Source organism: Myxococcus sp. CA056 (assembly GCF_013336715.1).
GTDB lineage: Bacteria > Myxococcota > Myxococcia > Myxococcales > Myxococcaceae > Myxococcus > Myxococcus llanfairpwllgwyngyllgogerychwyrndrobwllllantysiliogogogochensis.
This window is the reverse complement of record NZ_JABUMT010000017.1, coordinates 1-57,671: the sequence shown is the minus strand read 5'-3', so window position 1 is coordinate 57,671 and position 57,671 is coordinate 1. Positions and strand designations below refer to the sequence as shown.

Here is a 57,671-nt window from a genome sequence, read left to right as displayed (position 1 = left end):
ACTCCGCGCACAACCGGCACACGCTGACCACGCTGCTGGAGTCCGCGCCGGACGTGAGGGTGTTGGACCGCGCGGCCGATGGTGAGGAGGGGCTGAAGAAGGTCCTGGAGCTGAAGCCCGACGTGGTGACGTTGGACCTGGAGATGCCGAAGCTGGGCGGCTACACGTTCCTCCGGCTGCTGATGCGCACGGCGCCCACGCCGGTCATCGTCATCTCCAGCTATGCGCACCGCTCGGACGTCTTCAAGGCGCTGGAGCTTGGCGCGTTCGACTTCATCGCCAAGCCCGCCAAGGGCACCCCGGCGGAGTTGGAAGTCCTTCGCCAGGAGCTGCTGGAGAAGGTGCGAGCGGCGCTGCATGTGCGGCCGGGGCAGCGTCACGCCTCGCCCGGGGCTCGGGCGCTCGCGGTGGCGGGCGAGCTTCCGCTGGTGGTGGCCATCGGCGCCTCGACGGGGGGACCTCCCGCGGTGCAGCGTGTGCTGGAGGGCCTGGCCGCGGAGCCCACGCCATGCGTGTTGGTGAGTCAGCACATGCCCGCGCAGTTCACCCGGGCCTTCGCGGACCGGTTGGACCGCATTGGCCCCTTCACGGTGACGGAGGCGAATGAGGGCGACGTGGTGCAGCCGGGGCACGTGTACATCGCTCCGGGCGGGCGGCACCTCGTGGTGGTGGAGCGCGGCACTCGGCTGGAGCTGCAGACGCCGCCGCTCACGCACCTGGACAAATACGCGCCGAGCGTGGACCGGCTCTTCACCAGCGTGGCGCAGGTGTTGGGCAACCGCGCGCTGGCGGTGGTGCTGACGGGCATGGGCGCGGATGGGGCGGTGGGGGCGCGCGAGGTGCAGCGCGTGGGCGGAGAGGTGTGGGCCGAGTCGGAGGAGACGGCGGTCGTCTTCGGCATGCCAGGCGAGGCCATCGCCTCGGGGGCGGTGAAGCGGGTGCTGCGACTGGGGGAAATCGGACCCGCGCTGGCGGCCATCGCCCGGCGGCGGCGATGAGGGGACGCGGAACAGCGGGCGGTGGAAGAGGCCCGGGTGTTAGTCTGGGCGGGTCATGACGCAGCAGATTCGAGCACTGGTGGTGGACGACTCGCAGGCCATGCGACGCAGCATCATGTACGCGTTGCAACGCATCAGCGGGATGGTCTGCACCGAGGCGCAGGACGGCGCCGAGGGACTGAAGAAGTTGACCCAGGGACGCTTCGACCTGGTGCTCACGGACATCAACATGCCGTTGATGGATGGCCTCAAGCTCATCCACCACATCCGTCAGGCGACGGACCATCGCCATGTGCCCATCGTCGTCATCACGACGGAAGGCGCGGCGGCGGACCGCGAGCGGGCCCTGTCCCTGGGCGCGAGCGCGTACCTGGTGAAGCCCGTGCAGGCCAAGGTGGTGATGGACACCGTCAGGGACTTGCTGAAGCTGGACTGAGGGCGAGCGAGCGAATGGACTTCGTCCTGCGGGTGGCGGGCCTGGAGAAGCGCTACGGCGCGGTGAACGCCGTGCAGGGCCTCACCTTCGCGGTCGCACCCGGCGAGGTGCTGGGGCTGGTGGGCCCCAACGGCGCGGGCAAGACGTCCACGCTTCGATGCCTCGCGGGCATTCTTCCTCCCACGTCGGGCCGGGTGGTGGTGGCGGGCTACGATTTGGCGAAGGACGCGGTGGACGCCAAGCGTGAACTGGCCTTCCTGCCGGATGAGCCGCGCTTCTTCGACTACCTCACGGTGTGGGAGCACCTGAACTTCACAGCGCGCCTCTACGGCGTGGAGGACTGGGAGGAGCGAGGCAAGGCGCTCTTGGAGGAGATGGAGCTGACGGGCAAGGAGAAGGCGCTGCCGGGCGAGCTGTCGCGCGGCATGAAGCAGAAGCTGTCCATCGCCTGCGGCTTCCTGCACTCGCCCAAGCTCATCCTCCTGGACGAGCCCCTCACGGGGTTGGACCCGATTGGCATCCGCCGGATGAAGGCGTCGTTGCGGCGGCGCGCGGAGGAGGGCGCGGCGCTGGTGTTGTCCTCGCATCTGCTGCCGCTGGTGGAGGAGCTGTGCCACCGGCTCCTGGTGATTGCCGGAGGGCGGGCCATGGCGCTGGGCAGCCTGGAGGCGATTCGCGCGCGGCTGAGTGGACCGGAGGGCGAGAGCGCGTCGCTGGAGGACCTCTTCGTGCGCATCACCAGCGCGGCGGAGATGGAGAAGCCCCCGCCGTGAGCTTCTCGAGCGCCGTCGTGTTCCTGTGGCGGGCCTCCTCGCGCAACCGCCTGCGGCTCCAGCTCCAGCGATTGCGCAGGCCGCGCTACCTCGTCGGGGCCCTGGTGGGACTGGGCTACGTCTACTCCATCTTCCTGCGACGGCTGGAGTTCGGTGGGACGTTGAGCAACGTGCCTCCCGGGGTGCGGCTGTTCGCGGAGCTGTCACTGGTCGTCTCCGCGCTCGTCACCGTGTTCTCCGCGTGGGCGCTGGGGCCGGACCGTCCCTCGCTGACCTTCACGGAGTCGGAGGTGGTGCAGCTGTTCCCCGCGCCCGTCACCCGGCGCTCGCTGCTGCACTACAAGCTGGCTCGCGGATTGATGGGCGCTGGGGCCGGCGCGTTGTTCGCCTCGCTGTTCGTCGGCCGGTTGGTGAGCCCGGCTCCGGGCTTCTTCTTCCTGGGCGCGTTCCTGTCCCTGGGGACGCTGTATCTGCATTCCACGGCCGCGTCCTTCATGCGCACGCGCTGGGGGGAGTGGGGCACGCGGGGCCTGGTGGCGCGCTGGGTGGCGCTGGGGTGCGTGCTCGCGGCGGTGGGCCTGGCGGTGTACTCCTCGCTGGAGACGCACCCGTTCCCCAGGACGGTGGGGACGCCCGGGGTGCTGCGCAACTGGGTGCAGTCGCTGGTGGAGGCGCCAGGGCTGAGCGCGGTGCTGTGGCCCGCGCGGCTGTTGGTTGCGCCCGCGTTGGCGCGGGACGCGAGCGACTTCCTGAGCGCGCTCCCACCGGTGCTGGTGCTCGCGCTGGCGCACTACGTCTGGGTGCGGCTGGCGGAGGTCCCCTTCGAGGAGTCCGCGGTGACGCAGGCCGAGACGCGCACGCGCGAGCGGGCCCAGCGGGCCTCGGGAGGGAGCGCCCGGGGCGGAGCGCTCGCCTCGCGCAAGGCCCCCTTCCGGCTGTCGGCGCGAGGGCGTCCGGAGGTGGCGCTCATCTGGAAGAACCTCATCACCCGGAGGCGGATGACGGGGGGCGTGGTGTCGGTGCTGGCCTCGCTGCTGCTGGGGTGCGCCATCGTCGCGATGATGGGCGAGTCGCGCTTCTTCACGGACACGCGCCGGGTGCTGGGGCCGCTGGGCGTGTCGCTCGCGGCGATGATGGCGGTGGTGGGGCCGAGCGTCTTCCGCATGGACCTGCGCATGGACCTGCCGAAGCTGGACCTGCTGCGCGCGTTGCCGCTGGCGGGCTGGCAGGTGGTGGGGGCGGAGCTGGCGGCATCGGCGCTGGTGGTGGGCGCGCTCCAGCTCGGGCTCCTGACGGTGGGTCTGCTGTGTGGCCCGGGCGCCGACGACCCGTGGCTTGCGACGTGGTGGTGGCCGGGTGGGGTGGCGCTCGCGGTACTGCTGCCCACGGTGTCGTTGGCCGGGCTCTTCGTCCAGAACGCGGCGGTGGTGCTGTTTCCGGCGTGGGTGCCCGCGGACAGGACGGGGAGCGCGCGGGGCATCGAGGCGCTCGGGCAGCGCCTGCTGACGTTGGTGGGCTCGCTGGTGGTGTCGCTGGTGGGCTTGTTGCCGGCGGCGCTGGCGGGCGCGGTGGTGGGCTTCCCCTTGTGGTCCTCGCTGGAGGTGTGGGCGCTGCCTTTGGGGGCGGCGGCCGCGTCGGCCGTGCTGGCGGGGGAGGTGGGCCTGGGCGTGCTCACGCTGGGCCGCGCTTTCGAACACCTGGATGTCTCCGAGGACCGCCCGGAGTAGGCCCGGGCGTTTGCTCCTGGACGCGCGCTGACAGGGTGCTTGCGGCGTCCGGAAGCGGGGCGCAGGGTGGCGCGGACCGAAGGGACGGGAGCGCGACATGAAGCTGGGTTTCGTGGGACTGGGCAACATGGGGCTGCCCATGGCGAAGAGTCTGCTCTCCGCGGGGCACGAGGTGGCGGTGTGGAACCGCACTCCGGCGCGCGGCGAGCCCCTGGTGAAGCAGGGCGCCCGCGTGGTGGCGTCGCCGGCGGAGGCCGCCAGGGGCGCGGAGGTCGTCTTCAGCATGCTCGCGGACGACAGCGCGGCGGAAGCCGTGGCGCTGGGCCCACAGGGCATCGTCACGGGGCTTTCGAAGGGCGCCGTGCATGTCTCCTCGAGCACCATCTCCGTGGCGCTCTCCCAGCGCCTCACGGACGCGCACGCGAGCGCGGACCAGGGCTACGTGGCCGCGCCGGTGTTCGGCCGTCCCGAGGCCGCGGAGTCGAAGCAGCTCTGGGTGGTGGCCGCGGGCACGAAGGCGGACGTGGAGCGCTGCCGGCCGCTCCTGGAGGCGCTGGGGCGGGGGCTCACGGTGCTGGGGGAGCAGGCCTCCATGGCCAACGTGGTGAAGCTCTCCGGCAACTTCCTCATCGCGTCGATGCTGGAGTCGCTCGCGGAGGCGTTCGCCTTCACGCGCAAGTCAGGCATCGAGCCGAAGCAGTTCCTGGAGCTGTTCCAGGCCGTCTTCGCGCGCTCGCCCATCTTCGAGCGGTATGCGCAGGCCATCGCCGAGGAGAAGTACTCGCCGGCGGGCTTCGCCATGCGGCTGGGGCTCAAGGACGTGGGGCTGGTGCTGGAGGCGGCGCGCACGGCGGAGGTGCCCATGCCCCTGGCCAGTCTCGTGAGGGACCAGTACCTCGGTGGCGTGGCCCAGGGGCACGGAGACCTCGACTGGTCCGCGCTGGGGGCGCTCGTGGCGGAGCGCGCCGGGTTGCCGAAGGCCCGTTGATGCATCGGCGCTGACCACGACTCCAGGCGAGCGCAGTGCCGCGCGCCTGGAGCGGGAATGACGAGGGCCTCCAGGAATCAACCCTGGAGGCCCGGTGCGGCGGCCTACTGTCGCGCGTTGATTTCGGCGACGGGGATGGGGTAGCGCTCGTGCGGCCCGTAGCTGGCGTCCAGGTTGCGGGGCAGATCGTTCAGCCGGTTGTAGCGACGCATGTCGATCCACCGGTGCCCGCCCTCGAACAGGAGCGAGTAGCGCTTCTGCACCAGCAGCTCGTCCAGGGCGTTCGCGGCGGTGATGTCCGCGCGAGGCGAGAGCCGGCCGGAGCGGGTGCGGATGTAGTTGAGGTCATCCGCCGCCGGGCCAATCTGGCCCAGGCCGATGTTGGCCTCCGCGCGAAGGAGGATGAGCTCCTCGTTGCGGATGATGGGCACCGGCGACTCCGCCGACGGGTACAGCGTGAAGCCCCGGTCCGCCGTCAGCCGGCCACTCGCGGCGCTCGCCGGCTCGTCCAGCTTGGCCGTCTTGCGAGTGACCCGGTCATCCAGCGCGTCGTTCGCCTGGCGCGGCGCATCGGTCTCGATGGAGGGGTGGGCGACGATGGTGAGGCTCAGGAGGTTGTTGTCCACGTCGCCCGAGGCCGCCCGGAACACGTGGTAGACGCCCACGTTGAGCGAAGCGAGCGCCGCCGCCTTCGCGCCGTCTTCAGCGGGCGCGGTGGCGTCGATGAACGACTGGCTCAGCGCCGTCAGCGCATCCTCGTTGCGGCCCATGTACACGGACACGCGCGCCTTGATGGCGCGGTTGAACTTCCGGAACTTCTCCGGCGTGTCGAAGCCCGCGAAGCCGGTGGTCAGCCGGAACGAGAACGAGCCACCCGCGTTGTCCAGGTGAGTGGCCGCCTCGTCGAGCAGCGTCGCGATGCGGGTGAACACCGCGTCCTTGCCGACGATGGGCGCCAGCTGGCCCAGCGGCAGGTCCACGTCGATGGGCGCGCCGTTGGTGTCGTGGGTGTTGATGACCACCAGGAAGTCGAGCGCCTGGATGGTCTTCGTGAAGCCCCGGATGCCCTCCTTCTGCTCGTCCGAGAAGGCCGCGACCTTGTCCAGCGCCGCCAGCACCGTGTTGGCGTTGCGGATGTTGGAGTACGGGGCCGCCCAGAAGTTGCCGCCGAAGGCGCCAGCGCCCGGGTCCAGCGTCGGCCCGAGAATCTCCTCCACAGTGCGAGGATCCGCGGGGTCGAAGACGTACGCCTCGCGGCCGATGGTACCCAACTGCGCGACGTAGCCGTTCTGAATCGCCACGCCCGCGCGGTGTCCGAGCAGCAGGCCCGTGGACGCGCTGTTGACGGCGGAGCTGGTGGGGTTGTTCTTGAACTCGTCCAGGCTGGGGTTGTTCAGGTCACCGATGTCCAGGCTGCCGCAGCCGCCCAGGCCCAGTACGGCGCAGAGCGCCAACACGGTCTTCTTCGTCTGGTAGATATTCATGGCCTTAGAACCCGACGTCGAGCGACGTCCAGAAGCTGCGGCTGGGGGGGAAGGGGGCGACGTCGATGTTGCGAGCGATGGCCTGGTTGCCGAAGTTGCTCACCTCGGGGTCCAGACCCGAGTAGCTGGTGAACATCAGCAAGTTGCGGCCGCTCAGGCTAAGTCGCGCGTTCTGCAGCTTCGGAATCGCGGACACCCAGCCCTTGGGCAGGTTGTAGCTGAGCGTCACTTCGCGCAGCTTCACGAAGGACGCATCCTCCACGTAGATGCCCGCGTTGTTGCGGCGGTCCTGCAGGCGCTGACGACCCGCCGTCTCGTAGTCCACGGACGTGCCGGCGCCGTCATACAGGAAGCGCGTCAGGTTGATGACGTCGCTGCCCTGCTGCCAGTGCCACAGGAAGGACAGGGTGAGGTCCGAGTAGCGCAGGGTGTTGGCCCAGCCGAGCGTGAAGGTCGGCTCGGTGTCGCCAATCTTCTTCACGATGGGGACGTTGTTCTCGTCGCGGCCGACGTTGCCGACAATCTGCGTGGCGGACGAGCCCTCCTCAATGAAGAACGCGCCCAGGGAGTTGCCGAAGCCACCCGCCTGGAACGGCCCCGCCGGCAGGCTCGTCACCTTGCTGCGGTTGAGGGCGAACGTCGCGGAGCTCGTCCACTCGAGCGCCCCGCGCACCGGCGTCACCTGGAGCATGGCCTCGATGCCGCGGTTGCGCAGCGAGCCGCCGTTGACGAACTGGGTGGTGAAGCCCGTGGAGCTCGGCAGGGCGCGCTGCAGCAGCATGTCGCTGATGGCGCGCTGGTACACCGACAGCTCCACCATGACGTCGCCGCCGAACATCAGCGCGTCGACACCGGCCTCGATTTCGCGCTGGCGCTCCGGACGGATGTTCGGGTCACCGGCGACGCCCGTGCCGACGAGGCCCGGGGTACCCTGCACGTTGCCCAGCGCGCTCATGCCGCTGAACTTCATGCCGTACAGCGGCTGGTTGCCCGTCTCGCCGTAGGCCGCGCGGACCTTGAGCTCGTTGATGACCGGGACCGCCAGGGGGATGCGGTAGGCGGACGCCAGCTTCGGGTAGAAGAACAGCTTGTTCGGATTGCCGTTGGCGCTGCTCTGCTCACCACGGATGGCGCCGACCAGGGTGAGCCGGTCGTCCAACGTGACGATTTCCTCCTGGACGTAGTAGCCGCGGTCCCGGATGTGCGTCGAGGTGTCGCGCACGCCAATCACGGTGCCGTTGTCCACGCCGGGCTGACCGGCGTTGAGGTTCTCGGAGACGACGTACGTGGAGTCGATGCGGCGCTCCTCGAACTGCACACCGCCGGACGTCGTGGCGGTGAGGAACTTCGAGGCGGGCTTGTACGAGTGGACCAGGTTGAGGCCACCGTTCAGGTTGCGCACCTGGCTGGTGCCGAACAGCGACGTGCCCGGGAAGGTGTCGTCCGCCGGCTCGAAGTTGAGCTCTGGCGGGAACAGCAGCCGGTTCTCCTGCTGGAAGCGGTCCACACCCGCGTTGGCGAGCACGCGCAGGTGGTTCTCGTCGTTCTTCCACAGGTGGATGGTGGCATCACCGGACCCGATGAAGCGCCACACGTCCTCGTCGTTCTTCACCAGCGCGGACGTCTGCAGCGGGTTGGCGCCGTTTCTCAGGAACGGGTTGACGGGGTACACGCCTTGCGCGTTCGGTTCCATGTCGAGGAACTCGGGCACGTTCGGCAGCACCATGTAGTTGGTGATGGTCTGGTTGTCGTTGTTGGTGAGGCCGCGCCGGCCCAACGTGTGGATGAGGTTGGTGGCGACGTTGATGTCCACCGCATCGCCCAGCGACTGACCCAGGTTCAGGCGGAACGACTGCTTGTCGTAGCCCGTGTTGGCGATGATGCCCTCGTCGCTGCGGAGCATCGCGGAGGCGAAGTACTTCGTACTGCCCGACGCGCCGCTCACGCTGGCGAGCGTCTCCGTGGACAGGTCCCTGCGGCCCGCGAGCTTGGCCTCGTGGTCGTACGTCTTGCCCGTGTAGTACTGGGCCGCGTTCGGGCCGAACTGCTCGACGGCCTCTTCGACGGTCTCGAAGCGGCGGCTGCCGAGCTTGTTGGCCAGCGTGTACATGCCCACGCGCTGGGTGATTTCGAACTTCGGCTCACCGGCGCGACCGCGCTTGGTGTTGATGATGATGACGCCGTTGGCGGCCTTGGAGCCGTAGATGGCGGCCGCGGACGCGCCCTTGAGGACCTCGATGCTCTCGATGTCGTTGGGGTTGATGTCCGCGATGCGGTTGACCTGGTTGTCCTGCGTGGGGTTCGGGTTGGAGCCGCCCACGGAGTCGGTCACCACGTAGACGCCGGAGGCGATGGCCACGTCGCTGACGAGCACGCCGTCGATGACGTAGAGCGGCGCCGTGGAGCCGTTGATGGTGGACACGCCGCGCAGGCGCATCTGGATGCCGCCGCCCGGGGCGCCGGAGTTCTGCTGGATGTTGGCGCCGGCCACCTTGCCCTGGAGGGCCTGGTCGATGGTCTGCGCGGGGGCGCGGTTCATCTCCTCGGCGCTGACGGAGGCGACCGAGTTGGCCAGGTGCTTACGGGCGAGCTCGGAGGCTCGACCCACGACGACCATCTCCTCGGAGAAGATGTTGTCGAGCGCCACTGTCACGTCGCTCTGCGCGGCGCCGACGCGCACTTCCCGCTCGCCGTAGTCCTGGCTGGAGAAGAGCAGCGTCACCGAGCCCGCCGGGACGTTGGGCAGCGAGAAGGTGCCGTCCAGCTCCGTCTCCACACCCTGCGTGGTGCCCTTGATGATGACGCGAACCAGGGGCAGGCCCTCGTTCGTCAGACGGTCCGCGACGCGCCCCTTCACGGTGCGACCCAGAGCGGGCGCGGCGGCCGGCGCGGGAGCCGTTGGAGCGGTGCTGGCCGGAGCCGTGGGCGCCGGTACCGCGGGGGCCTGAGCAGCGGGCGCCTGCGGTTCCGGAGCAGGCGGGCTCGCTTCCTGCGCCATTGTTTCCAACGAGAAGAGTGCGATCACGCACCCCGGAATCAACGCTCTCTTAAGCGTCATTCGGATCTTTCCTCGCAACGAACGGTAGGTACGGCCCCCCCAGCAGGTGCCGTGGGCGCGAATCGTCACCGTCTGAACTGAACCAGTCAATGGCGAGCCTTGTTTTTCAAGAATGTTGGCCAAATCCATCCAAACGGAAATATTCCGATCTCGTACCGAGTCGGCGGTGACGCGGGGCGCGATCCGCCTCACGACAGGGGGAGAGCACGTCCCTACCTGGCTGGAGACATCGTGGATCTCCCCGAGGCCAACCCGTCGGGATGGGTGGTGCCGGGCCCGCGGAAGAGCCCGCACGTCGGCCCGTGGCGGCTCGCGTTGGCGCGAGGGGTCGGGCCCCCAGCGCGCGCGGCGAGCGCGTCGCGTGCAGGCGCGGAGCGGGCGGACGGGGGCTTGGACGGGGACAGAAGTGGCCCCGGTCGCGGGTTTACTCAGGTCAGCCGGAGAAATCCGGCCTCGTCGGCCTGAGGGGAGGGCTCCGTCCCCGCCGAGTGTCGGCGAGCACGAGGGCCCGGCGAGACTTGTTGCCCCCAGGGCCGGCCCTCCCATAAGAGGCGCAGCGGATATGGCGATGAACGAGCGTTACGAGCCGCAGTCGATTGAAGGCAAGTGGCAGGCCCGCTGGGACGAGGCCGGCATCTTCCGGGCAGGCAAGCGCCCGGGCGCACCGAAGAAATACGTGCTCGAGATGCTGCCGTACCCCAGTGGCAAGATGCACATGGGCCATGTGCGCAACTACCTCATCGGGGATGTGTACGCGCGCTACTTCCTGATGCGCGGCTTCGACGTGCTTCATCCCATGGGCTGGGACGCCTTCGGTCTGCCGGCGGAGAACGCGGCCATCAAGGACGGCGTGCACCCGGCCATCCGCACCGCGGAGAACATCGTCTCGTTCAAGCACGAGATGAAGACCCTCGGCTACAGCTACGACTGGGAGCGAGAGGTCAACACCAGCCAGCCCGAGTACTACCGCTGGAACCAGTGGTTCTTCATCAAGATGCTGGAGCGCGGGCTCGTCTATCGCCGCTTCAGCAAGGTGAACTGGTGTACCGGCTGCCACACCGTCATCGCCAACGAGCAGGTGAAGGACGGCGTGTGCGAGCGCTGCTCGTCGCCCGTGGTGGACCGGGAGATGCCCGAGTGGGCGTTCCGAATCACCCGCTTCTCGCAGGACCTGTTGGACGCGCTGGACACGCTCAAGGAGTGGCCGGACCGCATCACCTCGATGCAGCGCAACTGGATTGGCCGCTCGGATGGCGCGGAGGCGGACTTCCGCATCCAGGGCCATGACGCCTCCTTGCGCGTCTTCACCACGCGCATCGACACCATTTACGGCTGCACCTACGTGGTGCTCGCGCCGGACCACAAGCTGGTGGCGCAGGTGACGACGCCCGAGCGCCGCGTGGACGTGGACGCCTTCGTCAAGCGCATGGCGGCCCAGTCCAAGACGGAGCGGACGGGAGAGGACACGGAGAAGGAGGGCATCTTCACGGGCGCCCATGCCGTCAATCCCTTCACGGGCCAGCAGGTGCCCATCTGGATCGCCAACTTCGTGTTGAGCGACTACGGCACGGGCGCGGTGATGAGCGTGCCCGCGCACGACGAGCGCGACTTCGCCTTCGCGCGCAAGTACGCGTTGCTGGTGAAGGTCGTCATCCAGCCGGCCACGGGCGACAAGCTCCCGGCGGGCGACGCGCTGGAGGCCGCCTTTACCGACTACGGCGTGCTGGTGGACTCGGGTGAATACACCGGGATGACGTCCGAGGCGGCGCGCACGGCGATGGCCGCGAAGCTGGAGAAGGACGGCCAGGGCCGCGCCACGGTGACGTACCGCCAGAAGGACTGGGGTTTCAGCCGCCAGCGCTACTGGGGCACGCCCATCCCCATCGTCTACTGCGAGAAGTGCGACCCGGAGCGCCACGGCATCCCCGTGCCCGTGGAGCAGCTCCCGGTGAAGCTGCCGGAAATCGACGTTCAGGAGGTGCTCACCGGCAAGGGCGAGCCCCCGCTGGCGAAGGTCGCCTCGTGGGTGAACACCACGTGCCCGAAGTGCGGTGGCCCCGCTCGGCGCGAGGCGGAGACGATGGACACCTTCGTCGACTCCTGCTGGTACTTCGCGCGCTACCTGTCGCCGCACTACGACGCCGCGCCGTTCGACCCGAAGCAGGCCCAGCGCTTCCTGCCCGTGGACATCTACGTGGGCGGGCCCGAGCACGCGGTCATGCACCTGCTCTACTTCCGGTTCTGGACCCGGGTGATGAAGCTGCTGGACTTGAGCCCGGTGGACGAGCCCGTCAAGCGTCTGATTACGCAGGGCATCGTCAACGGTCCGGATGGCCGGAAGATGTCCAAGCGCTGGGGCAATGTCGTCGCCCCGGCCTCCATCATCCAAGAGTACGGCGCGGACACCGCGCGCGCGTACGTCATGTTCGCTGGCCCGCCGGAGCGCGACTTCGACTGGTCCGACGATCAGGTGGAGGGCGTGTTCCGCTTCCTCAAGCGAGTCTGGGTGCTGGCCTCCACCCACCACGCCTCCGTGGCGGGTGCCACGCATGACGGCCCCTTCGAGGGCAAGGCGCTGGAGATCCGCCGCGCGGCGCACAAGTGCCTGAAGCGGGTGGGGGAGGCCATCGAGCGGCTGTCCTTCAACACGGCCATCGCCGGCATCATGGAGGGGCTCAACGCGCTGTCCGCGACGGGGACGCCGGAGACGCCCGCGGAGAAGGCTGCCATGGCGGAGGCGGTGCGCCTGCTCGCGGTGGTGCTCACGCCCTTCGCGCCGCACATCGCGGACGAAATCGCGGAGGCCTACGGGAGCAAGGAACTCACCGTCGCGCAGCCGTGGCCCGACTTCGACCCGGCGCTGGTGGTGGACGACGTCATCCCCTACGCCGTGCAGGTGAACGGCAAGCTGCGCGCGGAGATTCGCGTGGCGGCGGACGCGGGAGAGGCGGACGTGCGCGCGGCGGCCGAGGCGGATGAGCGGGTGCAGTCCGCCATCACCGGCAAGACGCTGCGCAAGTTCGTCTTCGTGCCCAAGCGGCTGGTGAACTTCGTCGTCGGCTGAGCGGGGACCCTGGGTGCCCGCCGAGGTCCTCGTCATGTGCACCGCGTGCGGTCAGCCCCAACCGGCGGGCGGCGCGCGGTGCATCTCCTGCGGCGCCCCGCTCCCGGAGGCGCCCGTGCCAACGCCGCTCGGGCCCTTCCTTTCGGCGGACCTGGGCGGAGGGCGCTCCCTGGTTGGCGAGGGCGGGCGCCTCACCTACCGCGCGGCCGACGCCGTCCCCCCGCTCATCGTGGAGCTCATCCAGCTCCGGGCGCTGACGCTGGAGTCGCGTCCCTTCTTCGAGGCCCTGGTGCTGTGTGGCTTCGCGGTGGTGGGGTTCGTGGCCGTGGGGCTCCCGCTGAAGCTCGTGATGTTCGGCCTGGCGGCGCTCGGCGGCCTGCTGGCTGCGGTGTGTCGGGTGCACGCGCTGGTGCTGGAGACGTCCACCGGAGGACGGCTGCGCTGGCCCCTGGGGCTGGCGCGGCGGGGCTCTGAGCGGGACGAGCGACTGCTGGGCGCCTGGAGCACGCTGGCGGGCGCGGTGAAGGCCCGAGGCGTCGTGGTGAGGGATGCGAGCGGGGCCGTGCTCACCGCGCCCTCATCGGAGCCGCCCGAGGGCCCTCGCGCTTGACGGAGTGCTTCGGGCGGGTAGGGTGCCGGCCATGTCGCTTCCCTTCAGAAGTGCCTCACGGCGTCTCCACCTGGCCGTGTTGCTGACGGGTTGCTCGGCGTTGTTTTCAGGGTGTGGCTATCGCCTGACGCCGCGCGGCTCGGGCCTGCCCGCGGGCGTCAATACCGTGTGCGCGCCCATCTTCGGCAACGACACGGCGGAGCCCGCGCTCGAGACGCTCTTCACGCGCTACTTCCGTCAGGAGCTGACGCGGGTGGGGCGGCTGGGGAGCGGGGGGGCGTGCGACGCGCGCGTCGAGGGGACGGTGCTCGTGCTGTGGAGCTCGCCGACCATCCTCGAGGGGTTCTTCCGCGTCTCCGCCACGGTGCGGCTGCGGTTGGTGCGCGATGGTCAGCAGCCCCAGGAGACGGTCATCTCGGGGACCGAGGACTATCGGCCGGGGAGTGGAGACATTCTCGAGGCGGAGTCCAACCGTCAGGCGGCCATGGACCGGCTGGCGGAAGTGCTCATGCACGACGGGTTTGATCGGCTGGCCAGCACCTGGTGAGGAGGCGGATGCCTCCTCCCGGGGAGCCTGCTTCCGAAACTGCGCAGGGGACTCCGAGGAGTCCCCTTGGTGCATCAGGCCTGACGCGCGCTCTTGGTGGCGGCCTTGGCGAGGCGGGAGATACGGCGGGACGCGGTACGCTTGTGCAGGACGCCCTTGGTCGCGGCCTTGCTCAGCGCCTTGGAAGCCGCCTTGAGCGCATCCGTCTTCTTGGCGCCATCCTTGGTGCCAATGGCCTCCCGGGCGGACTTCACCGCGGTCTTCACGTCCGAACGGACGGTGACGTTGCGGGCGCGGCGCTTCTGGGACTGACGGTGACGCTTCTCTGCGGACTTGGTGTTGGCCAAGAGAAATCTCCAGCGAAAGGCAGGCTAAAAAGAGGGGCCGTCCTTACTGCGACGCCTCGCAGGCGTCAAGGCGGGCGTGCGCGTCCAGCCGGGTTTTCCGGACTCTGGACGCGGATCAGCGGGTACGCGGGGGGAATCATCCGGAGAAGGGGGTGTATTCCCACACCAACCCGGCCGGATCCCGGAAGGTCAGATTTCCGGCTGAGAAGATCAGGACTCCGCCCGGGAGGGCCTGCTCCACCTCCTGCCGCAGTCGCTCCACGGCGCGGGCGGAGGGGGCCTCCAGGGTGAAGCGGGTGCCCACGGCGGAGGTGGAGGCGCGCTGGAAGATGAGTCGCAGCGAGCCGTCCTCGTAGCGAGCCTCGTCCGGCCCGGGGCGACTGGTGATCCAGCCCAGCGTGGGGGCCAGCGAGTCCCAGAAGGCGCGCTGGGCGTCCAGGTCCGCCACGCCCAGGCGCAGCGTGGAGACCGGAGCGCGGGGCAGCGACATGGGAGGAGGGAGGGACTTCTCCTTCGCCTTGGCGGCCTGCCAGTGGCGCTCCATGTGCTCCAGGGTGGCGCCGCCAAAGGGGACACCCTCGGAGTTCAGGGCGGACTCGATGTGCTGGAAGCGGGAGGTGAAGCGGAGGATGGCCATGCGCAGGGCATCCTCGGCGGGTGTCTTCACGAAGCGCGCGAGGTTGGCCAGGGAGAAGAGGACATCTCCCAACTCGTGCGCGATGGCGTCGCGCTCTCCGGAGGCGATGGCCTCGTCCAGCTCCACCAGCTCCTCGGCCAGCTTGCCACGCACGCCGGCCAGGTCGGGCCAGTCGAAGCCGATGCGGCTGGCCTTCTCGGTCAGTCGCTCGGCGCGCAGGAGGGCGGGCGCGGCGGTGGGCACCCCGTCCAGGACGGAGCCCGCGTTGCCCGTCTTGCTCTTGCGCTCATCGGCCTTGAGCTTGGCCCAGTTGGCCAGGACCTGCTCGGAGCCGTCCACGCCGCGCAGGTCGCCGAAGACGTGGGGGTGTCGGCGGGTGAGCTTGTCGCTGATGGCCTTGCTGACGTCGGCCATGGTGAACTCGCCCAGTTCGGCGGCGAGCTGGGCGTGGAAGACAATCTGGAAGAGCAGGTCGCCCAGCTCCTCGCACAGGGGGGACCAGGGCCCGCCCGAGGCGACGCGGTCCATCTCGTCCAGGACCTCGAACGCTTCCTCGACGAGGTAGGGCCGGAGCGAGCCCAGGTCCTGCTCCCTGTCCCAGGGGCAGCCGTCCTTGGCGCGCAGCCTTTTCATGATGGCCACCAGACGTTCCAGCTCCGTCCCGGGGGTGCTCGCTTCGCTCACGGTCGCCTCCTGGCGGGGACAATCCCGCGACGTGCGTCCCTCTAACACGCGGGCCGTGGGCCTCATCCGGAAAGGCGGGAGCGGTGGCGTTCCGTTTCGTGGTTCGGCCGGGCTCGCCTATCATCCGAGCCCTGGATGATCCGCCTCCCGCTTTCCTCCCTGATCCTCTGGGGCCTGCTGCTCCTGACTCCGGCGTTGGCATCCGCTCAACTCGAGGCGCCCACGCGGCTCCAGGAGGTGGACCCCGGTCCGCTCGAGCCCGACCTCCAGGACGAGTCCTACGACACGACCGAGCCGGCCGACGAAGGTGCCGTCGACGACGGTGAGTCCGAGTCCGACCCGGACGACGTCCCCCGGAAGTCCCCAAGGGGCGCGAAGGGGAAGGCCCCGGCCGTCCCGGTTCCCTCGAAGACCGCCGTGACGCCTGCTCCGGTCGAGCCGCCTCCCGTCGTCATCGCGCCCAGGCCGGTGCTCAGTCCCATCCTGGCGCCTCGCGTGTCGGACGACGAGGTGCTGGCGGTGTGGGACCGGTGGCGGCAGGCGCGTGCGACGAATGACTCCGCCACGGCGGAGAAGGCGCAGCAGGAGCTGGTGACGCTGAAGCGCGAGCTGCTCGCGGCGGACCTGGAGCCCATCAGCATCGGCTTCCTGCGCGAGTCGGAGGTGCGCAGGCGAGCGGGTGACATGGGGGGGGCGCTTCGGCTGGCGGAGCTGGCGGTGGAGCTGTCGCCCCGGTTGCCGCTCACGCGCTTCGGGCTGGCGGAGCTCTACGCGCTGTCGTCCCCGGCGGAGCCGAGCCGCTACCTGGGGGAGCTGCGAGCGGCCTTCGTGTCGATGGCGTTGGACCCTCGCTATCGCGGACCGGCGCTCGCGGACCTCGGCTCGCTGATGCTGCTGGCGTGGTCGGCCACGGCGGTGGCGCTGGTGGGGCTGCTGTTCCTGCGGCGGGTGCGCTACGCGTTGCACGACTTCCACCACCTGCTGCCGCGCGCGGTGGCCCGGTGGCAGTCCGCGCTGCTGGGGGTGTTGCTCCTGGGCCTGCCTCTGACACTGGGAATGGGTCTGGTGCCCCGGTTGCTCGTGTTGCTGGCGGTGGTGGTGCCCTACCTCACCCGGCAGGAGCGGGTGGTGGCGGCGGTGCTGATGGCGGGACTGGGGCTGACGCCGCTGGCCGCGGGACAGCTCACCCGGGTGACGGCCTTCGCGGGCACGCCCGCCGAGGACGTGTATCTGCTGGAGCGCGGCGGCCTGTCCGCCGAGGGCGCCATGGCTCGGGTGAAGGCCCGGCACGAAGCGCGCGCGGCCACCTTCCCGGAGCTGGCGGCGCTGGGGCAGTACGAGTCACGTCGAGGACTGCTGGAGGATGCCCGGCTGCACTTCAAGGCGGCCTCGGCCGTGCGCAATGGGGATGCCCGGCTGTTGACCCGTTTTGGCAACGCGCTGGTGGGGCTGGGGGACGTGGATGGGGCGGCGCAGCTCTACGTGCAGGCGTCCCAGGCGGATCCGCAGATGGCGGCCCCGCACTACAACATCGCGCAGGTCTACCGCCGACAGGCCAAGACGCTGCCGGACGAGCAGGTGGGCAAGGCGATGGAGCGGGTGACCACCGCCACGGCCTCCGCGCAGGCGCTGGACGGCGCGCTGCTCCGGCGCGAGCCACCCCCGGAGGACCGGCTGCTGTTGAACCTGCTGATGCTGGCGCCGGCGCTGCCGGAGTCGGAGTGGTTGTCGCTCGCGGATGGAACAGAAGCGGGGCGGCGGGTGGAGGCGCAGCTGGAGCGCTGGCTGCTGCCGGGCGTGGAGCCAGGGCCGGTGGCCTGGGCGCTGCCGGCCGTGGCGGCGGTGCTGCTGGTCTTCTGGGGCCTCCTGGCACAGAGGCTGAGGGCCGCGAAGGTGTGCGAGCGCTGTGGCCGCCCGGTCTGCGTGCGGTGTGATCCGGAGCTGGGCATCGGCAGCGCTCAGTGCGGTCAGTGCGTGAACGTCTTCTCCCGCCGGGGGTTGGTGCCGCAGCAACTGCGGCAGCGCAAGGCGGATCAGGTGCAGCGTCATCAGGCGTGGGCGGGCCGGGTGACGTATGCGGTGGGCGCGGTGCTGTCGGGCGCCGGGCATGTGTTCTCTGGAGGCGCGGTGCGCGGCGCGCTGTATGCCTTCCTCTTCCTCTTCGCGCTGGCCGCGACGCTGCTGCACCACGGACTGGTGCGAGCGCCCCATGGGGACGCGCCGCTGTATCTCAAGCTGGTGCCGGCGGTGTTGCTGCTGGTGAGCGTCCACCTGCTGTCGCTGCGCGGCCTGCACCGGCTGCGGCAAGGGGAGTGAAACCATGTCCCTGAAGGGAACGCTCAAGGACTTCGGCATCGGCGACATCCTGCAGCTCATCGGGCAGCAGCAGAAGACGGGCTCGCTCCAGCTGGACAACAAGGACCAGGAAGTCCGCATCGGCTTTCGCGACGGCCACATCATCAAGGTCGAAAGCGTCACCCGGAAGCGCAAGGACCTCATCGGCGCGATGTTGGTGCGCGCCGAACTCATCACCGAGACGCAGCTGGAGGCCGCGCTGGAGACGCAGCGGCGCACCCTCAAGCGACTGGGCGATGTGCTCGTCTCCAGTCAGGCCCTCACCGCGGACCGCTTCCAGTCGATGATGCAGTTGCAGGCCACGGAGACGCTCTACCGCCTCTTCACGTGGAAGGCCGGCACCTACGAGTTCATCCAGGAGCCGGTGGAGCCTGACGCCGAGGCCATCCGCCCCCTGCGCGCCGAGACGGTGCTCATGGAGGGCTTCCGGATGGTGGACGAGTGGCCCGTCATCCGGAAGTCCATCCACCGCGACGACCTCTCCTTCGAGCGCATCAAGGCGCTGCCCCCTCCGCGCGAGGGCGAGGAGGGTGGGGAGCTGGGCGTCATCGCCACCACCGAGCGGCGCGTGTATGACGAAATCGCGCTGGGCCGCGACCTGCGAAAGCTGGTGGACGTCTGCTGCCTGGGCGAGTTCGAGACCTGCAAGGCCCTGCACAACCTCGTGCGAGGCGAGTACGTGCGTGTCATCCACCCCGAGGGGGCTCGGGCTCCCGCGCCAGGGGACGAGCGCCTGCTCTCCCGCCTGGGGGGCGCGGTGGGACGCGTCATCGCCACCATGGGCGTGCTGGCGGTGCTGGCGGTGGTGGTGTCGAGGGTGGCGCTGGCGGATCCGGAGCGCACTCGCGCGGCCACCGCGTTCGCCGACGCCGCGGCGCAGCGTCATGTTTCCGATGCCCAACGCGTCCGAATCGAGGCCGCGCTGGAAGTGTTCCGTCTGGAACGCGGTGAGCTGCCAGAGCGATTGGATGCTTTGGTGCAAGCTGGTTTGTTGAGTTCGGAGGAACTCAGATACCCCTGGCGGGAGGAGTACTACTACCGGCGGCTGGCCGCTCGGCGGTTCGTCCTCCTGCCACCCTTGCGCTAGCCTTCACCCAAAGTCGTCTTTCGGAGCCTGGGGGGCGGCGTTACGTTGAAGACAGCGGTACCGACCGAGGAACGACACGCATTGCGAAATCCCGCCACGTTGGAAGCGACCGCAGCCGTCTCGACCACCTCCGCCAAGGTGGACGTTCGGGACAATGAGACGGCCATGGCGCTGTGCGGCAACCAGAACGAAAACCTCAAGCTGATGGAGCGGCGCCTCGGGGTCCGGGTGGGACAACGGGGCACGGAGTTCCATCTGTCCGGCCCCGCTGACGCCGTGGCCTTCTCCGTGCGCCTCCTGGAGAACCTGGAGGGGATGATTCGCGCGGGCCGCCCCCTGTACCGCGAGGACGTGGAGCAGGGCATCAAGGTGCTCGGCCGGGGCGCGGAGTCGCTCCAGGAGGTCATGCTCGGCCCGGTGCTCAAGAGCTCCGGCAACCGGCAGATTGCTCCGAAGAGCATCGCCCAGAAGCGCTACGTGGACGCCATCCGCGCCCACGACATCGTCTTCGGGGTGGGCCCCGCGGGTACGGGCAAGACGTACCTGGCCATGGCGATGGCCGTGGCCTTCCTCCAGGAGCGCAAGGTCAAGCGCATCATCCTCGCGCGTCCCGCCGTCGAGGCGGGTGAGAAGCTGGGCTTCCTGCCTGGCGACATGCAGGAGAAGGTGAATCCCTACCTGCGTCCGCTCTACGACGCACTGCACGACATGATGGCCGCCGAGCGCGCGGCGACCCTGGTGGAAGAGGGCGTCGTGGAAGTGGCGCCGCTGGCCTTCATGCGCGGCCGCACCCTCAACGATGCCTTCGTCATCCTCGACGAGGCGCAGAACACCACCGTGGAACAGATGAAGATGTTCCTGACGCGCCTGGGCTACAACAGCAAGGCCGTCATCACCGGCGACGTGACGCAGGTGGACCTTCCCACCGGGAAGATGTCCGGCCTGAATCACGCGCGGACGGTGCTCAAGAACATCGAAGGCATCCACTTCGCGGAGTTCTCCGACGTGGACGTCGTCCGGCACCCGCTGGTCCAGGAGGTCATCCGCGCCTACGACAAGGCGGAGCTGGCGCAGAAGGAGGCCCAGCACGCTCGCGCGGCCGCCCACTCCGCTTCGACGCTGGACAAGGGGGCCGCGTCCCTGGCTCCCGTGACTCCCGAGGCCGCTGTCGGCTGAACTTCGGGCTCTGGCCTACCTATGCCCACCCGCCCGTACCCTGGCGGGCGGGCATTCGTATTTCCGCCCCCGTGAATTTTCCGGGGCGCTGCGGCCTTGATGGAGCCACGGCCCCTATCTAGGGTGAGGACCTCCATGGACGAACCGGAACCGCAGTCCCCCGCGCCCAGTCCGTTGGACGCGCTCGCAGCACGCCTTGGGTTGGGAAAAGGCGTCTGGGGGCGGCGTGCGGTCCAGGTGTTCCTCCTGCTGGCCGTCTCGGTGGGGGCGGGCTTCGTCATCTCCCCGGGCCTCTACAGCCAGCAGATTCCCGCGCTCGCGGAGGAGAACCTCGGCAAGCCCTTCCGGGCCAGCTCTCCCGCGGGCTTCAAGGCCGCGCGCGACTACGAGGTCGTCCACCGGGCCATGACGACCCAGCGGCGCCAGGACGCCCGGGCCGCCGTCAAACCCGTCTATGACCTGAACCCCGCGGTGGTGGGACATCTGCGCACCGTGGTCCGAGCCTCCTTCGCGACAATGCGGGAGCGGCTCACGGAGCTGACGGACGCCCAGCCGGCCGTCGAGCCGGAGGACGGCAAGAAGCCGCGCCGCCACCCCGCGCCGACCCCGGAACAGGTGGAGCGCGAGCGCCGAGGCCGCGAGTCGATGCAGGCGGAGCTCCAGGAGTTGCTCTTCGGCCAGCGTGACGCGGGGCTGGAGGCGGAGGACTTCCAGGCGCTCTACGGGAAGGGGTTCTCGGAAGAGGTGGAGGCCGCCACGCTGGTGCTTCTGGAGCGGGCCTACCGTTCGGAGCAGGGGCCCGTGCACGTCGCGGGCTCCCGGGAGGAGCTGGCGCGAGAGGCGCCGCAGGGGCTCACCGTCCGGGACGTGGTGAACAAGGGTGAGGACACGCTGCCCAACGGTGCGCCGCAGGTGGTGGACATTCGCGAGGCGCACCAGGAGCTGGACCGCTTCGCCTCCATCCCCGGCAACCTCCTCCCGGACGCGCCAGGTGTGCAGCGCCGCGCCGTGCTGCGGCTGGCCAAGCGGCTGGTGCGGCCCAACCTCACCATCAACATCGCGGAGACGGACGCGCGACGTCACCAGGCCGCGCAGGCGGTGAAGGACGCGGTCATCTCCATCAAGAAGGGCCAGCGTGTCATCGGTGATGGCGAGCTGGTGAACGAAGGGCACCTCGTCGTGCTGCGCGGGATGCGCGCGGAGACGGACCGGTTGGACCTGGTGCAGGTGCAACTGGGGGGCACGGGGCTGGTGGCGCTGCTGGTCGTCGCCTCGTACTTCTTCTGCATCAGCGCGTTCCGACGCTTCCGGCCCACCCGCAAGGACGGGTTGCTGCTGGGAATCCTGCTCGTGGGGACGCTGGCCCTGTTGCAACTGTGGGTGTCCATCGCGGACGCCATCCAGGACCGGTACACGGCGCTGCCCATCGAGGCGCTCTACTATGTGTTCCCGGTGGCGGCCGGCGCCATGCTGGTGCGCTTCATCCTCACGCAGGAGCTGGCGCTCTTCTTCGCCATGGTCTTCGCCTGTCTTGCGGGCGTGATGCTGGGCAACTCGCTGGCGTTCGGCATCTACACGCTGGTGGGCTCGCTGGTGGCGGCCGACCGCATCGTCAAGGCGAAGGACCGCGTGGGCATCTTCCGGGCGGGACTCGTCACGGGCGCGGCCAACACGGTGGCGGTGCTCTTCCTGTTCCTGGTGGAGGGCAAGGGGCTGTCGGCGGACACGGCCATCACCGCGGTGAGCTCGTTCATCGGCTCGTCACTCGCGGTGCCCGTCATGGTGATGGCGCTCACGCCGCTCATCGAGATGACGTTCGGGTACGCGTCCGACATCAAGCTGTTGGAGCTGGCGAACCTCAACCACCCGGCGCTCAAGGAACTCATCGTCCAGGCGCCCGGCACGTACCACCACTCCATCATCATCGGCACGCTGGTGGAGAATGCCGCGGAGACCATCAGCGCCAATCCGCTGCTGGCGCGCTCGTGCGCGTACTACCACGACATCGGCAAGGGTCGGAACCCGCTGTACTTCGGGGAGAACCAGAAGGGCGAGAACCGGCATGACGCGCTCGCGCCCGCGATGAGCGCCGTCATCATCAAGCGCCACGTGACGGAGGGGCTGGAGATGGCGCGGCAGTACCGGCTTCCCAAGCTGGTGGCGGATGCGATTCCGCAGCACCACGGCACTCGCACGGTGGGGTATTTCTACCACAAGGCCCTGAAGGAGCAGGAGGGCAAGGAAGGCGCGCCGCCCATCGACGAGAGCATCTACCGCTATCCGGGACCGAAGCCGCAGTTCCGCGAGGCGGCGCTGGTGATGATCGCCGACGCGGTGGAAGCGTCGACGCGGTCCATGACGGACCCGACCAGCACGAAGCTGCATGCGCAGGTGCAGAAGATCATCAACCTCATCTTCTCCGAGGGGCAGCTGGACGAGTGCGACCTGACGCTGAAGGACCTGAACCTCATCTCCCAGTCCTTCCTGCACACGCTGGAGGGCATCTACCACACGCGTCCCGTCTATCCGGCCGGTGCGGTGGGAGGCGGCAAGGCGCCGCCGCTGGTGGTGGCGGGAGGGAAGGCCGTGGAGGCGAAGGACAAGCCTCGCTCGGCGGGGGCGTTGTGAGTGGGATGCGGGGAGTGACGGCGTGAGACTTCGCAAGGGCAAGGTCATCCCGAGGGATGACGGCAAGCGCATCGAGGAGTTCGTGGGCGCGGCGACGACGGGGACGGATGCGGCGTCCGTGGCGCGGATGCTGGCGCCTCCGGGCTGGGCCGAGCCGGCTCAGCGACCCGAGTTCGACGAGGTGGTCATCGTCCTCAAGGGGGAGCTGACGCTGGTGGTGGAGGGCCGTCGCGAGCGCATCCCCGCGGGCGAGGTGGGCATGGTGCCGCGCGGCAAGCGCGTGGTGTACCGCAACGACGGCAAGGGCGCGTGTGACTACTGGTCCGTCTGTGCGCCGGCCTTCCGTCCGGAGCGCGCGCACATGGAAGCGCCGGCGCCCCGGGAGAAGGAGAACGTGGTGACGGTGCAGGTCGCGCACGGGCAGGGCAAGGAGTTCGGCCGGCTCCTGACGACGTGGGCCCGGGACTACCTGAAGCGCCTGTCGCTGGCCCACTGCGAGCTGTCGCTGTCGCTGGTGGATGACCGCGCCATCCGTCGGCTCAACCGCACCTGGCGGGACAAGGACAAGGCGACGGACGTCCTGAGCTTCCCCGCGGGCGAGCAGCCCCGGGGGACGCCAGGTCCGCGCCCGCTGGGCGACGTGGTCATCTCCCTGGACACGGCGAAGCGACAGGCGAAGGAGTATGGCCGCACGCTGGAGTCGGAGATGGCGCGCTACCTGGCGCACGGGCTGCTGCACCTCCTGGGACACGACCACGAGCGCCCGCGCGATGCGAAGCGGATGGCGGCGCTGGAGGAAGAGCTTCTGGGGGAGCGCGGCATGGTGGCGGACTCGCTCCAGGTGGACGCGAAGGCCCGCCGGGCCCGCAGCCTGATGTAGGGCCTCGCACGGCCCCCTGGCGGACAATCCGGCATCCTGTCGATTGAGTCGGACGGCGTGCATGATAGGTAGGCCGCCTCCCGCGTGTTGGACAAAGCCATGCCTCGCTTGTCGCTCATCGCTCTCTGCCTGCTCGGCCTGTTGCTCGCGGCTCCCGCGCGCGCGGCTGCTTCGGACCTGGTGCCTCCCTGGGGAACGGGGGAGAGCCAGGGCGAGGACCTCGTCATCTCGCTGGCCACCTTCAGCCCGGGCGACGACGTGCCCTCGTGGTGGGGACATGGCTCGCTGGTGGTGGAGGACCGCCGGCTCGGCGTGGCGCGCCTCTACAACTACGGGATGTTCTCCTTCGACGACGCGATGCTCGCTCGCTTCGCGATGGGACGGCTGGAGTTCTGGGTCGGGCAGGCGCGCGTCGACAGGACCTATGGTTTCTATCGAGCCGAGGACCGCGACGTCCGCATCCAGGAGCTGAACCTCACTCCGGAGCAGCGACAGCAGGTCGCCAAGAGACTGGCCGACAACGTCCTGCCGGAGAATCGCGAATATCTGTATCACCACTACAACGACAACTGTGTCACGCGTCTGCGGGACATGATTGACGGGGCCACGGGTGGACAGCTCCGCGAGGCGGACCGGGCCCCGGGCCGGATGACGCTGCGCGAGCACACGCGGCGCTACACGTCGGTGAATGCGCCGATGAGCGTGCTGCTCGACTTCATGATGAACGATGAGATCGACCACCCCATCACCCGCTGGGAGGAAGCCTTCCTCCCGGACGAGTTGGAGACGCAGGTGGCGGCGCTCCAGCTGAAGGGCGCGGATGGTCAGTCCCGGCCGTTGGTGGCCAGGAGCTGGAACTACTACGCGTCGCCCGACCGCGCGCGTCCCCCCGCCGAGCCGCCCGCCTGGGGCCCCTGGCTTCTCGCGCTGGGCCTGATGTTGGGCGGCGGGGCGCTGGGACTGGCTGCCTGGGAGCGCAAGCGGGGGAGCCGGCTGGCGCGGGTGCTGCTCGGTCTGGAGAACGCGCTGCTGGGACTGGTGCTGGGCATTCCAGGCACGGCGCTCTTCGTCATGTGGCTGGTGACGGACCACACGGTGGTCTACCGGAACGAGAACCTGTTCCTGGCAAACCCGCTGACGCTGCTAGCGGTGCCCTTTGGTGTGTCGCTGATGCGGGGCAACCCGAAGGCGCGAGCCCGGCTCTTCACGGTCTGGGGCGTGCTCACGGTGACGGCGGTGCTGGGAATCCTGCTCAAGCTCTTCCCGCCGTTCGACCAGGACAACGGGCGGCTCATCGCGCTCATCCTGCCCATCTCCATCGGGATGGCGGGGGCCTTCAGCCTGGACCGTGTCCTCGCGCGCTTCACCGGGACCCACCGCGCGTCAGCGGACCGTGGCGACACCGTCGCTCCGCTCAAGACGCCCTGACGCTTTCGTTTTCAACCTACTTCCACGCGGTGGCCGCTGACGGCACCGCGCGCCCGCGGAGAACAAGACATGGCGAACGATTCGATGGAGAAGATCAACGGCCTTCGGGAGCGCGTGTTGGCGCTCCGGGGGCATCTTTGACCTGGACCGCAAGCGGTCCCGCATCGCGTTGATTGAGCGTGAGAGCACGCTGCCCACCTTCTGGGACGACAACACCAAGGCGCAGTCGATGTTGAAGGAGAAGTCCGCGCTGGAGGCGGGCGTGGCCTCCTACGACAGGGTGATGCGCGGGCTGGACGACGCGCAGACGCTGCTGGAGCTGGCGGCGGAGATGAGCGACGAGGACACGGCCCGGGAGGCGGAGGGCTCGCTCGCGGGGCTGGACGGCGACGTCGCGAAGCTGGAGCTGGCGCGCATGCTGTCCGGCGAGCAGGACCGCAGCAGCTGCTTCATGGACATCAACGCCGGCGCCGGTGGCACCGACTCGATGGACTGGGCGGCCATGCTGTTGCGCATGTACACGCGCTACTGCGAGACGAAGGGCTGGAAGGTGGAGATCAGCGACGAGGTGCCGGGCGAGGAGGCGGGCTTCAAGAACGTCTCGCTGCGCATCGAAGGCGACTTCGCCTACGGCTACCTCAAGGCCGAGGTGGGCGTGCACCGGCTGGTGCGCATCTCCCCGTTCGACGCCAACGCGCGGCGGCAGACGGCCTTCGCGTCGGTGGACGTCTACCCGGAGGTGGATGACGCCATCCAGATCGACCTCCCCGAGAAGGACATCGAGCTGAAGTTCATCCGAGGCAGCGGCGCGGGTGGACAGAAGGTGAACAAGACGTCCTCCACCGCTCAGCTGCGCCACCTTCCCACGGGCATCATCGTCACCACCCAGACGGAGCGCTCGCAGTCGGCCAACAAGGAAATGGCCTTCAAGATTCTGCGAGGCCGCCTGTACGAGCTGGAGATGAAGAAGCGCGAGGCCGCGCGCGACGCCGCCGAGGCCGCGAAGAAGGACATCTCCTTCGGCTCGCAGATCCGCTCCTACGTGCTGGCCCCCTACCGCATGGTGAAGGACCTGCGCACCGGTGTGGAGACGGGCAACGTGGACGCGGTGCTGGACGGCGACCTGGAGGAGTTCATTACCGCGCAGTTGTTGGGGGTGAAGAACCCCAACCGCAACGCGGCGATGGATTAGCCCCCGACACCCGGGAACCTTTTTCCGCGCCTTGTTGTCGGAGGCGCGGTGGGGCAGGGGAACGGGATAGGCTTGAAGGGGCAGTGGCCCTTCCTCCTCGGAGGGGCTGTCGCGGGAGGACACTGGTGTCGCCGGGCGGCGTGCTCGAAATCGGACAGGACGGGCCGGCCGCGGATGCGACCGCGTCACGGCGCGAGGACGCGGTCCTGCTGGCCCGGCTGCGCCAGGGCGAACCCGAGGCCTTCGAGCAACTGGTGCGCACGCATCAGGACCGGCTCTACGACTTCTGTGTCCGCATGGTGGGGGACCGCGAGGAAGCCCACGACCTGGTGCAGGAAATCTTCGTCAGCGTGCACCAGAACGTCCGCCGCTTCCGCGAGGACGCGAAGCTGTCCACCTGGCTGTTCCGCATCACCAAGAACCACTGCATCAACCGGCTGAAGTACCTGAAGCGTCGAGGCAGGGGCCGCTCGGAGGAGTACGACGAGACGAGCACCCTGTGGGTGGACGGGCCTGGAGCTCCGCCCGCACCGGATGCCGCGCTGGAGTCCGCGCGTGAGCGGGCCCGGGTGCAGTGGGCCATCTCCCAGCTCGAGCCCGACGCACGCATGCTGGTGGCCCTGCGAGACATCGAAGGGCTGAGCTACGACGAAATCGTCGACATTACCGAGCTGCCCGAGGGCACGGTGAAGAGCCGGCTCCACCGGGCGCGCGAAAAGCTGGCGAACCTCCTGGGGCGGCTTGAGCCATGAGTGGATTCCATCGCAGACTCCCGGACGTGGACCCGCACCTGAACCACCGCGAGGCCAAGGCCCTCTTCTTCGCGCTCGCCGACGACGAGCTGCCCGCCCCCCAGGCGCAGGCGGTGCGTACGCACCTGGACGGCTGCGACGAGTGCCGCCAGGGGTGGGAGGGATATTCGCGCACCGTACGACGTCTCCAGGGCGTGGAGCGCGAGAAGGCCCCGCCCGCGCTGGCGTCGCTGGTGATGACTCGAGTGCGCCGCCAGCGTCGTTTCGGGCTGAAGGGCCTGCACATGGCGCACATGCAGCACCGCTTTCCAGTGGAGATTCTCATTCCCCTGCTGCTGGCCGCGGCGGTCGCTGCCTTCCTGTTGATGGCGGCCCCCTGAAGCTTCCCGATGTGTTGCGTTGCGTCCTGAGGGAGCCTTGGCTACGGTGCCGCGCCTCTTGGAAGGGCGCGCGATGGCTGACGACCAGAACAACGAACTGGGCTCGAAGGAGCAGGAAATCTACGACCAGCGGCTGGAGAAGGCCGCGAAATGGCGTGAGGCCGGCTTCAACCCTTACGGCAATGGCCACCGCCCCCAGCACCTCGCGGCCGACATCCTCGCGAAACACGCTGATGACACCCCCGAAGCACTGGAGCAGACCCCCGTCTCCTACGACGTCGCGGGTCGGCTCGTGGCGATGCGCTCGTTTGGCAAGGCCGCCTTCATCAAGCTGAGAGATCGCTCCGGCGAAATCCAGGTCCACATGAAGAAGGACGCGCTCGCGGAAGGCTACGAGGTCTTCAAGCTGTGTGACTTGGGCGACTTCCTGGGCGTCACCGGCACGCTGTTCCGCTCGAAGACGGGCGAGCTGACGCTGGCGGCGACGAAGTTCGCGCCGCTCACCAAGTCCCTGCGGCCCCTGCCGGAGAAGTGGCACGGCCTGACGGACGTGGAGATCCGCTACCGCCAGCGCTACCTGGACCTCGTGTCCAACCCGGACGTGAAGCAGACCTTCCTCCGGCGCAACAAGCTCGTCCGCTTCATCCGCTCCTTCCTCGACGGCCGTGACTTCATCGAGGTGGAGACGCCCATGATGCACCCGCTGGTGTCGGGTGCCGCGGCGCGGCCGTTCTCCACGCACCACAACGCGCTCGACATCGACCTGTACATGCGCATCGCTCCAGAGCTGTACCTGAAGCGACTGGTGGTGGGCGGCCTGGAGCGCGTCTACGAGGTGAACCGGAACTTCCGCAACGAGGGCGTCAGCACCCGGCACAACCCCGAGTTCACCATGCTCGAGTTCTATCAGGCGTACGCCACGTACGAGGACCTGATGGACCTGAGCGAGGAGATGATCTCCGAGGCGGCCAAGGCCGTCACCGGCGACACCAAGGTGAAGTACGGCGAGCATGTGCTGGACTTCGGCAAGGGCTGGAAGCGCATCTCCATGGTGGAGGCCATCCGCGAGGCCGTGGGCGGCGGGACGCTCTCCGACAAGGACATGGCGGACGCCGACAAGCTGCGCCACGAGCTGCTCAAGACGTCGCATGGCGAGTCCGAGCGGCGCGCGATTGATACGATGAACCACGGGGAGCTGGTGGGCGCCCTCTTCGAGGCCCACGTCGAGCACACCCTGATTCATCCCACCTTCATCACCCATTTCCCCACCGCCGTCTCCCCGCTGGCCCGCAGGAACGACCAGAATCCGGAAATCGCGGACCGGTTCGAGCTGTATGTGGCGGGGCGGGAAATCGCGAACGCCTTCTCCGAGCTGAACGACCCGCTGGACCAGAAGGGCCGCTTCCAGGCCCAGCTCGACGCCAAGCAGCGCGGACAGCAGGAGACGATGGACTACGACGAGGACTACATCCGGGCACTCGAGCACGGCATGCCTCCCACGGCGGGCGAAGGCATCGGGATTGATCGTCTCGCGATGCTGTTCACGGACTCTCAGAGCATCCGCGACGTCATCCTGTTCCCCCTCCTCAAGCCACTGGCGAAGTAGCCAGGAGGCCAAGTGCACTCGGCAGAACGGCAGACCGTCCACCGCTGGATTCTCCTCTGGGCCGGGGCCCTCGTGGCCCTGGTCGGATTCATCCTGCTCGGGTGGTCCATCTCCGCGTCCGGCGCCTGGGCGGAGGTGAGCTCCGCGCTGGGGTTGTCCCTCTTCGGCTGGGGCGGGGTGCTCCAGGCCATCAACGGGGCCTCCCTCCTGCCGGTGCATGCCGCGGTGAAGGACTCGCTGCCGCCCGCCGGGTCCTGGTCGCTCGTCTCCGGCACGCTCATCTGGTTGCTGGGCTGGGGACTGGTCGCGCTGGGGACCCAGCGCGCGCCGGCGACGACGGAGGGCCCGAGCCTCGCGGCCGGGGCTCCGCTGTACCCGCGTCTGGCGCGCTACCGGGACTTCTACTGGAGCACGCTGGGGGCCTACGGCGGCGGCATCCTGCTCGCGGAGCTGGTCCTCGTCCTCCTCCAGACGGTGCTGTCCAGTGGCGTGCCCTCCTCGGACCTGAGCGCGGCGAAGGACTCGGGCGGAGGGCTGTCGCTGCCTCCCACCGGGGCGTTCGCCATCTCCCTGGTGATTGCCGCCGCGGTGGCCTTCATCTCCGGCTTCGTGGGGGCGTCTCGCGCGCAGCGGCTGTCGCTGCCGGAAGCCACCATCGGCGTCCTCTACCTGGGGCTGCCCGTCCCCCTCCTGCTCACCTTGATGGAGCGGATTCCGTGGCTCCAGCTCCAACTGGGCTACCGGCTGCGCGAGGTGACGTACGTGGCGAGCCTGCTCGGCCGCCCCGAGCTGGCGTACTGGCTGACCTTCACCGGCCTGGTGCTGGCGTTGGTGCTGGGCATCAACACGGGCTTCGTCGCCGCCGGCAGTGGGCGCGTGGACCTGAAGCTGGGCTTCGAGCTGTTCGTCGCCCGCCGCCACGTGGCCGTCTTCCGCCCGTCGCTGCTGCTGGGGACGCTGGCGGTGCTGATGTTCGGCATCATCCCGCCCTTGCTCGTGTACTTCATCATCCGCGCCGCCGAGGCCGCGGTGGAGCGCACCCGCATCCGCGCGCTGGGCCTGTCGGACCCGTTGGCCGCGTCGGAGGCGCTGCACTCGCTGAAGCTGCGCGAGCAGTCGCCCACCATGATGATGACCGCGCTGTCGGTGGGCGGCGTGGGCGTGGGCGTCATGGCCCTCATCATCGTCCTGTCGGTGATGAGCGGCTTCGAGGCGGACCTCCAGAAGAAGATTCTGGGCACCAACGCGCACGCGGTGGTGACGCGGTATGCCGGCGACCTTCCTGAGTACTCCAAGGTGATGGAGTCCATCCGCAAGGTGCCCGGCATCGCTGGGCAGACGCCGTTCATCATCAACCAGGTGATGATTGCCTCCGAGGGCAACGTCGACGGCGTCATCATCAAGGGCATCGACCCGGCCACGGTGGGCGAGGTCACGGACCTGCCCCGCAACATCCTCGGCAACGGCTCGCTCGACATCCTCTACACGCCGGAGAAGATCCTCTCGCGCGGACTGGACGAGGAAGAGTCGGAGACGCCCGAGGGGGGCGGGGCAGGGGAGGAGGGCGGAGACGACATCATCCGCCGTTCCGGCAAGCCGACGAAGCCGCCCGTGCTGCCCGGCATCGTCATCGGCCGCGAACTGGCCGCGTCCCTGCGCGTGGTCGTGGGCGACCGGGTGAACGTGGTGTCGCCCCTGGGCACGGAGCTGGGACCCACGGGGCCCATCCCCAAGAACCGGGCCTTCCGCGTGGCGGCCGTCTTCTACTCGGGGATGTACGAGTACGACTCCAAGTTCGTCTACATCCTGCTCAAGGAAGCGCAGGACTTCTTCAACATCCAGGGCGCGTCCGGCATCGAGCTGAAGGTGCTCGACATCGACGATGCCCGGCGTATCTCCGGCCAGGTGGTGAAGCTGCTCGGTGGGTACCCCTACCGCGCCCGCGACTGGGGCGAGATGAACAAGAACCTCTTCTCCGCGCTGCGCCTGGAGAAGCTGGTGATGGGCATCATCCTCTCCATCATCATCATCGTCGCCGCGGGCCTCATCGTCGCCACGGTCATCATGCTGGTGCTGGAGAAGCGCAAGGAGATCTCCGTCCTCAAGGCGCTCGGTGTCCCCGATGGCGGCATCGTGAAGATCTTCCTCGCGGAAGGGCTCCAGATTGGCGTCGCCGGAGGCCTGCTGGGCCTGTTCTCCGGCCTTGCCTGGTGTCTCTTCATCGAGAAGGTCGGCATCAAGCTGGACCCGGAGGTCTATTACATTCCCGCGCTGCCGGTGCGCATCGAACCTTTGCAGACCGCGCTGGCTGTCGTCATCGCGGTGCTCGTCACCTACCTGGCGTCCATCTACCCGGCCCTCAAGGCGAGCAGCGTGGAACCGGTGGAAGGGCTCAAGGCGGAGTAGCCATGACGCTGTTGTCCATCCGCAACGTCTTCAAGAGCTACTTCCTGCACGGCAAGCGCATTGACGTGCTGCGTGCGGTGTCGCTCGATATCGGCAAGGGGGAGCTCGTCTCGCTGGTGGGAGCCTCCGGCGCGGGGAAGAGCACATTCCTTCACGTGCTGGGCACCCTGGACGCCCCCGCCGCCGGCGAGGTCTTCTTCGATGGCCGCTCCGTGTTCGACATGAACGACGCGGAGATCGCCGAGTTCCGCAACCGCACCATGGGCTTCGTCTTCCAGAGTCACTACCTGCTGCCGGAGTTCACCGCCCTGGAGAACGTGGCCATGCCGGCCCTCATCCAGCGCCGGGAGCGCTCCGGGGCCTACGGTTATGCCCGGGAACTCCTGGAGCGGGTGGGATTGGGTCAGCGGGTGGACCACAGGCCAGGGGAACTGTCCGGTGGTGAAGCCCAGCGGGTGGCCCTGGCCCGCGCCCTGGTTCTCAAACCCGCGGTCCTGCTCGCCGACGAGCCGACCGGAAACCTGGACCCGGCGACGGGCGAGGGCATCCACCAGCTCCTGAGAGACGTCAATCGGGAGTTGGGCATCACCGCCGTGGTCGTCACCCACAATGAGACGCTCGCCCGTTCCATGCCCCGCCGCCTGCGGCTGGCTGGCGGGCAGGTGTCGGAGGCTTGATGGCTCCGCGCTTTTGGATTGAGGGCGTCGCGCCCCTTCCCGTACATTGCCCCGCCTTTCTCTGGCCGGTCTCCCCTTGAGGCACCCCGTTCTGTCCCGCAAGTCACTGCTCCCGCTGCTAGCGGTCGTCCTGTGGTCGCTCGTGCCTGGCTCCGTCCAGGCGCAGGTGAACGGGGGTGCGCCTTCCGCGGCCCCGGTTCCGAGCACCCCTGCCCCCGCCTCTGAACGTCCTCAGGACGCCCCTGTCGACGCCGCCCCCGCCGACGCCGCCCCCGCGTCCGAGGATGACCTCAACCGGGTGGTGGAGGTTCGCGTCGAAGGAAACAAGCGCGTGGAGGCCGAGGCCATCCGCCGCGCGTTGCGCACCAAGGTCGGCCAGTCCCTGGCGTCCGCCCGCAGCGCCGAGGACCTCCGGGCCGTGTGGGCCCTGGGGTACTTCCAGAACGTGGAGCTGCTCGTGCAGCGGCTTCCGCGCGGCGTCGCCTACGTCGTCCGCGTCGAGGAGCGGCCCATCGTCCGCCTGGTGACGCTCAAGGGCAACGAGGAGCTCAGCCGGGACGACCTGAAGGAGGAAATCGAGGTCAAGCCCAACACCATCCTGGAGCTGGAGACCGTGCGCAGCACGGTGAAGAAGATCCAGGCCAAGTACGTGGAGAAGGGCTTCTTCCTCGCGGAGGTGACGTACCAGATCAAGCCCAACGAGGGCGGCGCTAACAACAGCGTGGACGTCATCATCATCATCAACGAGCACGCCAAGGTGATGGTGAAGCAGATCACCTTGATTGGCGCGGAGAAGGTCCCCGCGTCGGTGCTCAAGGAGACGATGATCACCCGCGAGGGAGGCTTCTTGTCCTTCTTCACGGGCGAGGGCACCTACCGCGAAGAGGCCTTCCAGCGCGACCTGGCCGTCATCCAGATCGCCTACTACGACCGCGGTTTCATCAACGTCAAGATCGACAAGCCCACCGTCCAGCTGTCCGCGGACAAGCGCTACATCTACATCACCCTGCGCATCGTCGAGGGTGAGCCCTACGACATCGGGAAGATCGACTTCTCTGGCGACCTGCTCTCCGACGTGTCGAAGGAGAAGATGGCCGAGCTGATGAAGTCGACGCCGGGCCAGCGCTTCAACCGCTCGCAGTTGTCGCAGGACATCGTCGGCGTGTCGGACATCTACTTCGACCGGGGCTACGCGTACGCGAACATCAACCCCGTCACCAGCGTCAACGCGGACAACCGCACGGTGGACCTGACCTTCGACGTGCAGAAGGGCCCCCAGGTCACCATCGAGCGCATCGACGTCGTCGGCAACAGCAAGACGCGCGACAAGGTCATCCGCCGCGAGCTGCGTGTGTACGAAGGCGAACTCTACAGCGGCACCGGTGTGCGCCGCAGCAAGGAGCGCGTCACCGCGCTGGGCTTCTTCGAGACGGTGGAAATCACTCAGAGCGCGGGCAGCACGGACGACACCATCGTCCTGCACGTGGAGGTGAAGGAGAAGGCCACCGGTACCTTCCAGGTCGGCCTCGGCTTCTCCAACGTGGAGAACTTCATCTTCACGGCGCAGATCTCCCAGAACAACTTCCTGGGCTGGGGCCAGAGCGTCTCCGCGTCCGCGCAGATCTCCGGCCTGCGCTCCCTGGTGCAGCTGTCGTTCTATGACCCGTACTTCCTGGACACCAACTACCTGCTGTCCGCGGAGTTCTTCCGAGTCCAGGCCGACTACGACGGCTTCATCCGCAACTCCACCGGTGGCACCATCTCCATCGGCTACCAGTTCATCGACGACCTGCTCGGCACGGTCGGCTACACCCGTGAGTGGGTGAACGTGGAGGCGGGCTCGAACCTGGGCGCCGTGCTCCTGGCCAACCAGTTCCTCTCCGGCACCACCAGCGCGGCCCGGCTCTCGCTGTCGTTCGACCGCCGAGACAACCGCCTGTTCCCCTCGCGCGGCTTCATCCACTACGGCTCGGTGGAGCTGGCGCCGGACTTCATGGGCGGCACGTTCCTCTTCAACCGGTACACGGCCTACTCGCGCCTGTACTTCCCGATGCCGCTGGGCTTCGTGTTCAAGACGAACGCCACCATCGGCTACATCCAGCAGCTGGATTCGAACAGTCCGCTGCCCATCTCCGAGCTGTACTACGTGGGTGGCATCAACAGCGTCCGCGGCTACTACCTGCGCAGCATCAGCCCCTCGGTGAAGGTGCCCCGCTCCAGCAACCCGGACGCCACCGTCACGGACTTCCTCGTCGGCGGCAACAAGCAGCTCGTCTTCAACTTCGAACTCGAGTTCCCCATCTTCGAGAAGGCCGGCCTGCGCGGCGTGCTCTTCTATGACGCGGGCAATGCTTTCGCCTCGAACGAACGGTTCTTCCAGGACCGACAGGACAAGCTGCCGCTCGGCCTCTTCCACTCCGCGGGCTTTGGCTTCCGCTGGTTCAGCCCGATTGGTCCCCTGCGCTTCGAGTGGGGCATCCCGCTGACCAGGCGGCCGGAAGACGACCGGATTCTGTTCGAGTTCACTATCGGCAACTTCTTCTGATAAGCCATCGTCCGTCGTCCCGGCCCCGCCCTGGCGGGAAGGGTTGAACAAGCCCGGGCGTCTGACGTCGGACCCTGTACCCTTCCCTGAGGAGCTGTTGAACATGTCGCTTCGCACCACTGTCGCGGCCATGGCCGCCGTCCTGTCGCTTGCCCTGCCGGTGGCCGCCTCGGCCGCCGACCTGAAGGTCGCCTACGTGGACCTCCAGCGCGTCCTGCTCGAGGTGGATGACGGCAAGGCCGCCAAGGCCCGCCTCCAGAAGTGGCTGGAGGAGAAGCAGAAGGAAATCGACAAGGAGCAGACCGCTCTGCGCACGGAGAAGGAGACGCTGGACAAGCAGTCCAGCGCGATGACTCCCGACGTCCGCGCCCAGAAGGAAGCGGACCTGCAGCGCAAGGTGATGGTGCTCGCCCAGAAGTGGGAGAAGAGCCGCGGCGAGGCCGCCACCAAGGAGCGCCAGGAGATGGAGCCCATCATCAACAAGATCGACCAGGTGGTGGCGTCCATCGCCCAGCGGGACGACCTGGGCATGGTGTTGGACAAGCGTGACTCGGGCATCGTCTTCGCCAAGGCCCAGTACGACATCTCCAACGAAGTGATTCGCGCCTACAACGGCTCGAAGACGACGAAGACGACGGCGGCGAAGGACGCCCCGACGAAGTAATCGGCTCCACGTGAAGACCTCCCCCGCACCCCGACGGCTCGGGGAGCTCGCCGCCCATGTCGGGGGAGAGCTTCTCGGTGACCCTGAGCAGCTCATCCACGGACTCAACGGGCTTGAAGAAGCCGGCCCGGGAGACGTGTCCTTCTACGGAAACACGCGCTACCGCCGCCAGTTCGAGGCCTCCAAGGCTTCGGCCGTGCTGGTCGGCGGTGACGCCCCGCCCCGCGAGGGTCTTTCGCTGGTGCGTGTGTCCAACCCGCACCTCGCCTACGCGAAGCTGCTGCGATTGTTCCATCCGGCCACCCGCCCCGCGCCCGGCATCCGTCCTGGCGCGTGGGTCCATCCGGAGGCCACCGTCCATCCGGAGGCCACGGTGTTGGCGGGCGCGTGCGTGGAAGCGGGCGCCCGGGTGGGCGCGCGCAGCGTGCTGTATCCCGGTGCCTATCTGGGGGAGCACGCCACGGTGGGAGAGGACAGCGTCCTGCATCCCAACGTCACGGTGCGCGAGCGCTGTGTCATCGGCTCCCGCGTCATCCTCCATGCGGCGAGCGTGGTGGGCGCGGACGGCTTTGGCTTCGCCTTCAATCCCGAGGGCGAAGAGGGGCCCGAGCACTTCAAGATTCCCCAGGTCGGCAACGTCCGCATCGAGGACGACGTCGAAGTGGGCGCCTGCACCTGCATCGACCGCGCGACGGTGGGCGAGACGGTGGTGGGGCGAGGCAGCAAGCTCGACAACCTGGTGCAGATCGCCCACAACGTGCGCGTGGGGCCCATGTCGCTCATCTGCGCGCAGGCGGGCGTGTCTGGCTCGGCGGAGATTGGCACCGGCGTGGTGCTGGCCGGGCAGGTGGGCGTGGTGGGCCATATCCGCGTGGGTGACCTGGCCAAGGTCGGCGCCCAGTCCGGCGTGGCCCATGACGTCCCGGATGGTCAGGTGGTGAGTGGCAGTCCGGCGATTGCCCACCGCGAGTGGCTGCGTGCCAGCGCGGCGTCGGGGCAGGTCGCGGACTTGCTCAAGGAAATGCGGGCCCTGCGCCGCAGGGTGGAGCAGCTCGAGAAGGCGAAGGGGGAGTGATGGACATCGGAGAAATCCAGAACCTGCTGCCGCATCGGTATCCGTTCCTCCTGATTGACCGGGTGGTGGAGATTGTTCCGGGCCAGAAGATCACGGCCTACAAGAACGTCACCATCAACGAGCCCTTCTTCAACGGTCACTTCCCGGGGCACCCGGTGATGCCGGGTGTGCTCATCCTGGAGGCGCTCGCCCAGGCTTCGGCCATCCTTGCGTATAAGAGCGAGAACATGGACCCGACCCAGAAGGTGACCTACCTGATGGGCGTGGACGGGGCGCGCTTCCGCAAGCCGGTGGTGCCGGGAGACAGGCTGCAGCTCCTCATCGAGGTGCTGCGACACAAGGGCGCCGTGTGGAAGACGAAGGGCACGGCGACCGTGGATGGAGTGAAGGTCGCCGAAGGCGAGTTCCTGGCCACCGTGGTGGACAAGAACAAGGACGCTGGAGCGGCAGAGGGCGCGGCGTCCTGACCGCGAGCTGGCGAGGCAGAGGAAACGACATGGCTCAGGTTCATCCCTCCGCGGTGGTTCATCCCGATGCGCGTCTGCACGACACGGTCGAGGTGGGACCCTTCTCGGTCATTGGTCCCCAGGTGACGATTGGCGAGGGCTCCCGCGTGGGGCCCCACGTCGTCATCGAGGGCCGCACCACGCTCGGCGCGCGCAACCGCATCTTCCAGTTCTCCTCGGTGGGAGCGGACCCGCAGGACTTGAAGTACGCGGGTGAGGACACCGAGCTCACGCTCGGCGACGACAACACGATTCGCGAGTTCGTCACCCTGCACAAGGGCACGGCGGGCGGCGGCGGGGCGACGCGGGTCGGCAACGGCAACCTCTTCATGGCCAACAGCCATGTGGCCCACGACTGCATCGTGGGAGACGGCTGTCGCATCGGCAACGGGTCCGCGCTCGCGGGCCACGTGACGATGGAAGACCACGTCATCATCAGCGGCCTGGCGGCGGTGCACCAGTTCACCCGCCTGGGCAGGTTCGCCTTCATCTCCGGCGGCGCCATGGTGACCATGGACATTCCCCCGTATGCCACGGCGCAGGGGGACCGGGCGGAGCTGGTGGGCCTGAACACCGTGGGCCTGGAGCGCGGCGGCTTCTCCAAGGAGCAGATCGAGCGCATCAAGGAAGCCCACCGCATCCTGTTCCGCTCCAAGCTGGGGCTCCAGGAAGCGCTGGCGCGGCTGCGCACGGAGCTGGCGGGCCACCCCGAGGTCGACCACCTCGTGGACTTCATCGCGCGGAGCAAGCGCGGGCTGACGCGCTAGTCCGTGGACATGGAGCGCGAGCCTCCCGTCGTCGACAAGATTGGTCTCATCGCGGGCAACGGCCAGCTTCCGCTCCTCTTCGCGCGCGCGGCGCGGGCTCGGGGCCTGGAGGTGGTGGCCGTGGCGCACCGGGGAGAGACGGACCCGGCGCTGGCCTCCGAGGTCGCCTCGCTCACCTGGGTGCGCGTGGGGCAGGTGAACCGCATCCAGAAGGCCTTCCAGGCCGCGGCCGTGAAGCAGGCGGCCATGGCGGGCGGCATCGGCCGGGTGAAGGCGCTGAAGGACGCGCGTCCGGACCTGGGCGCCATGCGCATCATCTCCCGCCTGCGCAGCTTCCGGGATGACGCGCTCCTGCGCGCGGTGGCCGCGGACTTCGAGTCGCGCGGCATCACCATCATCGCCCCCACGGACTTCCTGGGAGAGGTGCTGTGCCCAGCGGGACACCTGGCGGGACCGCCCCTGAGTGCGACGCAGGAGCAGGACGTCGCGCTCGGGCGCGAGGTCGCCGTGCTGCTGGGGCAGGCGGACGTGGGCCAGACGGTGGTGGTGCACCAGGGCCATGTCCTGGCGCTGGAGGCCGTGGAAGGCACCGACGAGGCCATCCGTCGCGGAGGTCGTCTGCTGGGTGGTGCGGGCGCGGTGGTGGTGAAGCGCTGCAAGCCGCAGCAGGACCTGCGCTTTGATTTGCCCGCCGCCGGGCCCCGCACGCTGGAAGTGATGAAGGAAGTGGGCGCGAAGGTGCTGGCGCTGGAGGCGGGGCGCACCGTCCTGCTGGACGCGCCGGAGCTCTTCGCGGGCGCGCGGGCCGCGGGCATCACCCTCGTCGGCGTGCCCTGAGCCGGGCTCAGAAGAGCGGGTAGGAAGCTGGAGCATGCCTCCCCGGCTGCCGGCGTCCATGGCGCGCGCGGGTGAATTCCGTCGCGCTGTTCGCGTCTGGCTCGCGAAGCATTTGCTCGCAGGGAGCATCCGCCTACCCTGTCGCGGAGGAATCCACCCATCCGGGCCGCTGTTGCAGCGCGGCCCGTGACGCCGGAGGTCGACGCCGCGCCATGAATGCCCGCCTGCTGCTAGTGCTCAGTCTCGTCGCCGCAACCCCGTTGCCCGCGTTCGCGGACGCCATCCGGGTGTCCCTGGAGGGTCGGGCCGCGGTGGGCGAGAAGCTCCCGGCATTGCTCGTGCACATCGAAGAGCCCATCGCGGGCTTCGAGGTGAAGCTGAAGCGCGGCGACGGGAAGGTGGTCGAGGTGAAGGGCGGGGGGAAGCCGGGTGTCACCCGGCGCATCGAGCTGGAGCAACCTGAGGGCCGCTTTCATTACGAAGGCGAGCTGGTGGTGCGCTTCCCCAACGGCGAGTCGGGCAGCATGCCGCTGTCCCTCGACACGGAGCTCAACGGGCCGCTGCGGTTGGACGTGCGGCCGGAGGACGTGGACGTCGCGGGGCGCAAGCTTCGCTTCCAGCTCTCGCGTCCCGCGGGCCACGTGGAGCTGACGGTGCTGATGGACACCGGAAAGAAGGCCTTCGAGGGCGAGGTGCCCTTCAAGGGCGAGGTGGCGGGCACGCCGCTTTCGTTGAGCTGGCCGCCCGCCGAGGGCCGGGTGATGAAGATTTCCCTCCGAGCCTTCGACACATCGGACTTCTACACGGGCGTGGACCTCTTTCCCTGGCGCGTGGACATTCCACACGAAGAGGTGAGCTTCGCCTCGGGCCGCGCGGACATTCCCGCCGCGGAGCGCGGCAAGCTGGACAGGAGCCATGCGTTGATCGCGGAGGCGCTGGCGAAATACGGCCGCTTCGCGGCGGTTCGTCTGTACGTCCTGGGGCACACGGACACGGTGGGCGCCACGGCGGACAACCGGGAGCTGTCGCTCAAGCGGGCGCGGAGCATCGCCGCGGCCTTCCGTCAGCGCGGGCTGAAGGTTCCGATTTTCTACGAGGGATTCGGGGAGGAGTCGCCAGCGGTGCGGACTCCGGACGAGACGGCGGAGGCGGGCAACCGCCGGGCCGAATACATCATCGCGGTGGAGGACCCGACGCTGGACGGGGCGCCCTTCTCGCCGCGGTGGCGGAAGCTGTAGCGGACGCGACGACGCAACGAGGAGGCGACGGGATGGAGCGATTCCAACGGTGGGCCTGGGGCGTGGTGGGTGTCACGCTCCTGGCGGGGGCGGGCTGCGCGCATCAGGCGCCGCTCGCCGTGAGGCGGGAGGTGGAGGCGGAGAAGTGCTCGTTGATTCAATCCGTGCTGAAGGAACCGACGCCGTCGCGCGTGGTGGAGGAGATCGCCGCCCAGGGCCGGCAGGAGCCCACCCCGGTGCGGGTGTACGTGCGGCGCCCCGAGCAGTCCATGCTGGAGCGCTTCTTCGAAGGTGATGAACCCCGCTGCGGCGACGCCACCTTCAAGGTCGTCCAGGAGAGCGTCCTCGACGCGGTGGTGGTGTACCTGCAGGAAGTGCGAGAGGGCTACGCGTACGACGCGCGCCGCTCCGGTCCGGACGAACTCACGCTGGAAGGCACGCCCCAGGGCACGCTGAAGCGCGCGGGCCCTCAGTGGGTCGCGGGCAAGTGAGCTACTTCATCAACTCCTTGGCGCCGTCCGCGATGAACTGCACGGCGATGGCGGCGAGGATGAGCCCCATGACGCGCTCGACGATGGCGACCCCGGACTGACGCAGCACCCGCTGCACCAGGCCGGAGGCGCGCAGGATGAAGTAGCTGGCCACGAAGGTGAGGATGATGGCCGCCAGCACGGGCAGGGTGGCGGTCATGGAGTTGCCTCGGGCCATCAGCACCATGGCGGTGGCGATGGCGCCGGGGCCGGACAAGAGCGGAATGGCCAGCGGGACGATGGCCACGTCTTCCTTCACCGCGCCTTCCTGCTCCTCCGTGGGCGTGGTGCGAGTCGCGGAAGGCCGGGCGCGGAGCATGTCCAACGCGGTGATGAGCAGGAGGATGCCGCCCGCGACGCGGAAGGCCCCCAGCGACACGCCGAACACCTTGAAGATGATGGTGCCGAACAGGGCGAAGAACGTCATCAGCCCGCACGCCACCAGACACGCGCGCATCGCCGTGCGGCGAATCTTCTCCTTCGTGTCGCCGGACGTCATCGCCAGGAACAGCGGCACCACGCCGATGGGGTCCACGACGAAGAAGATCGCCGGAAGGGCGACGAGGAATTGCGCCAGGTATGCCTTCATCACCGCACGCCCTTCTTCGCTACACCGTGAGACGCAGCTTCCACACCATGGTGAGCGCTTCGGCGAAGATCTTCTTGTTCATCTTCGAGTGTCCCACACGCCGGTCCTCGAAGATGATGGGGATCTCTCGCACGGTGAAGCCGTTCTTCAGCGTGCGGTAGGTGAGTTCAATCTGGAACGCATAGCCGGTGCTGTGCACGGCATCCAGGTCGATGGCCTCCAGCACCCGGCGGTGGAAGCACTTGAAGCCGCCCGTCAAATCCGAGACGCCCACGCCCAGAATCGTTCGGGCGTAGAGGCTGCCGCCGCGGCTGATGACCTGCCGGCCAACGCCCCAGTTCACCGTGCCGCCCCCGGTGACATAGCGCGAGCCCAGCACCAGGTCGGAGCCCGCCTCGGCGGCATCCAGCAGGCCGGGCAGGTAGCGCGGGTCATGGCTGAAGTCCGCGTCCATCTCCAGGATGTACGTGTAGCCCTCGGCCAGCGCCCAGCGGAAGGCGGCGAGGTACGCGCGACCCAGGCCCTCCTTCTTTTCGCGGTGCAGGACGCGAACCCGGGGCTCCTTCGCCGCGAGCTGGTCGGCGATCTGCCCCGTGCCGTCGGGGGAGTTGTCGTCGACGACGAGAATATCGACGCGGGGGTCGGCCTTGAGCACCGCCAGGGTGATGGCCTCGATGTTTTCCCGCTCGTTGTACGTGGGGATGCAGACCAGCGCAGGGTTCATGGCCGGGCCGACATACCCTAAATGGCGCGCGGGGGCAGTAGCTCCATCACCGACTCAGCCGCCCGGGTGGCCGCTCCTGCCTCGCCCAGGCGCCCCCGCACCTCCGCCAGCCCCTTCAACATCTCCTCCCGTGGCGCCCCGGGGGTCCACACCCGGCGCACCTCGTCCGCGATTCGCTCGGGCGTCATCTCGCCCTGGAGCAGCTCTGGCACCACGCGCCGGCCGGCCAGCAGGTTGATGAGGGACACGAAGGCCACCTTCAGCATCAGCCGGCCCACCCAGTACGTAATGAGCGACACCCGATAGATGACGACCAGGGGGCGCTGCATCAGTCCTGCTTCCAACACGGCTGTACCGGAGGCCACCACCGCCGCGTCGCTGGCGCCCACGACTTCCGGGGCACGCCCATCCACCAGCACGGGCTTCAGGCCACTGCCCTCGAAATGGGAGAGCACTTCCTGGCGGGGGATGGTGGGGGCCACGGGGACGACGATTTGGAGCCCGGGGCGCTCGGCGGACAGGCGCTTCGCCGCGGCCACCATCGTCGGCAGGAGCCTGCGAATCTCACTCATCCGGCTGCCCGGTAGCAGCGCGAGCGTGGGGGCGTCCTTGTCCAGGCCCAGCCGCTCGCGAAAGGCGACGGCGGTGTCGGGGGCGGGGACCTGCTCGACGACGGGGCTGCCCACGTAACGGGCACTCACTCCGGCCTCGCGATAGAAGTCCTCCTCGAACGGGAGGATGCACAGCATCCGGTCCACCAGCCGCTTGATGGTGCGGACCCGGCCCCGGCGCCACGCCCAGATCATCGGCGAGATGTAATAGGCGACGGGGATGCCCTGGGCCTTGAGCTTCTCGGCCAGCCGCAGGTTGAAGTCCGGGATGTCCACGAGGATGGCGACGTCGGGGCGTCGCTCCGTGGCGGCGTTCGCCAGCCCCTTGAGGATTTGGAGGATGCGGGGAATGCGGGGAAGGACCTCGGTGATGCCCATGACGGACACCTCTCGAGCGTCGAAGAGCAGCTCCACCCCCCGAGCGGCCAGGCGCGAGCCTCCCATGCCAAAGAAGGTGAGGTCAGGGCGGCGGGCCTGGAGGGCGGCGACGAGTTCGGCGGCGTGTGCGTCGCCGGAGGCCTCGCCTGCCACGACGAGGATTCGGGGTGGGGGCGTCATGTGAGGGGGGCGCATCGTACCCTGATGCAAGCCAGGGTGAAGGTGTAGACTGCGCTACCCTTGAAGACGCTTCTGCTCGCCGAGAGCCATCCCCCCACGCTCGAACACCTGACGGGTCTGCTCTCCCAGGCCGGGTATTCCGTGCGCGCGGTGAATGACCCTATCGCGGTGCTGGAGCATTTCGCGGCGGACAACCCGGATGTGATGGTGTTGTCGGTGGACCTTCCCCGAGTGGAAGGCTCGCACGTGGTGCACCTCATCCGAGGGCACAGCCAGGGCGGGCGCGTGCCGATTGTCGCCATCGACAAGGGCCACCTGGGCCGGGCGCGGGGTGTGGCCTCGGTGCTGGACCTCAAGGTGAACGCGTACGTGGCGGACCCGCTCAAGCCGGGCGAGCTGGTGCCTCGGCTGGAGTCGCTGGTGCGCGCGGCGCAGGCGGTGCCGCTGACGGGGCTTTCGGCCACGCTGTCGCGTCCGGCGGTGAACAGCGGTGACTTGAAGGGCTATCCACTGCCCTCGCTCCTGCACTCCATCCACCGGCTGCGCCGGGATGGTGTGCTGGTGGCGGCGCACCGAGGCCTGAGTCGGCGGGTGTACTTCCTGCGCGGTGGGCCGGTGAGCTTCGACTCGTCGGCGAAGGAGGACTCACTTCCGCGCTACCTCGTCGCGCGCACGCTGGCGACGGCCGCGCAGGCGGAGCGGGTGGTGGAGGCGCTGGCGTCCGGGCTGCGCATCGGCGCGGCGCTGGCGGACGCGGGGGTGGAGGCGGCGGGCGAGGAGCTGTCGCAGCTGCTGCGCGACTACACGCGCGACAACCTCGCGCGGGTGCTGGGCATGCGCGAGGGCCGGTATGCCTTCTACTCGGGCGACGAGTTCACGACGGAGGTCGCCTCGGTGGACCTGCCGCCGCTGGCGCAGGTGCTCGAGGGCGCAAGGCGCTGCTTTCCGTTGAAGGTAATGGCGGCGTCGCTGCGGGCGAACCTGGGGGAGTACCCGGTGCGCTCGTCCGACTTCGGTCGGGACCTGCAGGCCATGGCGCTGGACACGGACGACATCAAGATCGCCATGCAGGTCAATGGCCGCATCGTCCTGAAGGAGCTGCTCGCGCATGGCCGGGGCGAGCTGCGCGCGGCGTACTCGCTGCTGTGGTTCCTGAAGCTGACGGGGGGAGTGACCTTCTCGCCCACGCCGGTGGCGACGGGGGCGGACGTGCTGTCGGCGGTGGTGGTGCCGGACCGGATAGGGCCTCGCAAGCGCAAGTCGTTGCCGGTGGCGACGGGTGCGTCGCTGCGTGAGGAGGCGGTGCGCATCATCACCCGCAGCTACTTTGGCAGCCTGGGGTTGGACATCGCGGCGGACGCGGAGGCGGTGGAGCGCGCGTACCACGAGACGGCGATGCGCTTTCATCCGGACACGTATGCCGAGTTCGACATCTCCGACCTGAAGGACCTGCTGGACTCGGTGCAGGAGAAGCTGTCCGCGTCGTACCGGGTGCTGAGCGTGGAGGAGAAGCGCAAGGCGTATCTCCAGTACCTGTTCAGCAAGCTGGACGTGGGGCGGAACACGGCGGTGGTGGTGGACGCGGAGATAGCGCTGCGCCGGGGCGAGTCCGCGCTGAAGCGTCGCGACTTCCTGTCGGCGATGCATGCGTTCGAGGAAGCGGTGTCGCTCAACCCGCGCGAGCCGGAGTACTACTCCTTCCTTGCCTGGGCGACGTACCAGGCGGCGGGCGGTCCCCTGGTCCAGCGGGCGCAGAAGGCGCAGAAGGTCTTGAAGAAAGCGCTGTCATTGGGGCCGTATGTGGAGCGGCTGCACATCATCGCGGCCATCATCGACACGGACCTCGGGGACGCGCCGCTGGCGCGAAAGAAGCTGCTGAAGGTGCTGGAGTACAACCCGTACTCGCAGCTGGCCAAGGCGGCGTTGCGCAAGGTGGGACGGTAGGGAATGCGGCGGACACTGTTGCGACTGTTGCGCTACGCGCGCCCGCATGTGGCGGTGCTCGTGGTGGCGTTCGTGTGCATGGCGGTGGTGGGAGTGACGACGGGGGCGTACGCGTACCTCACCGGGCCCGCGCTGCGCTTCTTGTTGTCGGGGGGCGAGGACGGCTTCTCCGGGGCGAACAGCGTGCCGTGGCTGTCGAGCCTGCCGCGCGACGCGGCGCTGTGGGGCTTCCCGCTGCTGATGGTGGTGGTGGGGGTGGTGAAGGGCGTGGGGTACCTGGGCCAGTTCTATTTCATGGGCCTGTTCGCGCAGCGGGTGGTGAGGGATGTGCGGCGCGAGCTCTTCATGAAGCTCACGTCGTTGTCTCCCGCGCAGCTCGCGCGACAGCGGCAGGGTGACCTGCTCAGCCGGTTCACCTCGGACGTCACGGCGGTGGAGGCGGCGGCGATGTACACGGTGGGCTCGTACCTGCGCGACAGTCTTCAGGTCATCATCCTGGCGGGCGTGGCGCTGTCGATGAGTCCGTTGTTGGGTGGGCTGATGCTGGTGGTGATTCCACTGGCGGCGCTGCCCGCGTCCAAGCTGACGCGCAAGGTGCTGAAGGGCACGCGCGAGGGGCAGACGCAGTTGGGGCATCTGGCGGGTCAACTCCACGAGGGGCTGGGCGGGCTGCGGACGATTCAGGCCTTCAACGGGCAGTCGGCGGAGCTGGCGCGTTTCGCGTCGCACGCGAAGGCGCACGAGGACGCGGTGGTGGGCGCGGCGTGGGCGCGAGGCGCGGTGCCGGGGGTGATGGAGGTCCTGGCGGCAGCAGCGCTGGCGGGCGCGTTGGCCTACGCGGCGGGTGCTCGACTGATGGAGCCGGAGGCCCTGCTCTCGCTGCTGACGGCGGTCATCCTGGTGTACCAGCCCGTGAAGGACCTGGGCCGGGTGACGCAGTTCGCGATGCAGGCGGGGGCCGCGGGTGAGCGGTTGTTCGCGCTGCTGGATTTGAAGCACCCGGTGCTGGATGCGCCGGACGCGGTGCCGGCGCCGCCCCTGTCGCAGTCAATTCGTCTGGAAGACGTTCGCTTTGCCTACGGTGACCGGCCCGCGCTGGATGGGGTGACGCTGGAGCTGAAGGCGGGCCAGGTGACGGCGTTGGTGGGGGGCAGTGGGGGTGGCAAGAGCACGGTGACGACGCTGCTGCTGCGCTTCGAGCGACCCCAGGCGGGGCGCCTGTTGCTGGATGGCGTGGACATGGACCGGTACACGGCGGCGAGTCTTCGCGAGCAGCTCGCGCTGGTGACGCAGGAGCCGCTGTTGTTCCAGGGCTCGGTGTTGGAGAACCTGCGTTATGCGAGGCCGGATGCCACGCGCGAGGACGTGGAGGCCGCGGCGAGGGTCGCGAACGCGGACGGTTTCATCCGGGCCTTGCCGCAAGGCTACGACACGCGAATCGGTGAGCGGGGCGTGACGCTGAGCGGTGGGCAACGGCAGCGACTGTGTATCGCGCGAGCGGTGCTGGCGCGTGCGCGGGTGCTGGTGCTGGACGAGGCCACGAGCAGTCTGGACCCGGAGAGCGAGCGTGAAGTGCAGGCCGCGCTGGCGGCGGTGCTGCCGGGACGCACGGCCCTGGTCATCGCGCACCGGTTGTCGACGGTGGTGAACGCGGACGTGCTCCACGTCATGGAAGCGGGCCGCGCGGTGGAGAGTGGCACGCACGCGGAGCTGCTCCAGAAGGGTGGGCGCTACGCGGCGCTGTGGCGGATGCAGACGGAGGGACCTGTCGAGCGAGGCGCCGCGTGAGCGGGACGCGGGTCGCAAGCGGCGTCATGTGTCCCGGGCTCGGTCGGTGGCGAGGATGAACCCGCGCCGTAGGCGTCCCGCGCAGGGCCAGGCGAGTGCCGGGCAGTACTCCGTCCTGTGGCACGCTCGGACCGAGGCGGAAACGAGCCAGCCTCGCGAGGCAGCGGGGATGGTCATGTGGGCACGGGACGAAGTGCTCGGGCGGTACCGAGGATGAGGCGACTTCGCAAGGGCGCGGGCAAGGCCGTCCAGGCACTGGCGGGCCTGATCTTGTTGGTGCTGGGGCTCTGCGGCTTCTTCGCGTTGCCCGCCTCGTACGCGACGTACCCGGTGGTTCCGCCAAAGGAGGGCGCGCCGAGGTGGGTCCGAGGCGCGTTCCACGTGCACACCACGCGCTCGGACGGACGGGGCAGTCCCCTGGCGGTGGCGCGCGCGGCGAAGGCGGCCGGTCTCGACTTCGTGCTGCTCACGGACCACAACGACTTCACCCCGCCGGCGCCCACGTGGGTGGACGGAGTGTTGCTGGTCCCAGGCGTGGAGATCTCCACGTCGGCGGGACACCTGATCGCCTTTGGCATGGAGCGACCGTTGGAAGGCATGCAGCGGTGGATGCCCGCGGGCGATGCTGTGCACGCCGTGCACGCGGCGGGAGGGACGACGGTGCTCGCGCACCCGGTGCAGCGTCACAACCCATGGACTGACTCGGAGAGCGCGAGTCAGGCGAAGGGCTTCGAGCTGTACTCCGCGGACACCTTCTTCCGGCACGCGATGCGCAATCCGATGAGCCGGTTGCTCCCAGCGGTGGGCGCCTATCTGGCAAACCCGATGCACGGGGTGATGGTGCTCGTGGCGCCGGAGCCCGAGCCCGGGGAGCGCTTCATGGAGCTTGCGCGCGAGCAGCCCCAGCTCGCGTTCTGCGCGCACGATGCCCACGGCCTGCCGTCCTACGAGTCCGTGTTTCGCTCCCTCGCGATGTACCTGCCGCCAGCGCAGGTCCCCGCGCCCCTGCCCTCGGATGCGAAGGCGGCGGCGGCGCTGGTGACGGGGGCGCTGCGAGGTGGGGGGGCCCTGTGTTCCTTCCGCGCCCTGGGGGAACCCGAGGGCTTCGCGCTGGAAGGGGTGGACCCGGAGCGCAGGGAGGCTCGGGTGGGGGACGTGCTGAGCGTGCGCCTGCCTGGCATTCCGGACGTGGACACGGTCCGGGTCGAGGTGTGGGGAGAAGGCCGCCTGGGGCAGGACGGGACCTCGGTGGAGCTGACGGGGCCGGGCGTGGTGCGGGTGGAGGTGTGGGTGAAGGGGCCTGGGCGCTTCTTTGGCTCCGAGTGGCGACCGTGGATTGTCCCGAGCCCCGTGCGTGTACTGCCTCGGGGGCCTGGCATCTGATAGAGGGCCGGGGAGCCGTCCATGCGACTCCTGTACATCCTCGCTACGTATCTTCTCTTCCCGCTGCTCTTCCCGGTGCTCTGCGTGCACCGGAAGACGCGTCATGGCCTGTGGCAGCGGCTGGGGTTCTACGGGCGAGGCTCGCTGCCCCCGCGAGGTGACGGGCCCGTGGTGTGGTTGCACGGTGCGAGCGCGGGAGACCTGCTGGCGCTGTCCCCCATGTTTGGTCCCTTGCGGGCTCGCTTCCCGGGCTGCCAGCTCATCCTGTCGACGATGACGGACAGTGGCCATGCGATGGCGACGGGCCGGCTCGCCAAGGACATCGATGGGGTGGTGTACGCGCCCTATGACTTGTGGGGCGCGACGCGCCGGGCGGTGAAGGCGCTCCGGCCGGACGTGTTGGTGCTGGAGTACACGGAGGTGTGGCCCAACCTCATTCGCGCGGCGAAGCGCGGTGGGGCGCGCGTGGTGATGACCAACGGCCGTTTTTCTCCGGCGAACGTGGAGCGCTACCGCTGGTTGTTCCGGCTCATCGGCAATCCGCTGAAGGACTTCGACCTGATGTTGATGCGCCAGGAGGATGAGGCGCAGCGGGCGCGGAGTCTCGGCGCGCGGCCGGACTGGGTGCGGGTGACGGGGAACACGAAGTTCGACTCACTGGCTTCGGGGCCGGCGGCGGAAGACGGCGTGTTGCGCGAGGCGCTCGGGCTTCCGGTGGACGCGCGGGTGTGGATTGCCGGCAGCACGCACGAGGGCGAGGAGGACGTGCTGCTTGGCGTCTATCGGCGGCTGCTCGCGCGGTGGCCGGACCTGCGGCTGGTGATTGCGCCCAGGTATGTGGACCGGGCTGGGCGCGTCGTGGCTCTGGCGCGGGAGGCGGGACTGGGTGTCGGCCTTCGCTCCCAGGGGAATCCCGAGCGAGCGCAGGTGGTGGTGCTGGACACCATTGGCGAGCTGTCGCGGGCGTACCGGCTGGCGACGGTGGTCTTCGTGGGCGGCTCGTTCACGAAGCGGGGCGGGCAGAACATCCTGGAGCCGGCGGGGCAGGGGAAGCCGGTGTTGTTCGGTCCGCACATGGACAACTTCAAGGACAGCGTGGCGGTGCTCGCGGGGCAGGGAGGCATCCTGGTGGCGGACGCGGAGGCGCTGTACGCGAGGCTCGCGGAGTTGCTGGAAGAGCCGGGTCGAGTCGAGGAGCTGGGTGCGCGGGCCTTGGAGACGGTGGGGCGGATTTCCGGCGCGAGTGAGCGCAACGCCGAGGCGATGACGACGCTCTTTCCCCATGGGAGGGCCGGGCCGCGATGACGCTCATCGTCCACCCGCATTTCCACAATCGGTACACGGGCGTCACGCGCCACGTCGAGTCGGTGGTCCCCGCGTTGGTGAAGGACACGGGCTCGGAGACGCGAGTCATCGGCTCTGGGCTGAGCGACGGGCTGCCGCGAATCACCTGGCCGGAGCTGTTGCGTCGGGCGCGCTCCGAGCCGGTGGTGTGGCATGCCCACCGGAACAACGAGCTGCTCGCGGGGATGTTGCTGAAGCTGGTGGGTCGGCAGGTGCGGCTGGTCTTCACGCGGCACACGTCGGTGGCGCCCAGCGGCTTCACGCGCTTCATCGCGCGAGGCGCGGATGCGCTGGTGTCGTTGACGCGGCAGGTGGCGGAGGTCATCGCGCTCCCGTCGACCGTCATTTCGCATGGCATCGACCTGACGCGCTTCCATCCACCGGAGGACCGGGCGGCGGCGTGGGAGAAGCTGGGGCAGGGCGGACGGTTCGGGGTGGGCGTCATTGGCCGCATCCGCAAGGAGAAGGGGCAGGGCGACTTCCTCGAGGCGGTGCGCCCGTTGCTGCCCGAGCACCCCGAGTGGCAGGCGGTGCTGGTGGGGTTGGCGAAGGGCGCGGACCTGGACTGGGTGAACGGCTTGCGTGGGGGCATCGAGCCCCGCGTGTCGTTGGCCGGAGAGCAGTCGGTCATCGAGCCCTGGTATCGAGGGCTGACCGTGCTGGTGCACCCGTCCTATGCGGAGGGGTACTCGCTGGTGCACGTGGAGGCGATGGCGTCCGGTTGTTGCGTGGTGGCGTCGAAGTTGCCGTATCTGGACACGCTCATCGAGCATGGCCGGACGGGCTTCTTCTTCGAGCCAGGGGACGTGAAGGCGTTGCGCGAGCTGCTGGACATGCTGATGCGAGAGCCCGAGCGGGCGCGCGAAGTGGGGCGCAACGCGGCCGAGGAGGCACGTCGTCGGTGCGGCGTGGAGCACGAGGCGCACGCGCTGGAAGCGCTGTATCGCACGCTGGTCGGGCGGTAGTCGGATGCGAATCCTCCACCTGTTGGCGAGCCCCTTCTTCAGTGGTCCGGCGGAGAACGTCGCGTTGCTCGCGCTGGCGCAGCGGGAGGCCGGGCACGAGGTGACGGTGGCGGTCGACCGTCGGCGCAAGGAGATGCCGGCGGAGGAGCCCGCGGTGCCTCGGCTGCGAGCGCTGGGCCTGCTGGATGACGAGGGGCTCGAGTTGTCGGTGAAGTCTCCGCCCTGGCGGGTGTGGAGTGATTTGCGCCGGCTGCGTGCGCGGCGAGTGGACGTGGTGCACTCGCACTTCAGCCATGACCACTTCCTGGCGAGATGGGGACGGCCCCAGGGGGCGGTGTTGGTTCGTTCGCTCCATGCACCGCGCTCCATCCGCTCCTCGTTGCCCGCGGCGGATGCGTACACGGTGCCGGCGAGTTCGCTCTTGCCTCGCTTGTTGGAGCGAGGAAGGACGGCTCGGGTGCTTCCCGCGTTGGTGGACCCGCGCTTTCGCCCTGAGTCGGACCGCGAGGCGTCTAGGCGCGAGTTGGGACTGAAGGGCGCGCCCCTGGTGGGGATGGTCTCCACGTTCCAGCCGTCGCGACGGCACGCCGTTGGGGTGGAGGCCTTCGCGCTCTACCGCGAGCAGCGGCCGGATGCGCGGTTCGTCCTGGTGGGGGATGGCGCGTTGCTGGAGGCGACGCGGAGTCAGGTGGCGTCGCTGGGGCTGACGGATGCGGTGGTGTTCACGGGCTACCAGCAAGGAGAAGACTTCGCGCGGTGGTTGAGGGCCTTGGACGAGGTCTGGCTCCTGGGGCTCGGGAACGACTGGAGTGCGAGGGCGGCGGCTCAAGCCCGGGCGTGTGGTGTGCGAGTCGTGGCGGTGGAGGAGGGCGCGCTGCCTGAGCTGGCGGATGCACGTGTCGTCGAGCCGACGCCCGAGGCGGTGGTGGCCGCGTCACTGTCGGGGCAACGGGCCCCCGTGGCTCATCCGACGAATGCGAGCATCGCCGCCGATGTCCTTGCGTTGTATGCACAGGTGGCGAGCACGCGCGCTCGGTGAGCCCGCGCTGACGTGTCGAGTCGTACGTGATGGCGCGGGCTGATAGCGTAGCGGGCGCATGCTGACCCTTGATGATGCCCGGCGACTCGTGTCGGGACACGCCTTGTGCGGAGCCTCCAGGTCTTGAGCGCTCAGGCTCCCGAGTCACCCACCGCCATCGAGCGGGTGTTCTATCCGCCGTCGCCCGAGCCCTGGGGACGGCGGGCCTTGCTGTCTCCCCTCACGGCGTTGTCATGGCCCTATGCCGCGGCGGTGCGCCTGCGAGGCGCGCTCTATGACCTGGGCATGCTTCGCGCCGAGCGAGTGGAGGGCCTCCGCGTCATCTCCGTGGGCAACCTCAACGTGGGAGGAACGGGGAAGACGCCCGCGGTGCTTCACCTCGCGGAGTTGCTGGTGCGCGAGGGCCGCAAGGTGGGCATCCTCACGCGAGGTTATGGGCGTCGCTCACAAGAGCCCCTTACCTTCACGGGGGCGGAGTCATTGCCTCCGGTGGAGGACGCGGGGGACGAGCCGTTGCTGCTCGCGAGCCGCTGCCCGAGTGTGAGGATCTTCGTGAACGCGGACCGTGTCTCCAGCGCTTGGCGCGCGAGAGACGACTACGGCCTGGACACGGTGCTGCTCGACGACGGCTTCCAACACCGGCGGCTCGCCCGGGACGAGAACCTCGTCGTGGTGGACGAAGCCGTGGGACTCGGCAATGGCCACATGTTGCCAAGGGGGCCGCTGCGAGAGCCGGCTTCTTCTCTCCGGCGCGCCACGTTGCTCTGGGTCCGCACGTCGACGCCCCCATGTGCCACGGCGTCCCCCATTGTCTCGCGTGCAGGCGAGGCACCCCGAGCACCGTTCGACGCACGGGCCCTGGGGTTGCCTGCGGAGGGAGAAGGACTCCCCCGCGTCCGCGCACGCTATGGACCTTCGGCCTGGGTGGACCCTTCTGGAGGGCTCCATCCGACAGAGGCACTGAGTGGCCAGGGGGTGCTGGCGCTGGCGGGGCTCGGTCGGCCGGGGGGCTTCCTGAAGACCCTGAGGTCTCTCGGCGTGGAGGTCCTGGATGCGGCACTTTTTCCGGACCACCACCGCTTCACCGTGGACGAGCTTCGCGACGTGGAAGCTCGAGCCGCGAAGCTGGGAGCGGTGAAGGTCGTGACGACGGAGAAGGACGCGGTGCGTCTGCCCGTGGGGTTCTTGGCCTGGAAGGTGCGGCTGGGGGTGGACGTGCTGGAGGGCGAGTCCCATCTGCGTCGAGCGCTTGGCCTGTCGGGTGCGTCTGCCGACTTGTGAGACGAGGAGGGCTGTGGGACAAACCGCCGCCATGGCCGCAGTCTCGCCCGTTCGCTCGTCGCCTCCGCCCTCTCGCCTGCCGCACGCGTTCGCGCGCCGCAGGGTGTTGCTGGTGGGGGACCTGGTCGCAGACCATTACATCTACGGGCAGACGGACCGGGTGAGCCGCGAGGCCCCGGTGCTCATCGTCCGCTACGAGTCCGCCGAGGTGAAGCTGGGCGGCGGGGCGAACGTGGCGGCCAATGTCCGTGCGTTGACGGGGCAGGTGACGGCCGTCGGAATGTTGGGCGCGGATGAGATGGGGCGCGAGCTGCGTCGCCTGTTCTCCGAGTCAGGGGTACGCCTCCACGCGGTGGGTGGACGCAGTCTGGCGACGGAGACGAAGACCCGCATCCTCGCGGGCGGCGTGAGCACGACGCGCCAGCAGATGCTGCGCCTGGACCGTGGCCAGCGCTCCTCGCTTCCTCCGAGCGTGCGCAAGGCCCTGGCGAAGCACGTGGCGGAGGCCGCGAAGGACGCGGACGCGGTGGTCGTTTCGGACTACGGCGCGGGAGTGCTGAGCGACGAGGTGCGCGCCGTGCTGCGGAAGCTGGCGGCGGATGGGTTGCCGGTGTGCGTGGACAGTCGCTATGCGCTGTCGTCGTTCTCGGGGCTGACGGTGTGCAAGCCCAACGAGCCGGAGCTGGAGGCGTTGGCGGGGCGTCCCGTGCGCTCGCAGGAGGACTTGCTGGCGGCGGGGCATGAGGCGGTGCGCAGGCTGGGGTGTCGTGCGCTGCTGGTGACTCGGGGGCGGCACGGCATGGCGCTCTTCGACGCGGACGGTGGGGTGGACCTCATCCCGGTACATGGCGCGAAGGCGGCGGTGGACGTGACGGGGGCGGGCGACACGGTGATTGCGACATTCTCGCTGGCACTGGCGGCCGGAGCCTCGTTCGGGGAAGCGGCGCGACTGGCGAACGTGGCCGGTTCCATGGTGGTGCAGAAGTCGGGCACCGCGACGGTGTCCCGGGACGAACTGCTGGCGGAGCTGCGGAGCACGCGATGAGCACCTTGGAGAAGATTCAGTCGCTCGAGCAGGTGGTGGAGGCGAGGGCGCGCTGGAAGGCCGAGGGCCGCACCGTGGCGCTCGCCAACGGCGTGTTCGACCTCTTGCATGTGGGCCACGTGCGCTATCTGGAAGGCGCCCGCGAGTTGGCGGATGTGCTGGTGGTGGCGGTGAACTCGGACGCCTCGACGCGGGCGTACAAGGGGCCTGGACGGCCACACATTCCCGAGGGCGAGCGTGCGGAGCTGGTCGCCGCGCTCGCCTGTACGGACCGCGTCATCGTCTTCGACGAGCCGAACGTGCGCGTCATCATCCGAGCGCTGAAGCCGGATGTGCATGTGAAGGGGACGGACTACACGCCGGACAGCATCCCCGAGGGCGACGAAGTGCGTGCCTATGGTGGGCGTACGGCGGTGTCGGGAGACCCGAAGGACCACAGCACCACGGAGCTGGCGCGCCGGCTCGGCCGTGAGAGCGCGAAGTAGGACATGCCCGCGCTGGATGAGGGGTTGATGGCGGTGCTGGGCTGTCCCCAGTGCAAGGGGCCTCTCACGGTGCTCTCGTACGAAGAGCAGGTGAAGGCCCGCTGTCCCCGGTGTCGGTGCGAGTGGCCCGTGGAAGAGGGAGTGCCCCACCTCCTCCAGGAGCGGATGTCTAGGTGGGACGCGCCTGACGAGTGAGCTGTGCCGCGAAGGCGCGGGCCTCTTCGGCCGCACGAGCCTCGAGCCCCTGGCCTCCCGAGCCATCGACGAGGCTGGTGAGGTCGACCATCCGGTGCGGGGCATACGCATGGCCCCACCGCTCCATGTCCATGCGGAGGAAGTACGCCAGCGTCGGAGCGCCCACGGACACCGAGAGGTGCATGGGCCCGGTGTTGTTGCAGACGGTGAGCCCGGCGGCGCGCATGAGCGCGGCGAGCTCATCCAGGTTCGTGGCGGGTGCGAGCCGCGAGCCGGGCGCGGCGGCCACCACGGCGCGGGCAAGCTCCTCTTCGCCAGGTCCCCACGTGACGATGGGAACGCGGCCGATTTCGAGGAGCGCGCGAGCCGCGGCGGCGAAGGCCTCGGGAGGAATGCGCCGAGGGCCCAGGCGGCCACCCGGGTTGATGACAGCGCGGGGCGTGGTGGCGTCCGTTTCCAGGAACGCACGGAACGGGGCGCTGATGGTGGGTTCGCGGAAGGAGAGTCCCCGCGACAGGGTTCCGCCCGTGACAGGGGTCAGCAGGTGGGTTCGCTGAAGCGCCTCGCTTCTGCTGTCGTCGCGGGCCGGGACGGACAGGGAGTGGAGGCGAGTCACGGGCCAGACGCTCGGCCCGATGACCACGGCGCGCGGGCCGGCGAGGCGTGCCACGAGGGCGCTCGTCACGGAGGGGGCTTCCCAGTTGGCGCAGTCGACCACCAGGTCATAGCCCGCGCGGCGCAGGGCTCGGATGCCCGGGGCCAGGGGGCCCATCCAGAGTCGCCGGCGGTCGAACGCGATGACCTGGTCCGCGTCGGGGTGCCGCGCCAGGACGCGGGCCACCTTGGCATGAACCAGCACGTGCACCTCGGGGACCGGGTGCACATGGGCCTTGAGGGTGCGCATGAGGGGGGTGGTGAGGAGCGCCTCGCCCACGCGGTTGTCGGGCCGCACGAGCAGCACCTTCCGGGGGACGGGGAGGGAACTTCCGGGACGGAGCCGGCGGCCGGGGCGCCAGAACAACACGGACGCCACGAGCGCCAGCGCCAGCTTCGCCCACAACTCGAGCCGCTTGTGCCAGGCCATCGCGGCGCGGACCCTACACAGAACTGAAAGGCGTGCAAGCACGCTGCTTGACCTGCGGACGGAAAGCCCCTAGCAACCGCCCAATGCTGAAGAGCATGACCGGGTTTGGCGCGGGCCGTGCGCGCGTGGGGGACGAAGAAGTCTCCGTGGAGTTGCGCTCCCTCAATCACAAGTTCTGCGAGGTGAAGGCGAGGCTTCCTCGAGAGCTCACCTCGCTGGAGCCGAGCGTCACGAAGCAGGTGAAGGACCGGCTGGCACGTGGCTCGGTGGAGCTGCTGGTGAAGCGGCAGTCCTCCACGACGACGGGAACGGTGCCCACGGTGGACCTGAACCTGGCGCGCGAGTACCTGCGCACCTTCCGGGAGCTGGCCAAGGAGCTGGGCCTCCCGGCGGACGTGGCCTGGTCCCAGGTGGCCAACCAGCAGGGCGTCGTGCGCCTGGAAGAGAAGGGCGTGAATCTGGAGTCGGCGACGCCCGCGGTGACGGAGGCGCTGGAGCAGGCGCTCGGAGCCCTGGAGAAGATGAGGCTCGTCGAGGGCGAGGCGATCTACGCCGACCTGGATGCGCGACTGAAGTTGATTGAGGGCTGGAGCCGCGAAGTGGCCCACCTCGCTCCCCGTGCGGTGCACGACTACCAGCAGCGACTCACGGAGCGCGTGGCGGAACTCGCGCGTGGCGTCGCGGTGGACCCGCAGAGGTTGGCGCAGGAAGTGGCGCTCTTCGCCGAGCGCACGGACATCGCCGAGGAAGTCACGCGCCTGGCGAGTCACCTCGAGCAGTTCCGCGCCCTCATGGCGAGCACCGAGCCCGCTGGCCGTCGCATGGATTTTCTTGTGCAGGAGATGCACCGCGAGGTGAACACGACCGGTTCCAAGAGCCAGCACACGGAGATCTCCGCGCGCGTGGTCTCGATGAAGGCCGAGGTCGAGCGCATCCGCGAACAGGTGCAGAACGTCGAATGAGCGAACCCACCATCCTTCAGCCCGGTCTACTGCTCGTCCTCTCCGCGCCCTCTGGGGCCGGGAAGACCACCCTTGCCCATCGGCTCCTCAAGGAGACGCCGCAGGCGAACTTCTCCATCAGCGTCACGACGCGCCGGCCTCGAGGCAAGGAGCAGGAAGGGGTGGACTACCACTTCGTGGACGTGGCCACCTTCCAGGAGAAGATCGAACGGGGCGAGTTCGTGGAGTGGGCGGAGGTCCACAACCACTTCTACGGCAGCCCCCAGTCGACGGTGGATGTCGCGCGCGCCCGTCGGGGCGTGGCCATCTTCGACATCGACGTCCAGGGCGGGCAGGCCATCAAGCGCAAGCACCCCGACGCGGTCACCATCTTCGTGCTCCCTCCCTCTATGGATGAGCTGGAGCGCCGGCTGCGGGACAGGCAGACGGACTCCGATGAGACGATTCGCCGCCGCATGCTGGCGGCTCGCTCGGAGATGGAGCGGGGAATCGCCTCCTACGACTACATCGTCGTGAACGATGACTTCGAGCGCGCGTACAGCGAGCTGCGCGCGGTGGTGGTGGCCGAGGGGTGTCGTCGTGGCCGGGTGGACGTCTCGAGGTTGAAGCTGGGCGTAGGGAGCTGAGCGCAGGGGGCAGGGAAGGGTGCTGAAGTGACAATCAGCAAACTTCTTGCGCCGTCCCTTCGCTTGGTGGATAAGCCGCCCACCTCACGGCGAGGCGCGGGCGGCCAAAAGCCCTCCGCGACGAGCAGGCAGCCGTGGATTCCGTCAGCAACAGTCTCGGAATCAGCGCGCATGGCGCTGGGGTTCTCTGAACCACGCAGAATAGGACCGTGGGTCCCTGAAGGATTCCCTGGATGGGGCCTTCGTGGGATTTCGAGTGTCCGGAGCGGCTCGTGACCACGAGTTGACATTCTCCGGAGCGCTCCATAGATGGTCAGCCAGCAGGAAGTGGTCCGGTGGGCGTCGCGGTGGTGGGGTTGGAGGTCGTCTCGTGCGAGACGGCACCGGAGCTGGGGCTGACGGTGGGGTGGGGCTCGGAAGCGGTTTGACTCTGGATGCGGCGGTGGTAGAAGCCGCGCCCCTCATGACGAAGCCCGCGCACTGGCGCGAAGCACTTCGGCGTGTGGATTCAGAACGACATTGGAAATACGGCGGTCAGCGAAGCGAGTTGACAGAAGATGCGGCGGTGGTAGAAGCCGCGACCCCGACGAAGAAGCCCGGAAGCAGCAGGGCGGAGGCGGCGAGGGAGTCAACGAAGCAACGGTTGACACGGGATGCGGCGGAGAGATAGAAGCCGCGCCCCTCACGAAGAAAACAGCGGAAGCCACTGGGCGGCGCTGAGGGCTTCGGAGGACGCCGAAAGGGACGCAAAGCGAAGTTGACAGCTGACGCGGACCTGAATAAAAGATGCGACCCGCCGGCAGGAAGCGGCGAGCAGCAGACGGAAGCAAAGTAGCAAAAAGTCGCGGATGAAACAAGCGGCTCGGTCTTTGAAAACCAAATAGCAAGCCCAAGAAGAAGAGAAGGATTGCGGAAACCGCAGTCAATCTTTGAGAAGGCACCAGCAAGGGAGCGCTGAGAAGCGCA

At 68.8% G+C, this 57,671-nt stretch carries 48 protein-coding genes (1 of these 48 running past the window's edge); 40 read left to right on the top strand and 8 right to left on the bottom strand.

Annotated elements, in window-relative coordinates; translation table 11 throughout:
* From cheB to HUA76_RS38800, 5 genes are all read left to right on the top strand, one after another.
* Window positions 1–998, top strand: partial view of a chemotaxis-specific protein-glutamate methyltransferase CheB gene (gene cheB, locus HUA76_RS38820; RefSeq protein WP_141644344.1) — the 3' portion only. The gene continues 40 nt to the left of window position 1, outside the view; the window shows 998 of its 1,038 coding nt (coding positions 41–1,038); the start codon falls outside the window, past its left edge; the stop codon is at window positions 996–998.
* A 55-nt stretch (window positions 999–1,053) separates the two neighbouring features.
* Window positions 1,054–1,434: a response regulator gene (locus HUA76_RS38815; protein WP_141644343.1), complete on the top strand. Its 381-nt coding sequence runs from the start codon at window positions 1,054–1,056 to the stop codon at window positions 1,432–1,434.
* A 14-nt stretch (window positions 1,435–1,448) separates the two neighbouring features.
* Window positions 1,449–2,207: an ABC transporter ATP-binding protein gene (locus HUA76_RS38810; RefSeq protein WP_174463729.1), complete on the top strand. Its 759-nt coding sequence runs from the start codon at window positions 1,449–1,451 to the stop codon at window positions 2,205–2,207.
* Window positions 2,204–3,934 (top strand): putative ABC exporter domain-containing protein, encoded by a 1,731-nt coding sequence (locus HUA76_RS38805; protein WP_174463728.1) that lies wholly within the window; start codon window positions 2,204–2,206, stop codon window positions 3,932–3,934. Before HUA76_RS38810 ends, HUA76_RS38805 begins: the two co-directional genes overlap by 4 nt.
* A gap of 97 nt (window positions 3,935–4,031) precedes the next feature.
* Window positions 4,032–4,922: an NAD(P)-dependent oxidoreductase gene (locus HUA76_RS38800; protein WP_174458873.1), complete on the top strand. Its 891-nt coding sequence runs from the start codon at window positions 4,032–4,034 to the stop codon at window positions 4,920–4,922.
* 104 nt (window positions 4,923–5,026) lie between these two features.
* Here HUA76_RS38800 and HUA76_RS38795 read toward each other — a convergent pair whose 3' ends face one another.
* Both HUA76_RS38795 and HUA76_RS38790 read right to left on the bottom strand, forming a co-directional pair.
* Window positions 5,027–6,406 (bottom strand): RagB/SusD family nutrient uptake outer membrane protein, encoded by a 1,380-nt coding sequence (locus HUA76_RS38795; RefSeq protein WP_174463727.1) that lies wholly within the window; start codon window positions 6,404–6,406, stop codon window positions 5,027–5,029.
* Window positions 6,407–6,410: 4 nt separating this feature from the next.
* Window positions 6,411–9,431, bottom strand: coding sequence for a SusC/RagA family TonB-linked outer membrane protein (locus HUA76_RS38790; RefSeq protein ID WP_371823583.1), 3,021 nt, complete (start codon window positions 9,429–9,431; stop codon window positions 6,411–6,413).
* 595 nt (window positions 9,432–10,026) lie between these two features.
* Between HUA76_RS38790 and leuS the strand changes: the two genes are divergently transcribed.
* From leuS to HUA76_RS38775, 3 genes are all read left to right on the top strand, one after another.
* The gene (gene leuS / locus HUA76_RS38785; RefSeq protein ID WP_174463726.1) at window positions 10,027–12,528 is read left to right on the top strand and encodes a leucine--tRNA ligase; all 2,502 of its coding nucleotides are present in this window, start codon (window positions 10,027–10,029) and stop codon (window positions 12,526–12,528) included.
* Between the two features lie 115 nt (window positions 12,529–12,643).
* Entirely contained in the window at window positions 12,644–13,138 is a 495-nt protein-coding gene (locus HUA76_RS38780; RefSeq protein ID WP_174478833.1) for a hypothetical protein, read from the top strand.
* A 31-nt stretch (window positions 13,139–13,169) separates the two neighbouring features.
* Window positions 13,170–13,685: an LptE family protein gene (locus HUA76_RS38775; protein ID WP_174458869.1), complete on the top strand. Its 516-nt coding sequence runs from the start codon at window positions 13,170–13,172 to the stop codon at window positions 13,683–13,685.
* Between the two features lie 74 nt (window positions 13,686–13,759).
* On the opposite strand, the gene rpsT is transcribed toward HUA76_RS38775, so the two are convergent.
* Together rpsT and mazG are read right to left on the bottom strand one after the other, a co-directional pair.
* On the bottom strand, window positions 13,760–14,032 hold the full coding sequence (rpsT, locus tag HUA76_RS38770) for a 30S ribosomal protein S20 (protein ID WP_141647340.1): 273 nt from the start codon (window positions 14,030–14,032) through the stop codon (window positions 13,760–13,762).
* Between the two features lie 136 nt (window positions 14,033–14,168).
* Window positions 14,169–15,302 (bottom strand): nucleoside triphosphate pyrophosphohydrolase, encoded by a 1,134-nt coding sequence (gene mazG / locus HUA76_RS38765; RefSeq protein WP_254614771.1) that lies wholly within the window; start codon window positions 15,300–15,302, stop codon window positions 14,169–14,171.
* 186 nt (window positions 15,303–15,488) lie between these two features.
* Between mazG and HUA76_RS38760 the strand changes: the two genes are divergently transcribed.
* The 20 genes from HUA76_RS38760 (at window position 15,489) to HUA76_RS38665 (ending at window position 40,043) form a co-directional block, all read left to right on the top strand.
* Complete coding sequence (locus HUA76_RS38760; RefSeq protein ID WP_174463724.1) at window positions 15,489–17,669, top strand: tetratricopeptide repeat protein; 2,181 nt, start codon at window positions 15,489–15,491, stop codon at window positions 17,667–17,669.
* Between the two features lie 4 nt (window positions 17,670–17,673).
* Window positions 17,674–18,795, top strand: coding sequence for a DUF4388 domain-containing protein (locus HUA76_RS38755; RefSeq protein ID WP_174458866.1), 1,122 nt, complete (start codon window positions 17,674–17,676; stop codon window positions 18,793–18,795).
* An 81-nt stretch (window positions 18,796–18,876) separates the two neighbouring features.
* Window positions 18,877–19,971 (top strand): PhoH family protein, encoded by a 1,095-nt coding sequence (locus HUA76_RS38750; RefSeq protein WP_174463723.1) that lies wholly within the window; start codon window positions 18,877–18,879, stop codon window positions 19,969–19,971.
* 135 nt (window positions 19,972–20,106) lie between these two features.
* Entirely contained in the window at window positions 20,107–22,599 is a 2,493-nt protein-coding gene (locus HUA76_RS38745; protein WP_174463722.1) for an HD family phosphohydrolase, read from the top strand.
* Window positions 22,600–22,621: 22 nt separating this feature from the next.
* Window positions 22,622–23,479, top strand: a complete 858-nt coding sequence (ybeY, locus tag HUA76_RS38740; RefSeq protein WP_141647334.1) for an rRNA maturation RNase YbeY — start codon at window positions 22,622–22,624, stop codon at window positions 23,477–23,479.
* A 99-nt stretch (window positions 23,480–23,578) separates the two neighbouring features.
* Window positions 23,579–24,907 (top strand): DUF4105 domain-containing protein, encoded by a 1,329-nt coding sequence (locus tag HUA76_RS38735; RefSeq protein ID WP_174458863.1) that lies wholly within the window; start codon window positions 23,579–23,581, stop codon window positions 24,905–24,907.
* Window positions 24,908–24,976: 69 nt separating this feature from the next.
* A protein-coding gene (gene prfB, locus HUA76_RS38730; protein WP_246137653.1) for a peptide chain release factor 2 occupies window positions 24,977–26,099 on the top strand; the annotation gives its coding sequence in 2 pieces (ribosomal slippage) (window positions 24,977–25,045 and window positions 25,047–26,099; 1,122 coding nt in all).
* Between the two features lie 125 nt (window positions 26,100–26,224).
* On the top strand, window positions 26,225–26,851 hold the full coding sequence (locus HUA76_RS38725; RefSeq protein WP_141647331.1) for an RNA polymerase sigma factor: 627 nt from the start codon (window positions 26,225–26,227) through the stop codon (window positions 26,849–26,851).
* On the top strand, window positions 26,848–27,231 hold the full coding sequence (locus tag HUA76_RS38720; protein ID WP_141647330.1) for an anti-sigma factor: 384 nt from the start codon (window positions 26,848–26,850) through the stop codon (window positions 27,229–27,231). The genes HUA76_RS38725 and HUA76_RS38720 overlap by 4 nt, the downstream gene beginning before the upstream one ends.
* A 73-nt stretch (window positions 27,232–27,304) precedes the next feature.
* The gene (gene lysS, locus HUA76_RS38715) at window positions 27,305–28,837 is read left to right on the top strand and encodes a lysine--tRNA ligase (RefSeq protein WP_174458862.1); all 1,533 of its coding nucleotides are present in this window, start codon (window positions 27,305–27,307) and stop codon (window positions 28,835–28,837) included.
* Between the two features lie 12 nt (window positions 28,838–28,849).
* The gene (locus tag HUA76_RS38710) at window positions 28,850–31,243 is read left to right on the top strand and encodes an ABC transporter permease (protein WP_174458861.1); all 2,394 of its coding nucleotides are present in this window, start codon (window positions 28,850–28,852) and stop codon (window positions 31,241–31,243) included.
* A gap of 2 nt (window positions 31,244–31,245) precedes the next feature.
* Window positions 31,246–31,920 (top strand): ABC transporter ATP-binding protein, encoded by a 675-nt coding sequence (locus HUA76_RS38705; protein ID WP_141647327.1) that lies wholly within the window; start codon window positions 31,246–31,248, stop codon window positions 31,918–31,920.
* 76 nt (window positions 31,921–31,996) lie between these two features.
* A complete protein-coding gene (gene bamA / locus HUA76_RS38700; protein WP_254614766.1) occupies window positions 31,997–34,465 on the top strand; it encodes an outer membrane protein assembly factor BamA in 2,469 nt (822 codons plus the stop codon).
* 103 nt (window positions 34,466–34,568) lie between these two features.
* Complete coding sequence (locus HUA76_RS38695) at window positions 34,569–35,129, top strand: OmpH family outer membrane protein (RefSeq protein ID WP_141648300.1); 561 nt, start codon at window positions 34,569–34,571, stop codon at window positions 35,127–35,129.
* A gap of 10 nt (window positions 35,130–35,139) precedes the next feature.
* Window positions 35,140–36,204: a UDP-3-O-(3-hydroxymyristoyl)glucosamine N-acyltransferase gene (lpxD, locus tag HUA76_RS38690; RefSeq protein ID WP_141648301.1), complete on the top strand. Its 1,065-nt coding sequence runs from the start codon at window positions 35,140–35,142 to the stop codon at window positions 36,202–36,204.
* Window positions 36,204–36,671: a 3-hydroxyacyl-ACP dehydratase FabZ gene (gene fabZ, locus HUA76_RS38685; protein WP_141648302.1), complete on the top strand. Its 468-nt coding sequence runs from the start codon at window positions 36,204–36,206 to the stop codon at window positions 36,669–36,671. The genes lpxD and fabZ overlap by 1 nt, the downstream gene beginning before the upstream one ends.
* A 29-nt stretch (window positions 36,672–36,700) precedes the next feature.
* Window positions 36,701–37,477 (top strand): acyl-ACP--UDP-N-acetylglucosamine O-acyltransferase, encoded by a 777-nt coding sequence (gene lpxA, locus HUA76_RS38680; RefSeq protein ID WP_174463721.1) that lies wholly within the window; start codon window positions 36,701–36,703, stop codon window positions 37,475–37,477.
* 9 nt (window positions 37,478–37,486) lie between these two features.
* On the top strand, window positions 37,487–38,314 hold the full coding sequence (locus HUA76_RS38675; protein ID WP_174458859.1) for an LpxI family protein: 828 nt from the start codon (window positions 37,487–37,489) through the stop codon (window positions 38,312–38,314).
* 212 nt (window positions 38,315–38,526) lie between these two features.
* Entirely contained in the window at window positions 38,527–39,552 is a 1,026-nt protein-coding gene (locus tag HUA76_RS38670) for an OmpA family protein (RefSeq protein WP_174458858.1), read from the top strand.
* Between the two features lie 32 nt (window positions 39,553–39,584).
* Window positions 39,585–40,043: a hypothetical protein gene (locus tag HUA76_RS38665; protein ID WP_174458857.1), complete on the top strand. Its 459-nt coding sequence runs from the start codon at window positions 39,585–39,587 to the stop codon at window positions 40,041–40,043.
* 1 nt (window position 40,044) lies between these two features.
* Here HUA76_RS38665 and HUA76_RS38660 read toward each other — a convergent pair whose 3' ends face one another.
* Genes HUA76_RS38660 through lpxB form a run of 3 tightly spaced genes read right to left on the bottom strand, consistent with a single transcriptional unit; the run spans window position 40,045 to window position 42,564 of the window.
* Window positions 40,045–40,671 (bottom strand): MarC family protein, encoded by a 627-nt coding sequence (locus tag HUA76_RS38660; RefSeq protein ID WP_141648311.1) that lies wholly within the window; start codon window positions 40,669–40,671, stop codon window positions 40,045–40,047.
* A gap of 19 nt (window positions 40,672–40,690) precedes the next feature.
* Window positions 40,691–41,395 (bottom strand): polyprenol monophosphomannose synthase, encoded by a 705-nt coding sequence (locus HUA76_RS38655; protein WP_141648307.1) that lies wholly within the window; start codon window positions 41,393–41,395, stop codon window positions 40,691–40,693.
* A gap of 17 nt (window positions 41,396–41,412) precedes the next feature.
* Window positions 41,413–42,564: a lipid-A-disaccharide synthase gene (gene lpxB, locus HUA76_RS38650; protein WP_174463720.1), complete on the bottom strand. Its 1,152-nt coding sequence runs from the start codon at window positions 42,562–42,564 to the stop codon at window positions 41,413–41,415.
* A 60-nt stretch (window positions 42,565–42,624) separates the two neighbouring features.
* Between lpxB and HUA76_RS38645 the strand changes: the two genes are divergently transcribed.
* The 10 genes from HUA76_RS38645 to HUA76_RS38600 all read left to right on the top strand — a co-directional run bounded on the left by HUA76_RS38645 (window position 42,625) and on the right by HUA76_RS38600 (window position 54,033).
* A complete protein-coding gene (locus HUA76_RS38645; protein WP_141648309.1) occupies window positions 42,625–44,508 on the top strand; it encodes a DUF4388 domain-containing protein in 1,884 nt (627 codons plus the stop codon).
* Between the two features lie 3 nt (window positions 44,509–44,511).
* Window positions 44,512–46,296 (top strand): ABC transporter ATP-binding protein, encoded by a 1,785-nt coding sequence (locus HUA76_RS38640; protein ID WP_174463719.1) that lies wholly within the window; start codon window positions 44,512–44,514, stop codon window positions 46,294–46,296.
* Between the two features lie 213 nt (window positions 46,297–46,509).
* Window positions 46,510–47,679 (top strand): PHP domain-containing protein, encoded by a 1,170-nt coding sequence (locus tag HUA76_RS38635; protein ID WP_174463718.1) that lies wholly within the window; start codon window positions 46,510–46,512, stop codon window positions 47,677–47,679.
* Between the two features lie 21 nt (window positions 47,680–47,700).
* Window positions 47,701–48,984 carry a 3-deoxy-D-manno-octulosonic acid transferase gene (locus HUA76_RS38630; RefSeq protein WP_174458853.1) on the top strand — a complete coding sequence of 428 codons (1,284 nt, stop codon included), beginning with the start codon at window positions 47,701–47,703 and terminating at the stop codon, window positions 48,982–48,984.
* Entirely contained in the window at window positions 48,981–49,988 is a 1,008-nt protein-coding gene (locus HUA76_RS38625) for a glycosyltransferase family 4 protein (protein ID WP_174458852.1), read from the top strand. Before HUA76_RS38630 ends, HUA76_RS38625 begins: the two co-directional genes overlap by 4 nt.
* A gap of 4 nt (window positions 49,989–49,992) precedes the next feature.
* Entirely contained in the window at window positions 49,993–51,027 is a 1,035-nt protein-coding gene (locus HUA76_RS38620; protein WP_141648430.1) for a glycosyltransferase, read from the top strand.
* Between the two features lie 123 nt (window positions 51,028–51,150).
* The gene (gene lpxK, locus HUA76_RS38615) at window positions 51,151–52,308 is read left to right on the top strand and encodes a tetraacyldisaccharide 4'-kinase (RefSeq protein WP_217440801.1); all 1,158 of its coding nucleotides are present in this window, start codon (window positions 51,151–51,153) and stop codon (window positions 52,306–52,308) included.
* A 31-nt stretch (window positions 52,309–52,339) separates the two neighbouring features.
* Window positions 52,340–53,353, top strand: coding sequence for a bifunctional heptose 7-phosphate kinase/heptose 1-phosphate adenyltransferase (locus HUA76_RS38610; protein WP_174463717.1), 1,014 nt, complete (start codon window positions 52,340–52,342; stop codon window positions 53,351–53,353).
* The gene (locus HUA76_RS38605; RefSeq protein ID WP_141648433.1) at window positions 53,350–53,838 is read left to right on the top strand and encodes an adenylyltransferase/cytidyltransferase family protein; all 489 of its coding nucleotides are present in this window, start codon (window positions 53,350–53,352) and stop codon (window positions 53,836–53,838) included. The genes HUA76_RS38610 and HUA76_RS38605 overlap by 4 nt, the downstream gene beginning before the upstream one ends.
* Before the next feature lie 3 nt (window positions 53,839–53,841).
* On the top strand, window positions 53,842–54,033 hold the full coding sequence (locus HUA76_RS38600; RefSeq protein ID WP_141648434.1) for a Trm112 family protein: 192 nt from the start codon (window positions 53,842–53,844) through the stop codon (window positions 54,031–54,033).
* Here HUA76_RS38600 and HUA76_RS38595 read toward each other — a convergent pair.
* Window positions 54,008–55,117, bottom strand: coding sequence for a glycosyltransferase family 9 protein (locus HUA76_RS38595; RefSeq protein WP_174463716.1), 1,110 nt, complete (start codon window positions 55,115–55,117; stop codon window positions 54,008–54,010). The genes HUA76_RS38600 and HUA76_RS38595 overlap by 26 nt on opposite strands.
* Window positions 55,118–55,200: 83 nt before the next feature.
* Between HUA76_RS38595 and HUA76_RS38590 the strand changes: the two genes are divergently transcribed.
* Together HUA76_RS38590 and gmk are read left to right on the top strand one after the other, a co-directional pair.
* Window positions 55,201–56,079 carry a YicC/YloC family endoribonuclease gene (locus HUA76_RS38590; protein WP_141648436.1) on the top strand — a complete coding sequence of 293 codons (879 nt, stop codon included), beginning with the start codon at window positions 55,201–55,203 and terminating at the stop codon, window positions 56,077–56,079.
* Window positions 56,076–56,705 (top strand): guanylate kinase, encoded by a 630-nt coding sequence (gene gmk, locus HUA76_RS38585; RefSeq protein WP_141648437.1) that lies wholly within the window; start codon window positions 56,076–56,078, stop codon window positions 56,703–56,705. The genes HUA76_RS38590 and gmk overlap by 4 nt, the downstream gene beginning before the upstream one ends.
* The last annotated feature ends 966 nt before the right edge of the window (window positions 56,706–57,671 follow it).

Bases quoted from the DNA above. Each gene is read 5' to 3' on its own strand.
- HUA76_RS38815 (WP_141644343.1), top strand. From the start codon at position 1,054: ATGACGCAGCAGATTCGAGCACTGGTGGTGGACGACTCGCAGGCCATG.
- HUA76_RS38810 (WP_174463729.1), top strand. From the start codon at position 1,449: ATGGACTTCGTCCTGCGGGTGGCGGGCCTGGAGAAGCGCTACGGCGCG.
- HUA76_RS38800 (WP_174458873.1), top strand. From the start codon at position 4,032: ATGAAGCTGGGTTTCGTGGGACTGGGCAACATGGGGCTGCCCATGGCG.
- HUA76_RS38795 (WP_174463727.1), bottom strand. From the start codon at position 6,406: ATGAATATCTACCAGACGAAGAAGACCGTGTTGGCGCTCTGCGCCGTA.
- leuS (WP_174463726.1), top strand. From the start codon at position 10,027: ATGGCGATGAACGAGCGTTACGAGCCGCAGTCGATTGAAGGCAAGTGG.
- HUA76_RS38775 (WP_174458869.1), top strand. From the start codon at position 13,170: ATGTCGCTTCCCTTCAGAAGTGCCTCACGGCGTCTCCACCTGGCCGTG.
- mazG (WP_254614771.1), bottom strand. From the start codon at position 15,302: ATGAAAAGGCTGCGCGCCAAGGACGGCTGCCCCTGGGACAGGGAGCAG.
- HUA76_RS38760 (WP_174463724.1), top strand. From the start codon at position 15,489: ATGATCCGCCTCCCGCTTTCCTCCCTGATCCTCTGGGGCCTGCTGCTC.
- HUA76_RS38755 (WP_174458866.1), top strand. From the start codon at position 17,674: ATGTCCCTGAAGGGAACGCTCAAGGACTTCGGCATCGGCGACATCCTG.
- HUA76_RS38745 (WP_174463722.1), top strand. From the start codon at position 20,107: ATGGACGAACCGGAACCGCAGTCCCCCGCGCCCAGTCCGTTGGACGCG.
- HUA76_RS38735 (WP_174458863.1), top strand. From the start codon at position 23,579: ATGCCTCGCTTGTCGCTCATCGCTCTCTGCCTGCTCGGCCTGTTGCTC.
- HUA76_RS38720 (WP_141647330.1), top strand. From the start codon at position 26,848: ATGAGTGGATTCCATCGCAGACTCCCGGACGTGGACCCGCACCTGAAC.
- lysS (WP_174458862.1), top strand. From the start codon at position 27,305: ATGGCTGACGACCAGAACAACGAACTGGGCTCGAAGGAGCAGGAAATC.
- HUA76_RS38705 (WP_141647327.1), top strand. From the start codon at position 31,246: ATGACGCTGTTGTCCATCCGCAACGTCTTCAAGAGCTACTTCCTGCAC.
- HUA76_RS38695 (WP_141648300.1), top strand. From the start codon at position 34,569: ATGTCGCTTCGCACCACTGTCGCGGCCATGGCCGCCGTCCTGTCGCTT.
- fabZ (WP_141648302.1), top strand. From the start codon at position 36,204: ATGGACATCGGAGAAATCCAGAACCTGCTGCCGCATCGGTATCCGTTC.
- lpxA (WP_174463721.1), top strand. From the start codon at position 36,701: ATGGCTCAGGTTCATCCCTCCGCGGTGGTTCATCCCGATGCGCGTCTG.
- HUA76_RS38675 (WP_174458859.1), top strand. From the start codon at position 37,487: ATGGAGCGCGAGCCTCCCGTCGTCGACAAGATTGGTCTCATCGCGGGC.
- HUA76_RS38670 (WP_174458858.1), top strand. From the start codon at position 38,527: ATGAATGCCCGCCTGCTGCTAGTGCTCAGTCTCGTCGCCGCAACCCCG.
- HUA76_RS38665 (WP_174458857.1), top strand. From the start codon at position 39,585: ATGGAGCGATTCCAACGGTGGGCCTGGGGCGTGGTGGGTGTCACGCTC.
- HUA76_RS38660 (WP_141648311.1), bottom strand. From the start codon at position 40,671: ATGAAGGCATACCTGGCGCAATTCCTCGTCGCCCTTCCGGCGATCTTC.
- HUA76_RS38655 (WP_141648307.1), bottom strand. From the start codon at position 41,395: ATGAACCCTGCGCTGGTCTGCATCCCCACGTACAACGAGCGGGAAAAC.
- lpxB (WP_174463720.1), bottom strand. From the start codon at position 42,564: ATGACGCCCCCACCCCGAATCCTCGTCGTGGCAGGCGAGGCCTCCGGC.
- HUA76_RS38640 (WP_174463719.1), top strand. From the start codon at position 44,512: ATGCGGCGGACACTGTTGCGACTGTTGCGCTACGCGCGCCCGCATGTG.
- HUA76_RS38635 (WP_174463718.1), top strand. From the start codon at position 46,510: ATGAGGCGACTTCGCAAGGGCGCGGGCAAGGCCGTCCAGGCACTGGCG.
- HUA76_RS38630 (WP_174458853.1), top strand. From the start codon at position 47,701: ATGCGACTCCTGTACATCCTCGCTACGTATCTTCTCTTCCCGCTGCTC.
- HUA76_RS38625 (WP_174458852.1), top strand. From the start codon at position 48,981: ATGACGCTCATCGTCCACCCGCATTTCCACAATCGGTACACGGGCGTC.
- HUA76_RS38620 (WP_141648430.1), top strand. From the start codon at position 49,993: ATGCGAATCCTCCACCTGTTGGCGAGCCCCTTCTTCAGTGGTCCGGCG.
- HUA76_RS38610 (WP_174463717.1), top strand. From the start codon at position 52,340: ATGGCCGCAGTCTCGCCCGTTCGCTCGTCGCCTCCGCCCTCTCGCCTG.
- HUA76_RS38605 (WP_141648433.1), top strand. From the start codon at position 53,350: ATGAGCACCTTGGAGAAGATTCAGTCGCTCGAGCAGGTGGTGGAGGCG.
- HUA76_RS38600 (WP_141648434.1), top strand. From the start codon at position 53,842: ATGCCCGCGCTGGATGAGGGGTTGATGGCGGTGCTGGGCTGTCCCCAG.
- HUA76_RS38595 (WP_174463716.1), bottom strand. From the start codon at position 55,117: ATGGCCTGGCACAAGCGGCTCGAGTTGTGGGCGAAGCTGGCGCTGGCG.
- HUA76_RS38590 (WP_141648436.1), top strand. From the start codon at position 55,201: ATGCTGAAGAGCATGACCGGGTTTGGCGCGGGCCGTGCGCGCGTGGGG.
- gmk (WP_141648437.1), top strand. From the start codon at position 56,076: ATGAGCGAACCCACCATCCTTCAGCCCGGTCTACTGCTCGTCCTCTCC.